The organism is Romboutsia sp. (assembly GCF_056995035.1).
Window position 1 is genome coordinate 1 of sequence record NZ_JBXKIW010000061.1, and the last position, 56,955, is coordinate 56,955.

The 56,955-nt window shown below is 27.4% G+C and carries 51 protein-coding genes and 1 riboswitch; of the genes, 5 read left to right on the forward strand and 46 right to left on the reverse strand.

Annotated elements, in window-relative coordinates; genetic code table 11:
- Positions 1–104 precede the first annotated feature (104 nt).
- The 13 genes from AC11VW_RS09735 to AC11VW_RS09795 all read right to left on the reverse strand — a co-directional run bounded on the left by AC11VW_RS09735 (position 105) and on the right by AC11VW_RS09795 (position 13,136).
- Complete coding sequence (locus tag AC11VW_RS09735) at positions 105–2,672, reverse strand: UvrD-helicase domain-containing protein (protein WP_484301218.1); 2,568 nt, start codon at positions 2,670–2,672, stop codon at positions 105–107.
- A gap of 32 nt (positions 2,673–2,704) precedes the next feature.
- Positions 2,705–3,643, reverse strand: coding sequence for a dipeptidase (locus AC11VW_RS09740; RefSeq protein WP_484301219.1), 939 nt, complete (start codon positions 3,641–3,643; stop codon positions 2,705–2,707).
- Positions 3,644–3,702: 59 nt separating this feature from the next.
- Positions 3,703–4,224 (reverse strand): cob(I)yrinic acid a,c-diamide adenosyltransferase, encoded by a 522-nt coding sequence (locus AC11VW_RS09745; RefSeq protein WP_484301220.1) that lies wholly within the window; start codon positions 4,222–4,224, stop codon positions 3,703–3,705.
- Between the two features lie 277 nt (positions 4,225–4,501).
- On the reverse strand, positions 4,502–5,596 hold the full coding sequence (locus AC11VW_RS09750; protein ID WP_484301221.1) for an alanine racemase: 1,095 nt from the start codon (positions 5,594–5,596) through the stop codon (positions 4,502–4,504).
- A gap of 201 nt (positions 5,597–5,797) precedes the next feature.
- Positions 5,798–6,328 (reverse strand): hypothetical protein, encoded by a 531-nt coding sequence (locus tag AC11VW_RS09755; protein WP_484301222.1) that lies wholly within the window; start codon positions 6,326–6,328, stop codon positions 5,798–5,800.
- 95 nt (positions 6,329–6,423) lie between these two features.
- Positions 6,424–6,891 (reverse strand): hypothetical protein, encoded by a 468-nt coding sequence (locus AC11VW_RS09760; RefSeq protein ID WP_484301223.1) that lies wholly within the window; start codon positions 6,889–6,891, stop codon positions 6,424–6,426.
- A gap of 186 nt (positions 6,892–7,077) precedes the next feature.
- Positions 7,078–8,199, reverse strand: coding sequence for a DUF1648 domain-containing protein (locus tag AC11VW_RS09765; protein ID WP_484301224.1), 1,122 nt, complete (start codon positions 8,197–8,199; stop codon positions 7,078–7,080).
- Between the two features lie 156 nt (positions 8,200–8,355).
- The gene (locus AC11VW_RS09770) at positions 8,356–8,610 is read right to left on the reverse strand and encodes an RING finger protein (protein ID WP_484301225.1); all 255 of its coding nucleotides are present in this window, start codon (positions 8,608–8,610) and stop codon (positions 8,356–8,358) included.
- A 162-nt stretch (positions 8,611–8,772) separates the two neighbouring features.
- A complete protein-coding gene (locus AC11VW_RS09775) occupies positions 8,773–9,432 on the reverse strand; it encodes a 3-oxoacid CoA-transferase subunit B (protein WP_484301226.1) in 660 nt (219 codons plus the stop codon).
- The gene (locus tag AC11VW_RS09780) at positions 9,425–10,090 is read right to left on the reverse strand and encodes a CoA transferase subunit A (protein ID WP_484301227.1); all 666 of its coding nucleotides are present in this window, start codon (positions 10,088–10,090) and stop codon (positions 9,425–9,427) included. Before AC11VW_RS09780 ends, AC11VW_RS09775 begins: the two co-directional genes overlap by 8 nt.
- A gap of 12 nt (positions 10,091–10,102) precedes the next feature.
- On the reverse strand, positions 10,103–11,308 hold the full coding sequence (locus AC11VW_RS09785) for an acetyl-CoA C-acetyltransferase (protein ID WP_484301228.1): 1,206 nt from the start codon (positions 11,306–11,308) through the stop codon (positions 10,103–10,105).
- Positions 11,309–11,548: 240 nt separating this feature from the next.
- Positions 11,549–12,187, reverse strand: a complete 639-nt coding sequence (locus tag AC11VW_RS09790) for a nitroreductase family protein (protein ID WP_484301229.1) — start codon at positions 12,185–12,187, stop codon at positions 11,549–11,551.
- 232 nt (positions 12,188–12,419) lie between these two features.
- Entirely contained in the window at positions 12,420–13,136 is a 717-nt protein-coding gene (locus tag AC11VW_RS09795; protein WP_484301230.1) for a hypothetical protein, read from the reverse strand.
- 158 nt (positions 13,137–13,294) lie between these two features.
- Between AC11VW_RS09795 and AC11VW_RS09800 the strand changes: the two genes are divergently transcribed.
- Positions 13,295–13,573: a hypothetical protein gene (locus AC11VW_RS09800; RefSeq protein WP_484301231.1), complete on the forward strand. Its 279-nt coding sequence runs from the start codon at positions 13,295–13,297 to the stop codon at positions 13,571–13,573.
- Between the two features lie 50 nt (positions 13,574–13,623).
- Here AC11VW_RS09800 and AC11VW_RS09805 read toward each other — a convergent pair whose 3' ends face one another.
- From AC11VW_RS09805 to AC11VW_RS09845, 9 genes are all read right to left on the reverse strand, one after another.
- Positions 13,624–15,033, reverse strand: a complete 1,410-nt coding sequence (locus AC11VW_RS09805) for a sensor histidine kinase (protein ID WP_484301232.1) — start codon at positions 15,031–15,033, stop codon at positions 13,624–13,626.
- On the reverse strand, positions 15,033–15,716 hold the full coding sequence (locus AC11VW_RS09810; protein ID WP_484301233.1) for a response regulator transcription factor: 684 nt from the start codon (positions 15,714–15,716) through the stop codon (positions 15,033–15,035). Before AC11VW_RS09810 ends, AC11VW_RS09805 begins: the two co-directional genes overlap by 1 nt.
- Before the next feature lie 233 nt (positions 15,717–15,949).
- Positions 15,950–16,126: riboswitch (cobalamin riboswitch) on the reverse strand.
- 55 nt (positions 16,127–16,181) lie between these two features.
- Complete coding sequence (locus AC11VW_RS09815) at positions 16,182–16,487, reverse strand: energy-coupling factor ABC transporter substrate-binding protein (RefSeq protein ID WP_484301234.1); 306 nt, start codon at positions 16,485–16,487, stop codon at positions 16,182–16,184.
- Complete coding sequence (locus AC11VW_RS09820) at positions 16,456–17,199, reverse strand: energy-coupling factor ABC transporter permease (protein ID WP_484301235.1); 744 nt, start codon at positions 17,197–17,199, stop codon at positions 16,456–16,458. The genes AC11VW_RS09815 and AC11VW_RS09820 overlap by 32 nt, the downstream gene beginning before the upstream one ends.
- A gap of 257 nt (positions 17,200–17,456) precedes the next feature.
- Positions 17,457–18,365 (reverse strand): alpha/beta fold hydrolase, encoded by a 909-nt coding sequence (locus AC11VW_RS09825; protein WP_484301236.1) that lies wholly within the window; start codon positions 18,363–18,365, stop codon positions 17,457–17,459.
- 77 nt (positions 18,366–18,442) lie between these two features.
- Positions 18,443–21,568 (reverse strand): AAA family ATPase, encoded by a 3,126-nt coding sequence (locus tag AC11VW_RS09830; protein ID WP_484301237.1) that lies wholly within the window; start codon positions 21,566–21,568, stop codon positions 18,443–18,445.
- The gene (locus AC11VW_RS09835; RefSeq protein ID WP_484301238.1) at positions 21,569–22,789 is read right to left on the reverse strand and encodes an exonuclease SbcCD subunit D; all 1,221 of its coding nucleotides are present in this window, start codon (positions 22,787–22,789) and stop codon (positions 21,569–21,571) included.
- 136 nt (positions 22,790–22,925) lie between these two features.
- Positions 22,926–23,096 (reverse strand): hypothetical protein, encoded by a 171-nt coding sequence (locus tag AC11VW_RS09840; RefSeq protein WP_484301239.1) that lies wholly within the window; start codon positions 23,094–23,096, stop codon positions 22,926–22,928.
- A 183-nt stretch (positions 23,097–23,279) separates the two neighbouring features.
- Positions 23,280–24,197, reverse strand: coding sequence for a YARHG domain-containing protein (locus AC11VW_RS09845; RefSeq protein WP_484301240.1), 918 nt, complete (start codon positions 24,195–24,197; stop codon positions 23,280–23,282).
- Positions 24,198–24,398: 201 nt separating this feature from the next.
- Here AC11VW_RS09845 and AC11VW_RS09850 point away from each other — a divergent pair, with 201 nt between their 5' ends.
- A complete protein-coding gene (locus AC11VW_RS09850) occupies positions 24,399–24,548 on the forward strand; it encodes a hypothetical protein (protein WP_484301241.1) in 150 nt (49 codons plus the stop codon).
- A gap of 49 nt (positions 24,549–24,597) precedes the next feature.
- Here AC11VW_RS09850 and AC11VW_RS09855 read toward each other — a convergent pair whose 3' ends face one another.
- From AC11VW_RS09855 to AC11VW_RS09890, 8 genes are all read right to left on the reverse strand, one after another.
- A complete protein-coding gene (locus AC11VW_RS09855) occupies positions 24,598–25,413 on the reverse strand; it encodes an ABC transporter permease subunit (RefSeq protein ID WP_484301242.1) in 816 nt (271 codons plus the stop codon).
- Entirely contained in the window at positions 25,413–25,715 is a 303-nt protein-coding gene (locus tag AC11VW_RS09860) for a hypothetical protein (protein WP_484301243.1), read from the reverse strand. The genes AC11VW_RS09855 and AC11VW_RS09860 overlap by 1 nt, the downstream gene beginning before the upstream one ends.
- Positions 25,697–26,311: an ABC transporter ATP-binding protein gene (locus AC11VW_RS09865; RefSeq protein WP_484301244.1), complete on the reverse strand. Its 615-nt coding sequence runs from the start codon at positions 26,309–26,311 to the stop codon at positions 25,697–25,699. Before AC11VW_RS09865 ends, AC11VW_RS09860 begins: the two co-directional genes overlap by 19 nt.
- Positions 26,312–26,336: 25 nt before the next feature.
- Positions 26,337–26,777, reverse strand: a complete 441-nt coding sequence (locus AC11VW_RS09870) for a hypothetical protein (RefSeq protein WP_484301245.1) — start codon at positions 26,775–26,777, stop codon at positions 26,337–26,339.
- Between the two features lie 12 nt (positions 26,778–26,789).
- Positions 26,790–27,227, reverse strand: coding sequence for a LytTR family DNA-binding domain-containing protein (locus AC11VW_RS09875; RefSeq protein WP_484301246.1), 438 nt, complete (start codon positions 27,225–27,227; stop codon positions 26,790–26,792).
- 459 nt (positions 27,228–27,686) lie between these two features.
- On the reverse strand, positions 27,687–28,661 hold the full coding sequence (locus AC11VW_RS09880; protein WP_484301247.1) for a TIM barrel protein: 975 nt from the start codon (positions 28,659–28,661) through the stop codon (positions 27,687–27,689).
- A 132-nt stretch (positions 28,662–28,793) separates the two neighbouring features.
- Entirely contained in the window at positions 28,794–29,552 is a 759-nt protein-coding gene (gene surE / locus AC11VW_RS09885; RefSeq protein WP_484301248.1) for a 5'/3'-nucleotidase SurE, read from the reverse strand.
- A gap of 354 nt (positions 29,553–29,906) precedes the next feature.
- The gene (locus AC11VW_RS09890; RefSeq protein ID WP_484301249.1) at positions 29,907–30,785 is read right to left on the reverse strand and encodes a LysR family transcriptional regulator; all 879 of its coding nucleotides are present in this window, start codon (positions 30,783–30,785) and stop codon (positions 29,907–29,909) included.
- Positions 30,786–31,140: 355 nt separating this feature from the next.
- On the opposite strand from AC11VW_RS09890, the gene AC11VW_RS09895 reads away from it, so the two are divergent.
- On the forward strand, positions 31,141–31,962 hold the full coding sequence (locus tag AC11VW_RS09895) for a nitroreductase family protein (protein ID WP_484301250.1): 822 nt from the start codon (positions 31,141–31,143) through the stop codon (positions 31,960–31,962).
- Between the two features lie 146 nt (positions 31,963–32,108).
- On the opposite strand, the gene AC11VW_RS09900 is transcribed toward AC11VW_RS09895, so the two are convergent.
- From AC11VW_RS09900 to AC11VW_RS09915, 4 genes are all read right to left on the reverse strand, one after another.
- Positions 32,109–33,386 (reverse strand): GGDEF domain-containing response regulator, encoded by a 1,278-nt coding sequence (locus AC11VW_RS09900; RefSeq protein WP_484301251.1) that lies wholly within the window; start codon positions 33,384–33,386, stop codon positions 32,109–32,111.
- 1 nt (position 33,387) lies between these two features.
- Entirely contained in the window at positions 33,388–35,439 is a 2,052-nt protein-coding gene (locus AC11VW_RS09905; RefSeq protein WP_484301252.1) for a hybrid sensor histidine kinase/response regulator, read from the reverse strand.
- A gap of 17 nt (positions 35,440–35,456) precedes the next feature.
- On the reverse strand, positions 35,457–35,819 hold the full coding sequence (locus AC11VW_RS09910) for a response regulator transcription factor (protein ID WP_484301253.1): 363 nt from the start codon (positions 35,817–35,819) through the stop codon (positions 35,457–35,459).
- 429 nt (positions 35,820–36,248) lie between these two features.
- A complete protein-coding gene (locus tag AC11VW_RS09915; RefSeq protein WP_484301254.1) occupies positions 36,249–36,857 on the reverse strand; it encodes a carboxypeptidase-like regulatory domain-containing protein in 609 nt (202 codons plus the stop codon).
- A 322-nt stretch (positions 36,858–37,179) separates the two neighbouring features.
- On the opposite strand from AC11VW_RS09915, the gene AC11VW_RS09920 reads away from it, so the two are divergent.
- A complete protein-coding gene (locus tag AC11VW_RS09920) occupies positions 37,180–38,016 on the forward strand; it encodes a YitT family protein (protein WP_484301255.1) in 837 nt (278 codons plus the stop codon).
- A gap of 146 nt (positions 38,017–38,162) precedes the next feature.
- On the opposite strand, the gene AC11VW_RS09925 is transcribed toward AC11VW_RS09920, so the two are convergent.
- Together AC11VW_RS09925 and AC11VW_RS09930 are read right to left on the reverse strand one after the other, a co-directional pair.
- Positions 38,163–38,888, reverse strand: a complete 726-nt coding sequence (locus AC11VW_RS09925; protein WP_484301256.1) for a gamma-glutamyl-gamma-aminobutyrate hydrolase family protein — start codon at positions 38,886–38,888, stop codon at positions 38,163–38,165.
- Positions 38,889–39,031: 143 nt separating this feature from the next.
- Positions 39,032–39,850, reverse strand: a complete 819-nt coding sequence (locus AC11VW_RS09930; RefSeq protein ID WP_484301257.1) for a lysophospholipase — start codon at positions 39,848–39,850, stop codon at positions 39,032–39,034.
- Positions 39,851–40,266: 416 nt separating this feature from the next.
- On the opposite strand from AC11VW_RS09930, the gene AC11VW_RS09935 reads away from it, so the two are divergent.
- Positions 40,267–40,869 (forward strand): hypothetical protein, encoded by a 603-nt coding sequence (locus AC11VW_RS09935; RefSeq protein WP_484301258.1) that lies wholly within the window; start codon positions 40,267–40,269, stop codon positions 40,867–40,869.
- A 106-nt stretch (positions 40,870–40,975) separates the two neighbouring features.
- Here AC11VW_RS09935 and AC11VW_RS09940 read toward each other — a convergent pair whose 3' ends face one another.
- The 10 genes from AC11VW_RS09940 to AC11VW_RS09985 form a co-directional block, all read right to left on the reverse strand.
- Entirely contained in the window at positions 40,976–42,646 is a 1,671-nt protein-coding gene (locus tag AC11VW_RS09940) for a MutS-related protein (RefSeq protein ID WP_484301259.1), read from the reverse strand.
- Between the two features lie 336 nt (positions 42,647–42,982).
- On the reverse strand, positions 42,983–44,209 hold the full coding sequence (gene sstT, locus AC11VW_RS09945) for a serine/threonine transporter SstT (RefSeq protein ID WP_484301260.1): 1,227 nt from the start codon (positions 44,207–44,209) through the stop codon (positions 42,983–42,985).
- Between the two features lie 546 nt (positions 44,210–44,755).
- Positions 44,756–48,109, reverse strand: a complete 3,354-nt coding sequence (locus AC11VW_RS09950; RefSeq protein ID WP_484301261.1) for an FtsX-like permease family protein — start codon at positions 48,107–48,109, stop codon at positions 44,756–44,758.
- A gap of 1 nt (position 48,110) precedes the next feature.
- Positions 48,111–48,815 (reverse strand): ABC transporter ATP-binding protein, encoded by a 705-nt coding sequence (locus AC11VW_RS09955; RefSeq protein ID WP_484301262.1) that lies wholly within the window; start codon positions 48,813–48,815, stop codon positions 48,111–48,113.
- A gap of 81 nt (positions 48,816–48,896) precedes the next feature.
- A complete protein-coding gene (locus AC11VW_RS09960; protein ID WP_484301263.1) occupies positions 48,897–49,502 on the reverse strand; it encodes a TetR/AcrR family transcriptional regulator in 606 nt (201 codons plus the stop codon).
- Positions 49,503–49,899: 397 nt separating this feature from the next.
- Positions 49,900–50,973, reverse strand: coding sequence for an SIR2 family protein (locus AC11VW_RS09965; RefSeq protein ID WP_484301264.1), 1,074 nt, complete (start codon positions 50,971–50,973; stop codon positions 49,900–49,902).
- A gap of 327 nt (positions 50,974–51,300) precedes the next feature.
- Positions 51,301–52,644, reverse strand: a complete 1,344-nt coding sequence (locus AC11VW_RS09970; RefSeq protein ID WP_484301265.1) for a TldD/PmbA family protein — start codon at positions 52,642–52,644, stop codon at positions 51,301–51,303.
- A 2-nt stretch (positions 52,645–52,646) separates the two neighbouring features.
- A complete protein-coding gene (locus tag AC11VW_RS09975; protein WP_484301266.1) occupies positions 52,647–54,038 on the reverse strand; it encodes a TldD/PmbA family protein in 1,392 nt (463 codons plus the stop codon).
- A gap of 139 nt (positions 54,039–54,177) precedes the next feature.
- On the reverse strand, positions 54,178–55,575 hold the full coding sequence (locus AC11VW_RS09980; protein WP_484301267.1) for an MATE family efflux transporter: 1,398 nt from the start codon (positions 55,573–55,575) through the stop codon (positions 54,178–54,180).
- Positions 55,576–55,783: 208 nt separating this feature from the next.
- Positions 55,784–56,665 (reverse strand): DMT family transporter, encoded by an 882-nt coding sequence (locus AC11VW_RS09985; RefSeq protein WP_484301268.1) that lies wholly within the window; start codon positions 56,663–56,665, stop codon positions 55,784–55,786.
- Between the last annotated feature and the right edge of the window lie 290 nt (positions 56,666–56,955).

Consider the following 56,955-nt stretch of genomic DNA (forward strand, 5'->3'; position numbering starts at 1 on the left):
CCTTCAAGCCCCATAAGTGCATTGGTTAACTTTTCACTTTCTTCTAAGCTTTTTTCAAACTTATTTACTAAATTTAATATATTGTTTTCATTCATATTCATCACCTAGTTTTCATATCTTTCGTTTAGAATTATTAGTGTCTCTTTTATATAGTTTATATTTTTATTATTTTTATTTATTTTATAATCTATATACTTTTCATATAATAAATAAAATTCATTCATCCAAGCTTCCTTGCTATCTTTTTGAAGTGCTATTTGTAGAGGATTTAATCCTATTTCTTTAAATTCGTTTAAAATTTCTTCATAATTTTTATTGCTTAATACATGGCATTTAAGTACTTTTGTATAATTTTCAACTTCCATATAACATTCGCTAGCAAGGTTATACTCTTTTAATTTCAATAACTTACTACCTGCTTCAGAGTATTTCCCTTTTTCTGTTAGTAGCAAAGCTTCACATCTTTTTATATAATGATTTATATTTTTAACATTAGACTTTTTATACTGAGTTATTGCTTGTTCATATTTTTCTTTTGACTCTAAATATTTACCTTCATTAAAGTAATCATCATCATTTGATATATAATCAAACATCAATAATCTTTCATCAAATTCACTTATTTTTTGAATATAATTTTTTATTTTATCATATAAAGGTAAATCTTCTTTTTCTTCATAAAAACAAACATAATCTCTAGCACGAGTTATAGCCACATACAACATATTAAAGTAATATCTATATAATGAATGATTATCATAGCTTACACCACTAAAAATTTCGTCCCATTTTGCTTTATGCTTAGATATTATGTTATAACATATGATATAGCTTTTTTCTATACCTTTAATTTCTCCTAGTGTAAATACACTATCTTTTATACCATATTCATATTTTAGTTTTAATTTTTCTTCTTCATCACAAACTACTATGGCTACATAGTGTCGGTCTTTTACCATATTTAAAAGTTTTTTTTTATTATCTTCATCATTTTTTAATAAAAATGGCTTATTAGTACTTTCTCTTATTGGCTTTTCTACATAATCATTTCTTTTACTTTTATAAAGCTTTTCTATTCTTAAGTTAGCAATTTCATTAGATAAATCAACTATATCACTACAACTCCTATAATTAGTATAAAGAATTTTTTTATAAAACTTGTCATTATAACTGTTGTTCATAAATAAAGTTTCTATACGAGTACTATTAAAAAATGTTGGATTTATAGTTTGATTAAAATCACCGCTAAATAAAATATTATGTGGATTTTTTACTAATTTGTACATAAGGTATATTTGTATCTCTGTTAAATCTTGAATTTCATCTACTAATATAAAATCATATTTCTTTACTTTGTCATCATTTAGATTTTTAAGTACAATTCTAGTTATATCATTTTCATCATATAAGCTATTTTCATTTAGCCAATTTTCATATTTAGTTGCTATATCATATATAAGACTTCTATCTTCTTTACCATAAATAGAGTACTCATTTGGCAAGTTTAAATAGCTATTTTTATCTATTATTTTTTGATTTATTATTTCTTCTTCTATCTTAGTTTGTATTTTTTCTAAATCATTTAAAATATTAGTTTTATTTTCTACATTGCTATTATCCAGATTTTTTTTTATTATATCTATATTGATATTTAATACAAAGTTAGCTTTAATAAGTTGTGCAAATTGTTTATTATGTAAATAATTTATAGTATCTACATAATAGTCACATATTTTAAATTCAACATATGGCATCCAATTTATACCCACTAAACCTTTTATAATACCTCTTATTTCTTTGTATATATCAAATACATATATATATGACTTTTTTAGTTTATTACTTCTATTTACATTAGTGTAAAACCAATCCTTAAACTTATAAAAATCGACTGTCTTGGTTTTATCAGACTTATTGTATAAGTATTTACTAAGATACTTAAAACTAACTTTGCTGTTAAAGTTAGTTTTACCATTTTGAGAGCATATATATTCAAACATAGAACTGGTTTCATTCATTAAGAGTTTAGAATATGTAAAATATCCAATATTAATTTCATAGTCTTTGTATAAAGAATATATTTTATTTATCCCTACTGTTGTTTTACCACTTCCTGCACTACCAAATAAAAATAGTGGTGTTAAATTAGTTTTTAAGCATTCTTCTTGTTCTTCATTAAGATAATAGATTGCATTTTTCTCATCTTTTTTTATTAGCTGAAGCAATGTTTTATTATCTACAATACGAGTTATTATTTCTTCTGGATTATAATAATACGTTTTATAGTTTTCATCTATTAGTTCTTCAAATTTTTCTTCACTATTTAAGTCGTTGTAGTCTACATTTAGATTTAAGCTTTTCCCTCTTTTTATTTGATTATCATGATTACAATAGTCTAGTATTATTAAAGCATTTTCTACTTTAAATTCGTCTCTCATATGATTTACCTTAGATGCAAACGTAAAAAGTATCCTATTTGATATATCTACTCTAAATTTAAATATGTTGTCGTTTCCTTTTATTTTTCTTACTGAATAACTATTTGGTATATTTTTTATTTCATTATTATTCCTTTGTAATTCATTTATAAAGTTATCTACCTTTTCTAGGATAAAGTCTTTCCTTTCCTTTGGTAAATTCTTTATAAAGTTTTCTGTTATAAGCTTTTTCATAGTCTTACGTCCTCTAGAGAAAAGGGAGTTATCTATAACACATCTTTTATAACCCTTAATGCATTTTTATACATCATCTTTTCTATTTCATCTTCTTTAAACCCACCTTTTAAAAGTGCATTTTGTAATTTATCCATTTGACTTATATCTTCCATTTCAAGTCCATTAGGTATACCATCAAAATCAGAACCCATAGCTACTACATCTATTCCACCAATATTTACTATGTGTTTTATATGATTTACAATGTGTTCAACTCTTGATATATACATATCTCCTAAGAAAAACTTACAAAAGTTTAGTCCTGTAACCCCACCACTGTTTGCAAGTATCTTTATCATATCATCTGTTAAGTTTCGAGTAACATCTGTTACACTTCTAGCATTTGAATGTGATGCTATAAAAGGCTTTTTAGAAATTTCAGCTACATTATAAAATCCACCATCATTTAAATGTGATACATCTACTAACATTCCCAGTTCATTCATAGCTTCTACTATTTCTACTCCAAATGGCTTTAGTTTTGTAGTTTCATATCCTATCTGACTATGAGGGTATCCTATTTCATTTTCATAATTCCAAGTTAAAGTAATTAATCTAACTCCTTTTTCATATATCTTATGTAAATTTTCTAATTTGCCATTAACTGCTCCACCTTCTTCTATTGAAAGTATTGCTGATATTTTATTATTTCTTTCATTTTCTAATATTTCATCATAATTTCTAGCTAATGCTATCGTTTCTTTATTTAGCTCTAACTGTTTAAAGAACTTATCTGCCATATCCTCAAATCTATTAAATGGATTGCTTCTATGATTATCTAAATCAAAGTAAAGTGCAAATACTTGTGCTAGCGAATTTGCCTTTTGTAGTTTTTGTATATCTATTGAAAAGTTATTCCTATATAAATTTGAATTTGGATAGTCCATTAATTTATCTATTGTATCACAGTGTAAATCTATTATTTTCATAATATTATCATCTCCTTATTTATAATAATATCATACATGATATATTAATTTATATATAATTAAAATTCCATAGGTATTAGCTTTTCTTCATTGCATCTTGCTATAGCATATATTGTATCTGATAATCTATTTATATATTTTATTAAAAGTGGATTTACAGGTTCAACTTTTCTAAGTGTTAAGATTCTTCTTTCAGCTCTTCTACATATAGCTCTTGCAATATGTAAATGTGCTGCTGCTAATCCTGTCCCTGGTATTATAAATGCATTTACATTCTCTGTTTTATTTGTATATTCATCAATTATCTTCTCTAGATTTTTAATATCTTCTTCTGTAATTATTTTCGTAAATTTACTTTCATCTTTAGTTGCAAGCTCTGCACCTACATGAAATAGTTTTTTTTGTATATTAAATAATACTTTTTTATCTTCTTCCTTTGTGTAGTTTATGCATAAACCTATGTATGAATTTAATTCATCTATAGTACCATATGATTCTACCCTTATATTATCTTTATCTATTTTAGTTCCATCGTATAAAGAAGTTTGACCTTTATCACCTGTTTTTGTATATATTTTCATATTTTAAACCCTCTTCCTTTTTAATGCTTATTTATAAATTATACTTTATTTAATTTATACCTATTCTATTATTTATATATTTCCTGTATTTTAATTTATAAACTCATGGATTATTTTATAGTAGACTTTATTTATTTTTATATTGAAAAGCATTTTATTCCTACTAGGTATTTAAATTCATTACAATTGTAAATTTCATCCTTAGTATTAAAAAAAGCCTAAGTGTTAACTCAGACTTTTTAGATATTTAATTTTTTAATAAATCTATAATTATTACTTAAATGTATACTTTATTGACATAATTAGATGAAGTTAAGTAAAGTACACTTGGATAAAATAATCCAAAATTTATAATATCTCCTACTTTGAATGCTTTTGTACTGTCTTGTATATCTACAATAAGATGATCACTACTACTTCCTATAATTTCAACACCTTCATCTAGTGGGATTAAACTATCACAAAAAACAAAATCTTGTTTGCCAATTCCTAAAATAGCTCTTTTTCTTATTCCTCTATCTTCATAAACAGGTTTGTTTCCAAAAGCATCTATAAACATTTCACCTATTGGATAAGATGGTTTGTTTTTTATTTCTATTATTTCAGCTTTTAATGTAATTGTATCTTCATGCATTTCATCTACATCATATCCCCAATAATGTGGTAAATCACGTCCTACTATTATTCCTTCGCCTATTCTTAAATTATTTATTTTCTTAGGAATATTATTATCTAATATTAATGGTAGCGTAGTTGTTGCACCCCCTGATATTATGTCTAATTCTCTATTTATTTTACTTTCTATTTTATCAGCAGCATTACATAATTTACTTAAATTATCATAGGAAGGTTTTATAGAACCGTAGCAACTTAAATTAGTTCCAACTCCACAAAGTTTTACGTATTTTAATTCATTTTCTATGTATATAGCAGTATTTATAAATTCTTCTTCATCAATTATTCCTTCTCTTAAATCTCCTAAGTCCATCATAAGTATAACTTTATGTTCTTTATTTTGTTTTTTACATTCTTCTTCTATTTTATTTATTATTTCTAACTCTGAGTTTAAGCTAATATCAATATTTTTTACTACTTCTTGTATTTCTCTAAGCATTGGTATACGAATTAACATGTTTTCTTTTTCTATACCATACTCCTTAAGACTTATTAATTGTTCTATTCTAGAACTAGCAACGTATTTACATCCACCTTTTACCATTTGATCTACAATCTTTGGTTGAGCATTTGCACCCTTTACTACTCCTGCAACATTAATATCTAAAGCTTTACATAATCCAACTACATGCTTTGTATTTTCATATATTTTATTTAAGTTTATTTCTAGTACTGGATATTTATCTTCATATACCATAAAACACTCCCCCTGATAAATTAATTCTATTTAATGTATTTTATTCAAGTGGCATAACTTATATTAATAATCTATTTAAAAATAAACAGAAAACACTAACTTAATCCAAAAGAGCTTTATTTTTTATGTAGTATTTATTCCTACTAGGTATTTTAGGTTTTTGTAAAGTTAAAGCCCTAGTAATCGAGGGCTTTGGTTTTACTATCTAAAAACCTTCATATTATTTTCTATACTTAGATACTGAAGAATGCTTTGTAGTGGCAATTGTCTACTTTCTATAGCCATACCAAATTGTTCAAAGCTTTTTTGAGTATCATCTCCATAGGTTTTAACTATACCTTCTTCTAGTTCTTTTAAATGAATGTATAAGTATTCTTTTATATCTTCTACACTCTTTAATTTGTCTATCTCATCTCCAAGTAATACATGCTTGAATATTTCAAAGCCTTCACCTTTTGAGCTCCATATAAATAATCTATACGTCATTAAAGACATTTCTAAATATATTCCAGTACTTATAGAGTTCATATGGTTTATGTCTTCGTATAGATGTTGATTAAAATCTACGAAGCCAGTAGATGCTATTTCGTATGTTTTTTGTTCATTATACTCGATATTATTTTCTACTACTTTATTATGAAAATCTGAGTATCCACTACTTTGCATTAATATTGCTGCTAATTCTGTAGTTTGTACAAATATTTTCTCTTTGTTTAAAAATTGATTATTCATTTGTGTCTCCTTCTGCTTATTTTATTAGTTTATGTATTGTAAGCTTTCTATCATTTTAACATACTATCTTTTGGGGCAGTTAAAATACATATGCATTACTTTAGACTTTCATTTATTCCAGTTATTATTTCTTCTTTATTAAAAGCAAAGTAAGTTATAAATCCATTATAAAGTGTATCTGACATTTTTAAGGTTTCTTTTATCTTCAAAAAACTTTTTATAAATTCGTCTCTAGTTATATAACCTACAATGTAGCTTATTAATATTTCTATAAATGTAGATGTTATAACATATCCATCTTTGTTCTCTTTAAGACTTAATTGTACATAAGGAATTAAACTTACATATGCACAAAGTTCTCCTATACACTTTTCACTATAGTTGTTTATATTATTCCTTGCATTTATTTTAAATGTATCTTCCATTGGTATATTTTGTAGTAAGTCACATATAACACTGCTTATATATTTATTTAAATTACTTTCACTGTCTTTAGACATTCTCTCTATTATAGCTTTATCAAATTTATTCTCTGTATAATTTTTTAATTCAATTAATTTCATATTACTTCATCTCCTAAACCATTTTGCTAAGTAGTATGATGACTATACATAAGCCACCATTATATATTTTACCATTATAACCAATTTTGTCACTACTTAATTAATTTCATTATTCTAAAAATTTATCTAACTATACTAAATGTAAATACTTTCTCATTTAATGTTATCTTTTTATTGTCTACTTGACTATATAAAACATATAGTTAAGCTTGCAACCATTATAACTACAACTATAATACTTATAACCTTTCCCATTGGATTTGCAATATTTATACTCCATCCTGCTCCTAACCTTTTTTCCACCATAAGAGATGGATCTTCCTTATTATAATATATAAACCCATAGATCCATTTATCATCATCACTTTCACTGCAGTAACTAGACTTGTCTTTTGGCTTTAATGTTCCTAGCATTATATAAAAATAAATTAAAGGTACTGTGATAAATATAGGTGCTATACATCCAAATAATGTAAGTGATAGTGGTATATTTTTTCCCTGTACCATAAATACAGGAATTGTTGTTGTGATAGATTGAATAGTAAGCGTTAATATTAAAAATGAATATCCAAGACCGTTTAAGTATTTTGTAGCTTTTTTTCTATTTACCTCTAAATTTTTTGTATCTATATATGTTTTACTAGAAATAGTCCCAACTCCCATAACTGCAAACAATATAACCATTGATAAATCTATGAAATTTATAAAAAATACATTTATTATATTCTTTTGTGAAAAACCATCAGGCTTTCCACTTGCTCCCCAATGAGTAATTATAGTCTCTGGCATACTATTATAATTTAATAAAACATATAAAAAAGATGCTGTAGAAATCCCTATACATATTCCAAATAATATCTTAAATTTTTTCTTAAGCTTCTGTTTAGCCTTTATAAGTTCTGTATCTACTACAACTTTTTTAGGTATATTATTCTTTTGTGTAAAGAATTCATCATGCGCTTCTAAATATTTATTCTTTAAGAATTTTACTTCCTCATATGCTTTTTTTAGATACATAAAGTATAGTACTAGATATACTGTTGTAAATATTAATATGTTAGTACCAATATTAATATTAAATATAAAACCCGCCAATAAATATATTACGATAACTAATAACAATCCTATGTTTAGTTTCTTTTTAAAGTGTTTATCTATTTCTTTTTTAATATCTTTGCCTAATTCTATATTTTTGATATATACTCCATAAAAATAGTGACTACCACTTATAGATTGAGTGCTTAATGCTATCAAATGTGTGAACAAAATTATTAGAATGAAAATCATATATTCCATCAAATTCCCCATAATTATCCCTCCGTTTAAGATAATTATATGGTTAATACACTCAAATATCTATAATTGATTTACTACAGTGTTGTAATTATATAAATAAGTAAGTCCATAAACAGTTGCTGGTTTAGCTAACTGTTTATGGACTTACTTATTTATATATACTAATTATTATGCTTTTTTAGGTCTTAGGTCTGATTGACTTAAGTGTTTTCTTATAATATATGATGTACCATCTTTTTTGAATTCAGCTTCATATGAATATCCATACTTTTCTATTTCAACAAAGTCTAGTATTTTAACTGCGTCTCCTGCTCTTAGAGATATGTTTTTAGTATAAGTATCACTACCATCAACATGTACCTTTATTCTTCTATCTTTAGCAAGATATGCTATATCATTTATTTCGAATTCTCTTTTTATCATTGTGTCTCCTTAAATATGTGTTTTTACAATAGATTGTATTTATTCATTATACACGTAATTTACTATAAAAGCTAATAAATATAGTGATGCGTATAACAAGATTTTATCCAAAAACTTTAAATAATAATCTATAATTTGCTAGATTATTATTTTTAAATATATCTATACATCCATGTCTTTCAAATCATCACTTATTATAAGTTGTGCTTGTGTAGCATTTTGTACTTCTTCTATACTAAATTCACTATTTATCTCTTTTAATACTAACCCTTCCTTTGTAACTTTTATAACACCCATCTCAGTTATTATTAAATCCACTTGTTCTTTTGCTGTTAGTGGTAGATTACATTCTTTTAATATTTTGTGATTACCTTTTGCAGTATGTTCCATAGCAAGTATAACTTTTTTAGCCCCAACTACAAGGTCCATAGCTCCCCCCATACCTGGAACTAATTTTCCTGGTATCATCCAGTTAGCTAAATTTCCTTTTTCATCCACTTGTAGAGCACCTAATACCGTTATATCTACATGCCCTCCTCTTATTATTCCAAAAGAAGTACAACTATCAAAGAATGATCCCCCATTTTTTATAGTAACAGGCATTCCACCAGCATTTACTATATAATTATCTTCCTCACCTTCCTTTGGCGTTGATCCTATATCTATAAATCCATTCTCTGATTGGAAAGTTACATCCATATTTTCATCTAAGAAATTAGGAACTAAAGTAGGTATACCTATTCCCAAGTTTACAACGTCTCCATCCTTTAATTCTTTAGCAACTCTATTTGCTATAATACTTTTTAGTGTATTTTTATCCATTTAAATTCCCCCCATTTACTATATAATCTACAAATATATGTGGAGTCATTACTACCTCTGGGTTTATATCTCCAACTTCAACAACTTCATCAGCCTCAACTATAACAATATCCGCTGCTGTTGCCATTATAGGTGCAAAATTTCTTCCTGACCCACTATAGTAGCAATTTCCTTTTTTATCTACTTTACTAGCACCTATTATAGCTATATCTGCTTTTAATGGTTTTTCTATTATATATTCAACATCATCTATAACAATTTTAGACTTACCTTCTTCTATTATTGTTCCTATTCCAGTAGGTGTTAACACTCCACCTAATCCAGCACCACCACTTCTTACTCTTTCTGCTAATGTTCCCTGTGGTATTAATTCAAACTCAGTTTCATTTTCATTTAACTGTCTTATAGATTCTTTATTCAAACCTATATGACTTGATAATATTTTTTTAAATTGCTTATTAACTACCATCTTACCAACACCATACTCTATAAACCCTGTATCATTACATATTAAAGTCAGATCCTTAACATTAAGTTCACATAATTTATCTATTATATTATGAGGACTTCCACACCCCATAAATCCACTAACCATTATAGTCATTCCATCTTTTATGTAATTTGATATATAATCTATATTTATAAGTTTTTTACTCATATCTATTCCCCCTTACACTCTTTTTACTATTACTGCAGTACCCATTCCTCCACCAATGCATAGTGAAGCCAAACCATAAGTAAGTTCTCTTTTTTGCATTTCATGAACAAGTGTAGTTATTATACGACCACCTGATGCTCCTAATGGATGACCTAATGCTATTGCTCCCCCATTTACATTAGTTCTTTCTTCAAACCACTCATCACTTAAATTGTATTTTTCCTTTAGTTCTTCTATAACACCTAATGATTGAGCAGCAAATGCTTCATTAAGTTCTATTAACTCTATATCATCCATTGTTATAGGACTATTATTTACTGCATTTTCTATAGCAGGTACAGGTCCAAGTCCCATTACAGATGGGTCTACTCCACCTTGACCAACACTTATTATTTCAGCTATAGGATTTAAATTACATTTTTTTACTGCTTCTTCTGATGCTATTAGAAGAATACTACATCCATCATTTATTCCAGATGAATTCCCTGCTGTTACTGTTCCATCTTTTTTAAATGCTGGTTTAAGTTTTGATAAAGATTCTAGGTTAGTATCTCTATTTGGATACTCATCAGTATCTACAATAACTGTGCCTTTTTTAGTTTTTATTTCTATTGGAACTATCTCTTCTTTGAACCTTTTACTATCAATAGCTTTTATAGCTTTTGTTTGAGAGTTTATAGAAAATATATCTTGTTTCTCTCTAGATATACTGTGTTTATGCGCTATATTTTCAGCAGTAATACCCATATGATAATTATTAAATACATCAGTAAGTCCATCGTTAATCATACCATCTATAAATTCCATATTTCCCATCTTATTACCAGTACGAACTTTAGGATTAGTCATAAAAGGGACTTGAGACATTACCTCAACTCCACCTGCTATAATCATATTTGACATCTTAGCTCTTATTTGACTATACGCTATCATAACAGATTTCATTCCACTACCACATATAATGTTTACAGTATATGCAGGTACTTGTTGTGGTATATTTGCATATATTGAAGCTTGCCTGCCAACACCTTGACCCTGCCCCGCAGGAAGTACATTACCAAGTATAACTTCATCTAAGTCATTAGGGTTTATATTTGATTCCACTATTACAGATTTAATAACTTCACTTGCAAGTTTACCAGAAGATAAACTTGATAACCCACCTAGAAATTTACCTATTGGACTTCTTTTAGCCTTTACTATGTATACCTTTGACACTCTAATTCCCCCTTGCTTAATTGCTTATTTGTACAAGTATATTCAAGCAAGGTAATAATTATTAAGAATAAATTTTTATATATAATTTTACTGGACAGTTAAAAATTCTAAAAAAATAACTCTTTTAATTAGATTTATACTATCCTTAAAGTCATGATTTAAAAAGGATATAATCTATTGAAAGAGTTACTAATAAATATTTAATTTTTAAATTTAATTAAGCGAAATATAAGCTTTATATTAATCTATAAATGTTACAACTTCTTCTAATGGCTTACGAGGTGGTTGAGGTGGTGTATTATCCTCAGCAACACCTAAAGAAATCATAGACATTAATTCGTATCCTTCTTTTTCAAATCCTATAAACTTTTCTATTTCAGTCTTAGCATGAGTAGGTCCTGTCATATAGCAAGTTCCATAACCCATTTGAGTTGCTGCTAATAAGAAGTTTTCTACAGCAGCACCTATACCTTGAGCTGCTGCTTGAGATGATACTAAGACATCAAGTGTTTCTTTAGGTACATTATTTTCTTTTAGTATTTTGTACTCTATCATTTTGTATTCACATGAATATACTAATACTACTACTGGTGCATTTTTAAAGCATGTATAGTAATTTATTACACTCATATGTCTTTTTTTATCTCTTTCTGATGTTGCAAGTTGTCCTATTTTTTCATGGCTTTTAGTTACTATCTCTGCCATTTCATTTATTATTTCATTATTTTGAAGAACAACAAAGTGCCAATTTTGTTGATGTTTTGGAGATGGAGCATGAGTTGCTGCCTTTAATAATTCAAGTATATCTTCTTTTGGAATAGGAGTATTTTTGAACATTCTTACACTCTTACGATTGTATATAAAATCTAAATTTGTCATATGTATTTCTCCTTTTATTTTAGATAGTTTGACATAAAACTAATTATATAATCAAATTAGTTTTGTGTCAAACTATTTTTATATTAATTAACTCGTTGCTCTAGTTAATTAATTAATTTATAAAATTATTTATATCGTTTAACAAATCAATTTACACTTCTTTTTATCTATTTTTCCCTTTATTTATAAAATAAAATCACCGTAAACAAAATTTACGATGATTTTTATATTATTATTTTATTTTTTTAGATAAAGTATCTATAGGCATTAATTTATCTAAGTAGTACCACTTACATTCGCCATCTAAAAGCTTAGCATACTCATCCTTTGAGGCATAGTTAGAGGCCTTCTTATTATAGAATTTAAATTCATTTTTACCCATTTTATTTTTAACACTTTCATACTTAAGCTCTGCTATAAACTTGGAATCTAAGTATCCAAATATTTGAACTTTCTCTATTTTATATAAATCTTTAACTAAATGTCTTTTTATACGATCTTTTTTATCTTCCATTTCTAAGTTTAAATGAACTCCTACATAGTAGTTTCTCTTATTTTTCTTAGTTTCAAATTCAGATTTTTCTATTATAAGTCTTGTATGAATTTCCTTAGCTATTGCAGTTTTTATACCTATTTTGTGCTTATTTATTACACTTTCATCTAGATTTCTACTTATTAAGTAATTTAAAAAACCACATTCAGCTATTTTCTCTATAAAGATTCTTTGCATTCCTACTTCCTTTTGAAGTTCTTTATCTTTTATATCTTTAGGAACTAATTTCATATAGTCATTAGAATTTTCGACACTTTCCTTTGCAAATTCTACACATTTACTTATTTGTTCAGGTGTTATATTAACTGATTTAGTCATTAACTTATCAAATTTTTGTTTTATCTCTATATTTTTAACAAATACTTCGTACTTGCTGTTTGCTGTTATATAATTCATCTGTGACGTCTCCTTCGTTTTTGTATATATTATATAATAATACCACATAACAGATAATATATAAACTATCCCTTAACAATATTATTAAATTTAATAATATAAAAAATGGAAATTATGTCAATAATATTATTTATAATAAATATAAGGAGAACGTATCTATGGATAATTTTATAAAATATTTACACAATAATCTATATTTATATGAATTTACACTAATAAAAACTACCCATAACAAAGCTGTCATATTTAAATCCTTTAGAAAATATACAAAATGTATCTATATAAATATTATTGACGGCCATATAGAAATAAAAATCGATAAAATATTTGACTTAAAAGGGATGGCTCCTGGAATTGAAAGATTAATAATTTCTAAAAAAGTATTTGAAGATATAAATGAATCTTTAAACTATATTCAAAAAAATGTGGCTATTTAGGCTATATAAAAAGCATCTAGTCTGCAAATCTACAGCTAGATGCTTAGTAATTAAAAGTGTATTGTGAAAGTAAAACTTGAACCTTTTCCTATCTCTGATTTTACATATATTTCTTCATCTAAATGACTCATAATTTCAGAAGCTATAGATAACCCTATACCTGTACCCATTGAAGCATGTGCCTTGTCCACTTTGTAAAAACGATCAAAAACAAATGATATATCTTCCTTATCAATACCTAATCCAGTATCACATATACTCACCTTTATAAAATCCTCCTCAGCTACAACGTCTACACTTACACATCCTTCAGCTTCAGTAAATTTAAAAGCATTATCTAACAATATTACTAGCACTTGTATTATACGATTTTTATTAGTAAATACATCAGGAATATGCTTTAAGTTCTTCGGTATATTAAAAGTTACTTCTAAGTCATCCGCCATAACTTCAAATTCCTCTACTGCTTCTAGTATCATCTTCTCCACATTTACTAAAGATTTTTCAAGCGCTACGTTTCCTGATTGTAATCTCGACAATTCTAACATATCTTCAATAAGTAATTCTAATCTCATTGACTCCCTAAGTATCATTCTATAATATTTTTTCTTATCGATTCTTTCTAAGAATACATCATCATTTAAGGTCTCTCCAATTGCACGTATAGATGTAACTGGTGTTTTTAACTCATGTGATACATTTGCTATATAATCTCTTCTAGTCTGTTCTAATAATTTAGCTTGTCTATCATTTTCTTCTAGCTTTGTTGCTAAGTAGTTAAAGGCCCTTGCAAGTTCTCCTATTTCATCTTCCTTGCACTCTTCTATTCTAGTAGAAAATTCTCCTTGTGACATAGCTACAGTAGCCTTAGTCATATCATGTAGCGGTCTAATCATTCTGTTTATGAATATGTATAATGGAATTATTATAGATATTAGTGCTAAAACCATGCTTACTCCTAAAACTATGTAAAATCCATTTAGTGATGAAGTAAGTTGATCTGCAATTTTAATAAAAAACATAGCACCTATTATATTTCCATCTTTTTTTATCGGTTGACCTACAAGTATTACATCATCACTTAATCCATGTAGTTTTGTTACTCCTTTTATAGAGTTACCTTTTAAAACGGTACCTATGTATGGTTGTAGTGCTTTGTTAAGCTCATCATCTTTGAATTTTTCGTGATTATATTCACTTGAAATTTCTTCTTGTGATGTATCATAACATTGAATAATAGCAGATTTCATCAAACTTGAATCTACTATATCATTTAAGTTACAATCATTTCCTACAAAGTCAGTAGCAAGTTTATTTATTTGTTGCTGAATTTCATTTATATTCACACCTAGAAAGTATTGTTTTATTGTAAAACTACAGAAAAATATTGTAGCAACTACTGCACCTATGGCTGTTACAATTATTATTTTAAATAATCTTTTGAATATGCTTTCTCTCATTAAGATACCTCAAACTTATAACCAACTCCATATATAGATTTAATTTCCCATGTTAAATCATCTGTTGGAAGTTTTTTTCTAAGTCTTTTAATTTGAGTATCTACCACTCTAGTATCTCCAAAATAATCATATCCCCAAACTTCAGATAGTATGCTGTCTCTATTTAAAATGTTACCTGGATTAGATGCCAGCATATAAAATATTTTTATTTCCTTTGGTGTAATTTTCAACAATCTTCCTTTTACATAAACCTCATGAGTATCTACGTTTATTTCAAGGTCTTCATATTTAACGCAGTTATTTTGCTTACTTACTATTGTTGTTCGTCTTAATACAGTTTTTATACGTGTTACAACTTCCCTTGGTGAAAAAGGTTTTGCAACGTAATCATCTGCACCTACTTCTAATCCAATTATTTTATCTATTGTTTCTGATTTTGCTGTAAGCATGATAATTGGTACATTACTGTTTTTACGTATTTCTTTACATACATCAGTCCCAAACATTTTAGGCATCATTAGATCTAGTAGTATTAAATCTGGTTTGATAGTTTTCGCTTTATTTAATGCATCTAATCCATCATAAGCAGATACATAATCCATTCCCTCTATTTTTAAATATTCCCCTATTGTCTCATGTACTGATTCTTGATCATCACATATCAAAATTAATGTATTTGACAATTTCTCCACTCTCCTCTTTTGTAAAATCAATTGTAATCTCTAGTAATAATTTAAAAAGAAAAATGCTTTAGCATGGAAACTAAAGCACTTAGTAAGGTTAGGTTGTTACATCTATATCTAATTGCTTAAGGGCAAATTTAAAAGCTCAACCAGGATGATTGAGCTTATCTTTATATCGTAAATATACTTAATATAGTATATTTGATAGTAAGAACATTCCTCATCCCCGAAGAATTTCTTTGATATCATAGGCAGGTATCCTGGCTTAGCTTCGTCCTACTAGTTTACCTTCCCGTGAATTATCACAGTGGTTATAAACGTTCGTCCACATTACAGTAGCGGGTGCTGCAAAGGATTTTACCTTTTTCCCTTTTACTCTCTTGTAGAGTACCTATAATACTTTTAAGTTGTTATAATATACTTATATACTATACTAACTTTATTATTTTTTCAACATATATATATTTATTTTTCCTTTTTACTTCCTAAATAATATCCTATGAACCCTGCTCCTAGAGCTGCTTGAGTTGAAAATAATAAACTTTCTATTTCTCCACTTGGTGGTTCATATAAACTTTTAAACCATGGTTTATATCCTGGATTTATTTGAGTTATAACACCTTCTGCTTGCCCATCTGCTCCACCATATTCAGCACCTGGATTAATTAGAAGTGGAATTATTATAAGTGCTACAGCTAGTAAAAGTAACATCACATTTTTTTTATTCATTGATTTTATATTATTCACTGATTTCGTATTTGTGTTCATCATAATCAACTCCTTCTCCTTCTTTTTCATTTATTAAATTATAAATTATAGTAGTAAGTATACCTTCTGCTATTGCTATCGGTATTTGAGTCATAAAGAAAACTCCTAAAAATTTCACTGCAGACACCATTACTCCACCAGTTGCATCTGGAAATGCTAGTGCAAGTTGCAGTGCAGTTATTGTATATGTAGATAAATCACCTAGAGCAGCACTTATAAACACATTAGTTCCAGGCTTTACATTTTTCTTTTTTAAAAATTTAAATATACAAAATGAAACTATAGGACCTACTATCGCCATTGAAAAAGCATTTGCTCCTAAAGTTGTTATTCCTCCATGTGCTAAAAGTAATGCTTGGAATAAAAGTACTATTGTTCCTAAGACAGCCATAACACTTGGTCCAAATAATATTGCTCCTAAACCTACCCCTGTTGGATGTGAGCAACTTCCTGTTAGTGATGGTATTTTAAGTGCTGATAAAACAAATACAAATGCCCCACATAATGCTAGTAATACCTTTTTTTTCGGTTCTTCTTTTACTAGTTTATTTATATTTTTCACTCCCATTAAGAAAAATGGTATGAATACAATACTCCATATAATAGACCATTTCATTGGTAAGAACCCTTCCATTATATGCATTGCGTTTGAGTTAACTGGATTTAAGATGATTAGCATAAATGCAGCTGTTAAGACTAATTTTAACTTTTTCATATGTTTTCTCCCTCTTTCTTCATATTTCCCTTATGTATATTAAATTATTTTTACAAGTTCATTATATATATAAATTGTGTCATTATTGTGTCAAAATATTGGCAAAGTAAGTACACTTACTAAATTCTATTTTTAAACAATTTTTCTAAATATTTTAAATATTTGTACTAACATTAAAAAAGTTAGGCATATTGCCTAACTTTCTTAATATTAGTATTTTACAAACTATTACAACAATACATGCTATGTGTGCATTACTATTTATTTGTTGAACAAGTCATTAAGTTGGAAGCATAGAACTGTAATACCTTAGATATATATATATTAACTATTTCATCTCTTTCTATATAAACCTCATGCTTCGCTTCTTCTACATGATACAGTTCACATTTGCTATTTCCTTGTACAAATTTATTATGCCCACCTGGTTTTACAAATGTATCTTTACCAGCTTGTATTAATAACACTGGTACTTGAATTTTATTTGAATTCTTTACAACTTCTTTAGTTGCTTTGAATGATTCCTTTAACCAATTAAAAGATCCACCTGCTGTTTGTAAGTTTTTATCTTTAAGTTGCTTGTTAAAATATACATCATATCTTTTTTGTGAACTAGTTCCTGATCCTATTAAATCAGGCTTTCCATCAAATGGATTGTGACCTAGTATATACTTTTTACCTTGCCCAAAAACACACATAGCATTAGCTATTATTTTAGACACAAGGTCTGGATACTTACCTGTATCTATCTGCATCATAGGTGCATTCAAAATTGCTGCATCGAAATAATTAGGGTATCTTTCTAAGAATAATCCACCTATACATCCACCCATAGAATGTGCAAATAAGAATAGTTTGCTTTCATCTGGCTTAACTATAGTATCTATAAAAGTCTTAAAGTCCTCTACATAATAATCAAATTTTTCAACATTGATTTGGCTATCATCTATACCTAGTCTTCCTGAGTATCCATGACCTCTATGGTCTATAATGTATACTGAGTATCCTTCTTGGTTAAAAATTTTTATTAATTCTCTATATCTTACTAAAGATTCACAAAATCCATGTGATATAACTATTTTTGCTTTTTCTTCTTTTACTTCATATTTCTTATAATGTATTTCTATATTATTTTCCCCGTTAAAGTATTCCTCTTGTCTTTTCATAGTCTTCCTCCCACTTATATTGTAAGTGTTGATATTTCAAGATTTAACCTTGGGCTATAAAACACGACCCCTCTATATTATAATATATTAAATTCAGCTTTACTACCTCTTGATGTAGCTACTACTTCAAGTTTTGCATCAACTCGTTCTTTAAGTTCCTCAACATGAGAAATTATCCCAACTAATCTTCCACCTCTTTGAAGCTCTAATAAGCTATCAATTGCATTATCTAAAGATTGTGGATCAAGTGTTCCAAAGCCTTCATCAACAAACATAGTATCAAGTGATACACCACCAGCGTTTGATTGTACAACGTCAGAAAGACCTAGCGCCAGTGATAGGGAAGCCTTAAAGCTTTCTCCACCAGATAGTGAGCTTACATCTCTAGAACTATCTGTATAATTATCATAAATCTCAAGTTCTAATCCTTTTTGACCCGCACCTTTACTTTTACTTTTCTTTCTAATTAATGAGAATCTCTCACCTGTCATTTTTTCAAGTCTTATATTTGCTGCATCTATTATATCCTCAAAATATGATGCTAATATATATCTTTCAAAAGATATATATGGTGATTTTCTACCATTTGCTAAATCTGCAAGCTCTCCAACTACTCTATACTCTTCTTCTTTTTCCTTAAACTCTATATTAAGTTTTTCTACATTTTTAAGAATATCTTGATTACTGTCTAATATAGAGTATTTATCTTTTAATTTAGCTTCCATTTCTTTTTTGCTTTCACTTATAGTCTTAACTTTTTCTTCAATACTTAATATATCTATAAATTCTAAATCCTTGCATTTGTTTATAAGCTCTTCTTTTTTTGTTGTTTCAAAATTTAATTTAGCATTATAATCTTCAACTTGCTTTTGTATTATATCTATTTTAGCTATGTTTAGTTTAGCTTGTTCATATTGTTCTAAAGTATCAAAACCTTCTTTTTTCATTAAAGCTTCAAATTCTGATTTAGTTTTTTCTATTTCTAATCTTAATTCTTCTATAGTCTTGTTTATCTCTTTTGAAGTTGAAGTTTCACCTTCTACACTCTTAGAGATAGTATCTCTTTGTTCTCTTAAACGTACTAATCTTTGCTTACTTTCATTTAATATTTTATTCTTTTCATTTATCAAATCATTTAAGACTTTAATAGAGCCTATGTTTTGTGGGATATCTTTTTTATATTCCTCAATCTTAGTACTTACTTCTGTAAGGCGTTTGAAGTCAACCTTTTCTTTTTCTTCAAAGACAATTAGCTTCTTTTCATTTTGATCTATATTAATATCTATCTCACTAATTTTTTTAACTATACTTTCTTTTAAATCTACTTTTTCTTTAACCTTTACTAATTCTTTTTCTAGGTTTTCAATTATAGTTTTTAACTCTGTACCTTTGTTTTTAACGTCATTATAAGTAGTTTGCAAATATTGTTTATCTAAGTTTAAATTATCAGCAAATCTAGCTAGAGAGCTATTAACAAACTCTAGGGAATTTTTTATATCTGAGTTTAGAGCTGTTAAATCTCTAATCTTTAAGTTCTTTTCTTCTTCTAACTTATCTAAATTAGCTTTTGCTATTTTAAGTTCTTCTTTAGTAGGTATGTTAGAATCATTTTTTATAGTAGCAGGACTTGGATGATTAATTGACCCACATACGGGACAAGGTTTATTAGATTCTAACTTAGAAGCTAGTATACCAGCTTGTTCCTTTTTGTATAAATCATCCATAGTTTCATATTTATTTTTAACTTTTAAATATTCTTTTTCAAACTCTTCATAAGCATTGCTTAGTTCAAAATGTTTAACTTTACACTTTTCATGATTAGCTATAACCTTAAATAAATTTCTTATGTCTTCTATAGTTTTATTTTTATTATTTATTTCATTTTCAAGCTCAACCTTCTTAGTTTCAAATGAGGCTATATCCTTTAATATATTTTCATTATTTAACTTTTCAAATTTTAACTTTTCCGTTAATTTCTTATTATTTAATATTTGTGCTTTGATTTCTTCAACACTCTGATTAAGTGATATAACTATACTTTTAAGTTCATCAAACTCGGCTATCTTAGGTTCAATATTTTTTAGGTTATCAATTTCTATAGCAAGCTTTTCTCTTTCACTTTCCTTAGCTTCTTCTAGATTTAATGTTTCTGTAGCTGTTTTAAAATCTTCGCTCAATCTATCTAAATTACTTAAGCTTAGTTTATAATCTTCTTCCCTTTTAGATAATTTATCTTTGTTATCATTAAACTTATCTTGTATATACTTAACTTCTTTTGCACTCTTATAACTCACTATATCCTTTTTCTTAGTTTCAAACTCACACTGTCTAGTTAAAAGTTCTTCGACTACTTTTATGTTCGCTTCTTTTTCCTTAAGTAGGTTATTGTTATTTTCTATCTTAATTTTTTGTGCATTAATATTATCTAAATTACTTTGTACATTCTTTGACTCTTCACTAAGTAATTTATAACTTTCACTATTTTTAGCTATAAGGTCTTTTAAGTTTTCTATAACTAAAGGGAAGTCAACATATTCTCCAAGAACTATATCATGTTCTCCTTTTATATTTTCTAAGTTAGTTTGCATTTTCTCTTTGCTTTTATTTCTTCTCTTATTAAGGTCTATAGCTTTATCCTTAAGTTCTACTTGTATCTTTTCAAAGTCATATGTATTAAATATCTTTCTGAAAATACTCTCTCGCTCTAGTGAATCTGCAAGTAATAACTTTTTAAACTCACCTTGTGGAAGCATTACAATTTGTTTAAACTGATCTCTAGTTATACCTAAAATCTCTACTAATTTATTAGTGACATTTGTAACCTTAGTTATAACCTTTCCATTAGGTAGTGTTAAAGTAGCATCAGCACTTTTCTCTGTATATCCGTCACCTTTTACTTTTTTCTTTTTCTGCTTAGGAACTCTATTTACAATATATGTTTCTCCCCTAAGGTCAAATTCTAACTCAACAAAGGTTTCAACAGTATCCTCTGCAAAGTGGCTTCTTAAAGAATCAGTTTCTCTAGATTCTCCACTAGCCTCTCCATAAAGTGCATAACTTATTGCATCAAAGATAGTTGTCTTGCCTGCTCCTGTTTTACCAGAGATAACAAATATATTTCTTCCATTTAATTCTTCAAAATCAATTACTTGCTGTGTTGCATATGGGCCAAAAGCACTTATAGTTAATTTTATAGGTCTCATTTACTTCTCTCCTTTCTTTAAAACTTCATTAATTGTACTCATTAATACTTCTTCTTTTTCTTTGGTATAATCTCCACTACCTAAATCCTCATAAAATTCCTTAAATAAGTCTATCTTACTTTTACTTTTGTATTCTCCCTTAGCAGATGTCTTATCTTCACTATACTCACGTTTTCTTTCTCTAGTTATTAACATAGTATTTGGATAAACCGATCTTAACTTCTCCATAGGATTTATTAATTCTCCATCATCAGTTAATATAGCTTGTATATAATCTTCTTTTCCTTCTTCTACTTCTCTTCCTTCTTCTACTAAATTCTCAATATTGCCTTTTAGAACTCTCATGTCTCTAAGTGGCTTTAATTTTTTAAATTCTATATTTATAGATTTATCATCATTTATATCTAGTATTGCAACTCCCTTTTTCTGATTAACTTCAGAGAATGAATATTTAAGTAGAGAACCTGAATATCTCATTTCCTCTCTTCCTATTCTTTGTCTACCATGTAAATGACCTAATGCTACATAATCAAAATTCTCAAATAAATTTCCATCAATAAGGTCTGTACCTCCAATTGATAAAGGTCTTTCTGATTCTGATACTTCAAGGTCCGCAATTTCATACTTTTGTTCATTAGATTTTATTGCATCATTAGATTCTATTGCATCATTTCTTTTCATAGTCACATATCCATGACTTACTAATATATTTATCTCTTCTTTATTTAAATTTTCTTTTATATTATTTATAGTTTCAGACATTGCATCGTTGTGGTTTTTGATTGCTTTGTTATCAAGAAGCTTCTTTACTAATGCGGGGTCTTTGTATGGTACTAGATAGAAGTTAATATTTCTATTGTCATCCTTTATAATTACATGCCTATAAAGTTCGTTATCTCGACCACAAATGTATAGTCCTTGTTTTTCTAGTATTTTACTACCAAAACTTAGTCTCTCTCCACTATCATGGTTTCCTGATATAGCTACTATTTTTATATTTTTATCCATTATTAAAGTACTTAGAGTTTCATTTAAAAGTTCTACCGCTTCTAATGGTGCAATTGATCTATCATATATATCTCCTGCTATTATAAGTACCTTTGGTTGTTCTTCTTCTATAAGTTCTATTAGTTTATTTAAAATGTATTTTTGATCTTCAATCATTGAAAATTCATTTACAATTTTTCCTATGTGCCAATCACTTGTGTGAATAATTTTCATACCTTTTTCCTCCCTAAATTCGCTCTTTCATACTATTTATATTATATGGGTATATTTCACATAAATAAAGTCTAGAAAATTAGTATTCTCTAGACTTTATTTATATAAAACTTTTTTAATTCTTTTATGTATTTAATTACTTTAATGTATTACATTTTCCACCACATTCAAAACACGTATAATCTGGCTCTGAGTTTTCGCTTATTTGTACTGATATAGATTTACATTTATCACATTTAAGCTTGTACACATTTCCACTATTTAATAATGGCTCTATTAAGTTATTGTTATTATTCTTTTCTTTCATTCTATAATCCTCCCTTGATTTATCATTTATTATCTATAATATAACATATTTTGTTAATATTTTATATTATCATATCTTGTTTTGAAACATTACTATTTTTTACATTACATGCTAGCCAGTATAAACTATATGATAAAAGCCTGAGATGATAATGTTTATATCAACGCAGGCTTTTGTATAGATTTATTCGAGACTTTTGATAAGATTAATATTATATTGTTCTACAGAGTTTAATTCATTTAAAGTTCCTTTAAAACTTGAATTTGGGTAATACCATGACATACTGTTAAAGTAATTCTTATACTCTGTTTTCTTAAAAACATATCCATATCTTGCAAATATCTCATTTCTAATTAGTGCTAATGTACTCTTATCATATCCATATAATTCTTCCTTACTTAAATATCTAGTACTGCTATCAGGAATTATATAATAATCATATGAACTATCCGTATAAATAGGAACATCATTTTTATATATGTGTATATCTTGCTTTACAACTTCTTCTTTTGGCTCTTTTTGTTGTTTTTCTTCATTAATTGCTTTTGTTAAATCACTATAATATTCAAAAGTCTCTATATTATAATTATACGTCTGTGCTTTATTTAAATATTTCAATGTCGTTTCATAGTTTTTATTATTAAAATTTTCTTTTGCTTTTTTTACATACATTTGTATGTACATGGTATTTAAATCACGTTCTTCAATTACGCCTTTTAAGTCCATTAATGTATCTTCAAAATTTTCATCTTCTTTTATTTTATTGCTTATCTTTTCAACTATATCATCTGTATATTTAATTTTTATTGCATCTGTGTAGTAATTTATGGAGCTTGAAATTGAATTTGCTTTGTTACCTTTCGTCTTATAGTAACTATATAAAATACTATCTTTAGCTAATAGGGTTCCTATAAGAAATATTGTAATAACTATTACTATAGGTATTATGATCTTTTGTTGCTTGTTTTTCTTTTTAATCTGCTCAGTATCTATCTGTTTAATTTGTTCATTTTCTTTCTGTTTTCTAATATCATTACCACAATGCTTACAAAATAAAGCTTCCTCTTCCAATTGTTTACCACATACTTTACAAATCTTCACAGCATACACCTCAATCACTTTAATTAATAAATATAAATCATCCGTACATTATATGTAAACTTATTCAAAATATGGATAATATAATCATTTATATTTTAAGGTTAATTTTTTTGTATATTATTTCTTAAATATTTTTCTAAAGTTAGACAATAATAAGTATTGTAAGTTAAACTTATTACAAACTATTAGGAGGGCAAATTAATGAATAAGCAACCAAAGTTTAATAGCAAAAGTAATGTTAAAATGTCTTGTACTACAAAGAGAAGATTAGAAGGGTCTGATCCAGAATTTAAAAATGATTGTGGATGTAAAGAAGAGAAAAATAAAAAATACACTAACCAGTTTAAATAAAAATTTAATTTTTATAAGGAGATGAAAAAATTCATCTCCTTTTGAAAATTTATATATTCATATCCTTTTTCTTATAAACAAAATAACTTCCTGCTATTGAAGCAGAAATTATACATAATCCAATTACAACAAACTTAATATCAAAACCATTCTTTAAAATTTCGCCTGGAGCATAATAGTCAAAAGGAGAAAAATACTTAAACCAACTAAAGCTTTCTTTTAACTTTCCTATTATACCTAAGAAATAAGATACAAAGAATATTCCAATAGATATAGGAATCGCTCCCTTATCAGACTTTATAAGTGCTGATATTAACATACCTAAAGACATGAATATAAATCCAAGTAGTGAGATTCCTATAAATACAGATTTAATATTTATAATTAATTCTATAACTTCAACATCTTCTGGCTTTACAACATAACAAACTCCCATAGTAAATATACTAAGTATTATAATATAAACATAATATATTGCTGCTACTGAACATAACTTAGCTGTAACTATCTTAGTTCTAGTTATAGGCTTAGAATACAAAAACTCTATAGTTCCTTCACTTTCTTCTCTTATAAGAGCATTCACTCCTAAAATAGATCCATAAACAGCACTTGCCATAGCAACATATTGAATAGCGTAGCCTAAATAATAAAATATATCTGTAAAATCTAATCCTGCATCAATATTAAAAGCCTTTAATAAGTCACTTGGAAGAGCATCTAGTTTTGTATTTACAATATCTTTCATTCCACTGTTTTCCATACTAGGGAATAATGCCATAAATAAAATTATTAAAGCCCCGCATACTAAGGACCATATTATACAAGATTTTAATAATCTTTTAAATTCAAACCTAAATATATTCATTATTTTTCCCCCTCCTGATTTTCATAATAATTTAAAAATGTATCTTCAAGATTTTCTTTTTCTATTAATAACTCCTCAACCTTATATTTGCTAACTTCTTTTATAAGAAAATCAATATTCTTAGAGTATATAAAAGTATAGATATTTTCATTTTTACTTAAAAGTTTATCTCCTAAACTTAAAACAGCTTCTTCATTGATATCGGCACTACTTAAAGTAACCTTTAAACCAAGTTTAGTTGTAGCTTTTTCTATTTCTATTATATCTATAATACTACCTTCCTTTATTCCTTTATTACGCAAACTCTATCACATAAGCTTTGAACTTCTACTAAATTATGAGAGGATAAAAATACAGTAGTTCCTTTTTTCTTTTCTTCTATTAATATATTAAAAAGTTTTTTTTGCATTAAAGGATCTAATCCATTGGTAGGTTCATCTAGGATTAAAAGCTTTGGACTATGAATTAAGGCTTGAGCAATAGATACTTTCTTTTTATTTCCTAAGCTTAGTTCTCCCATTTTTTTATCCATGTCTAATTCTAGCTCATTACAAATTCTTTCTACTTCTTCTTTACTAGCCTTAGAATAAAAACTTTGTGCATATTTAATGATATCTTTAACTTTTATATCATCATAATATCTAACCTCACTTGGCACATATCCTATATACTCTTTTATTTTTTCACTTTCTTTAACCGTATCCATGCCAAGTATTGTAGCCTCTCCACTCGTTGGATATGTGAAATTTAGTAAAGTTTTTATAGTAGTTGACTTACCTGCACCATTAGGCCCTATGAATCCAAATATTTCTCCTTCTTTAACACATATATTAACATCTTGTATACCTCTGTTTTTACCGTAATTTTTTGTTAATTTTTTTATTTCTATTACATTCACTCAAAGCACCCCCTGTAATATTTTATTATTTAGCTCTTTTATTTTTATATTTATTTAATTTCTCATTAAATTTTTCTCCGGTAATTTTATAATACGTTGCCATAGATGTAAATGCTAAAATATACATTATTGTAAATCCTAAAGTAAATATTGAAATATTTTTCTTATTAGATAAATCAAATAAGTTAAATACATTTGAGCTTACTATAAATACACTAAGTAAACTTATATAATGAATGATGGTTCTTACATATATAGATATCTTAAGTGCTTTATCATAGGTGTATAGCATATATTGAAGAAAAACTATAATAAGCGCTAAAAGTGCTAGTTGTAATAATACACTTATTTTTATATAATCTATTCCATTAATATAATTAATAATTGAATAGATAGCTACTTCACCTACAAAAAACATTGCTGTTAATGCTTTTATTTCATATAAATATTTTAATTTTTCTTTCATAATTTCTCCTTTCTAATAATTTATTTTCTTTTTTAATATAGGTACATACTGCCTTGATACTACTAATCTTTCTTCATTTTCTAATAAAACTTCTACCTTACCTCCAAATAGTGGTTTTATCATCTTTATCTTAGATACATTTATAACTGTTGATTTTGATGATCTAAAAAAATCTGTATCTGGATATATCTCTTCTATTTCGTATAACCTTAAAGAGGTTTCATACACCTCATCTTGTGTATATACAAAATTTTTTTTATCTACAGATTCAAAATAGAAAATATTATCTATATCTAAAATAAATAGATTGCCATCTCTAGTTACAGTTAACTTTATATCATTGGATTTTATCATTGATACAATCTTTAGTATGTTGTCATCTACCTTTTTACAGTTGATTATAATTTTTAACTCTTCATTTTCCTCACATTCATTTATTACTAGTTTCATTGCTTCCTCACCTTTATAGTTTGTTATGTTCTATATTATTAGTATATGCACTATAGATTCCAAATTCAAATATTTAACACTAAGTTGTAGTATCTACTTACTAAGTTGCACAAATGAGCTGCCTCAAAATATAGATTTGAAAATTGATTTCACATTTGTTTTTAAATTATAAATTATCTAAAATTTGTTTTACACTAATAAAGCTCCAACAAATATAGAAACCTAAGATTACACCAAAATGTAAAGGAGGTTTTTATATGCCGGAGCTTTATAAATATTCTATCCAGGAGATAAAAAATTTAAACTTATGTAAATATTTTTATGCATTATAATGTAAATAAGTTCATAACTTCTTTTGAAGAAATATATTAGCTTATGGTAAATAGTCAACCATTACAGCACTACTTCTTCTTTTTGCCAAGATACCTTCTGCTGATGCACCAACATTATATACCCCTTCTATAAACCTAACGTTTTATCTTGTATATTTATATATTCACTTAATTGATCAATAGATGTTGTTATAAATTCATATACTAAATAATTTGGTTTTATTATATCTATTAATGATTTTATTTTTTTATTTGTGAACGGTTTGTGTTGATCTATTTTTAATATGTGAAAAATTATATTATCGTTTATTTCATTTATTTTAACTTCTTCATTTTGATATTTTAAAATTTGGCTTTTAACATATTCTGAAGATATCGACTTACTTAAATGAATTCCATTTATATATTTCTTTAAATCCCCTAAATTATTTACAGTATCTATTAAATAATCTATTGCCTCTTCCTCTGTATTTATTTCTAAATTTGTATTTAGCAAATGCCCAGTATCTAACATAAATCCTTTATTTTTATATTTAATCTTCTCTATAAATTCTTTTACTAGACTTTTATCTAGCATTGTAAGGCCTGGCCACCATAAATTTTCAAATAGTATTTTTATATCTGTATCTAAATTTTCAAATATATCATTTACAAGTTCTACTGTAGCATCTAATACTTCCTTATCACTATATGTAAAGTTATAATCATAACAATTTTTTAGTTTCACATGAGATACATGAAACACTACGTACTCTGCATTTAAATCTTCTGCTTTTTTTATTTCTTTTATATAATAATTTATTATGGCTTTTTTATTTGTTCCTCCATAATGATTTATAACGTCTTGTATACTCTTAAAATCTTCTAACATACCTTTTTCATTTCCATTCCAAAAATCTAACCACATAGGATAATGTTTTAAATGGATACCTTTTATTGCTTGTTTAGATATCAAATCTTCTTTATATTCTAGTGGTTCTAATAATTCTATAGCATCTATTTTATGATTCTTTAAAAATTTTTTTATATTTTCTTTATCATTTTCATATCTATCCATATCGTACTTGTATGTAGATAAATTCATTATTTTTAACATTTTCATTTTTCCCCCTAATATTTTAACGTTTATAAAATTATCTCACCAATTATGAATTTTGTTAATAAAAAAATAACCTCCTTTGGTTAAATACAAATTCATCCAAAGGAGTTATTTATTAATTTCAATATATAGTCTTTAAAAAAGTTTTATATCTTTTAAATAATTTACTTTTCCTAAATGAGTCATATCAATATTTACAGGAGTTATAGAAATATACCCTTCTTCAACACAAACTATATCACTATCTTTATTTTGTTGTAGCTCTTTTACTTTTCCACCAATCCAAAAATATCTTTTTCCATATGGGCTGAACCTTTCTTCCATAACATTTTCATATTTTCTCTCACCTAATGTAGTCACTTTAAATCCTTTAATATCTCCACTAGGTATATTAACATTTAATATGCAATCTTCTAAGATATCTAATTTATTTTTTATATCTTCTACTATCTTTACTACATACTTAGAAATTTCTCTATAAGTTTCTTTTTTAACATTAAATTCATTATAAGAAATAGCTATTGCAGGCTTGTTTTGTACAAGTCCTTCTATTGCTGCTGATACTGTCCCCGAGTATATAACATCTGTACCTAAGTTTGGGCCATTATTTATTCCACTTAATACTAAATCTATATTAATATCTTTAAATAATGCTTCTAGACCAACTTTAACACAGTCAGCTGGTGTACCTGTTATAGAGTATACTTTAATATTTTCTTGTATAAATTCTTCATTTACCATTATAGGACTGTGTATAGTTATAGCATGTCCTGTTGCACTTTTTTGTGTATCAGGTGCAACTACATATACATTTGCTATATTTGACATTTCTTTTGCTAATTCTATAATTCCATCTGCTCTAATTCCATCATCATTTGTTATAAGTATATTCATATTATTTATCTCTCCTTAGATATTATAGTGATATTATCCTTCAATCTACATCAATTATGCAAAGCATGAGTTAAAATTAAACAACTCATTAATTTCACTCTTAGATAAATTAGAGAATAATCTAAATTTTTCCAATCTGATTATATCATAAATTTTTATTTTCTTCTATTTTACATTCTTTAATTAATATATATATAATTTTCATATAAAAAAGGGGGCTTTCTATTAAACTGTTGTAATATTTGTATAGATAGTTGTTCTGTTGCTCTTGGCATTTCTATATACAGTAGCTCTGAATTCTATTAGAAGGAAACAACGATTATTAAAAATTTTTATTTTTTAAAAGTATAATTATTAACAAATAGATGAAATAACATAATCTTTAAATATATTTGCAATAGGAGACATATAAGAATTTTTATTCCATACCATATAAATAACCCTATCTTTAAGATTTTCCTTGATTTTTATAACAGAAAGAGTATTTGTATTAATAATTGGCGTATTAGGAACTATAGAAATGCCAGCACCAGCAGCCACTAAACCTTCAAGCATATTAGCTTCACTAGGGTATATAGAAACTTTAGGTACATATCCTAAGCATTCAGAGTAAGAAAGCATCTTCTCTTTGTTTGTCTGACAAAAGGCAACAAATGATTCATCTTTTAATTCCTTTAAAGAAATCTCAACCTTATTTGAAAGAGCATGATTTTTAGGAACGATCAAAACATATTCTTCTTTTTTTATAGGCATTGATTGAATTTCATGATAGCAATTAATATCTTCTATACAATCACAAAAGGCTAAGTCTATTTTTCCATTTTTTAAATTTATTATTATCTCTGATACAGACTGTTGATTAAATTGAAATGTAGTATTAGGATTATTATCTAAAAAATTGCTAATTAAAAAAGGCATAAAATATGTTCCAAGACTAGATGTAAATGAAAGACTCAGAGTACCTGTAGCAGGGTTGATTATATCCTGTAATTCTTTTATTCCTTTTTCAATTTCCATTAAAGCAATATTAGTATGATTTAAAAATATTTTCCCAAAACGAGTAAGTTTAATGTTACGACCACTTTTTTCAAATAAAGGCACATTTAGTTCATTTTCTAACTTTGATATTGCTTTACTTAAAGCAGGTTGAGTTACGCATAGTAAGTTTGCAGCAGTTGTGAAGTTCTCTGTTTCAGATATGATTTTAAAGTATTCTAATTGTTGTAAATTCATTTACTTTCTCCTTAATATTTAGTATGTTTTTATATAAAACAATATATTTATTCTTAATAATACATAACCAAAAGTTATAGTTATATGAATAATATGAATTAGACATATTTGATTTTATGGTGGTATAATCATAATAGATGAAATTTTAGTAAATTAATTATATTTACTAATTATAAATTTTATTTATAATTCTGTCAAAAGTTATCTTTAAGAGGATTATAGAGTATGAGTAGCAAAGAAAGTAATTTTATTACTTAGCTATTTCTTTTGAAAATCTATACTTTTGCTTAGAAGTATTTGCACAGATTAATAAATATATAATAAAAATATGTGAAATTTTAAGGAGAGATATTTTATGATGAATGTAGATAAAGATAAATGTATAGGCTGTGGTCTATGTGTTAAAGATTGCTTTGTAAGAGATATAGAGCTTATAGATGGAAAAGCTAAAATAAATAATGTAACTTGCTTTAAGTGTGGACATTGTGTAGCTGTTTGTCCTAAAAATGCTGTATCTTCAGATGAGTATAATATGGAAGATGTAAAAGATTATAATAAAGAAGAGTTTTCAATAGATGCTGAAAATTTATTAAATTTCATTAAATTTAGAAGAACTATAAGATATTTTAAGAATAAAGATGTAGAGGTAGAAAAGCTTTCTAAAATTATAGAGGCAGGGAGATTTACTCAAACAGGAAGTAACAGTCAAAATGTATCGTATATAGTAGTAAGAGAAGGAATAGATAAATTAAAGGCAATGGCACTAGAAAGTTTAAGTTACATAGGAGAAGATATACTTTCTAATTTAAATGAACAAACAATGCCTTATAAGAGATATGCTCAAATGTGGGTAAGCATGTATGAAAATTATAAGCTAAATCCAAATGGAAAGGAAAGCTTATTCTTTAATGCGCCAGCTGTAATACTTGTAGTATCTGATTCACCAGTAAACGCATCTTTAGCTTCTTCAAATATGGAGCTTATGACTAATGCATTAGGTCTTGGAACATTCTTTAGTGGATTCTTTACAAGAGCAGCTCAAGGAAATAAAAAAATGATGGATTATCTAGGAATAGATGAAGGTAAACAAATTGTTACTTGTATGGTAATAGGATATCCAGATATAAAATATTCAAGAACAGTACCTAGAAAAGATGCAGATATATCTTGGAAATAGATTTGGCGTGCAATCATTAAAGAACATAAAAATTTGCTTTAATTCAATGCCATATTTTCGTTAAAATAAACATTAGTTAGAAATAAAATTACAACAATGAAAAGTTAATAATACTATATTTGATAATTAAATAAATAACCCAGGAATTAAAATCCTGGGTTTAAATTTTTTTGATACGTAATTTTATTTCTTCCCTGTTGTTTTGCCATATATAGGTATTTATCAGTAATTTCTATAAGCTCCTCAATGGTTTGATTTGCATCTTTAATAGTACCTATTCCTGCACTAAAAGAAATATTTATTGGTTTATCCGTTTTGTTATAATAAATCAGATTTGATTGTATTTCTTTTCTAATTCTTTCTAATATATTATATACTTGATTATCTGTAGCCTTAGGAAATATAATAACAAATTCATCTCCTCCAAAACGAAATAACTCATCTTTTGAACGAATCTTGCATTTTATACTATCAACTAATTTTTTTAATATAAAATCTCCTGCTATATGTCCATATGTGTCATTTATTTCTTTAAAATAATCAATATCTATAAATGCTAAAGAAAAAATTTCTCCATTTTTCAGCAATTTATTTTGTGCTTCTTTTATCTTTTTTCTAAAGTATTTTTTTGTATATGCACCAGTTAATTCATCAATTCTATAGTGAGAATTTCTTTCAAGAGCTCTATTTACTCTTGCTAAAACTTCCTCTATTTTAAAAGGTTTTGTTATATAATCATCAGCTCCAGAGTTTAATGCAGTTATTTTATCTTCTATAAATGTCTTGCCAGTAAGAAATATTATTGGTATATCTAATTTTTCCTTTTGGATTTCACTAAAAACCTCAAATCCATCTATCTTAGGCATCATGATATCTAAAAGAATAATATCTACATTTTCTTTTTGTATTATTTTTATTACTTCTTGTGGTTTATCTACACTTATAACATTATAACCCTCATATTTAAAAACTTTTTCTAAGTGATTTAATAAACTTATATCATCATCCACAATTAGTATATTGCCCCTATTATCTTTTAATTTATATTCATTCTCTATTGATAAATTTTCATTTTCTTCTATTTGGCATTCTTGATTTAATTTTTCTATTTCATCATGTACTTCAGCTAATCCTTTTAACAAAGTATAAAATACATCTTTAGATAATTCAGATTCATTTTCTATACTACAGATATAGTCCTCATATTCTTTTCCTATTTTAGATATATTTTCAAAGTTAAAAGTTGCACCTGTTCCTTTTAATGAATGAAAAAATAGTTTAAGCTCATCTTGTTCTTCTTTATTTTCATATAAACAATATTGCATAAGACTAATCATCATTTTATTAATTTTTTGTTGTTGTTCACAAATAAATAGATGCCTACCCTTTTTCATAATTGATTGTAATTTTTGTGATTTTTCCATGTTAGTTTCCCTCCTGCATTTCAAATCCACTTTCATACAATTTTTTAACAATAGTCTGTTTATTTTCTAATTTTGTCTGAATAACAACTCCGACTTCTTCTCCATTTTTTTTGTTCTTAAATGAATGTATCAAATTGAAAATTGTACTATTTAATTGATCAAGTGAGTATGGCTTAACAAAATATGCATCATAAATGTTATTATTCTCTTCTCTTGCTGGTTTTTCTAAAGCTGATGATATTATTATAGGTAATTTTTTTATTCTTCCTTTTTCTTTAAGCTTTTGCAATACTTGCCAACCGTCTAGATTTCCATCTAATCTGATATCTAAAATAAGTACTAATGGAGGATTTTTTTCTATAAATTCTAGAGCTTTTTCTCCACTTTCTATAATTTTACATTCAAGCCCTATATTTGATATATTTTCACTAATAAGTTGTCCTAATGAAATATCATCTTCAACAATAAGTATATAGTCTTTAATTTCATCAACTTTTTCTTCATATATACATTCTACTTTTGGAATAGTGAAATGGACTTTTGTCCCTATACCTAGCTGAGATTCAATCCATATACTGCCTCCATGTGCTTCTACAATTTCTTTACAAATAACTAGCCCTAAACCTGTTCCACCTATTTTTCTATGGTCTGAATTATCTACACGATAAAACTTATTAAATAATTTAGATATAGATTCTTTAGGTATTCCTAGTCCTTTATCTTCTATTACCACTTCTAATCCTTTTTCTTGCTCTATAACTTTTATAATTATTTCTTGCTTATTAACAGAATATTTTTTCGCATTAGAAATAAGGTTACTTAGTAACTGCTTTATTCTATCATAATCACCGTATATTGATAATTCATCACCTTGAATATCTACTATAAAGCTATGTATATTATCTACTGAATAGACGTCTATTACTTCATTTATTACATCATGTATTTTAAATCTTTCTTTTTCAAATATTTGTTTACCACTTTCCATTCTCTGTATATCTAAAAAATCATTAATAAGATCAGTTAGCCTTTTAGCTTCTTTATGCATTACTTTTAGATATTTTTGTCTTTTTTCTACATTTAAATCTCTATTCAACAAAAGTTCTACAAACCCTGAAATACTCGCAAGAGGAGTTCTAATTTCATGACTTACTGTATTTATTAAATCAGACTTCATACGATCTACTTCTTTACGCTGTGTAATATCTTGTCCCGAACTTACACTAGCTACAATTTTATCATTTTCATCTTTTAAAGGTCCATTATGCCATTCTATTACTTTCTCTTTTCCACTTTTAGTGAGTATTGTATATTCAGCAAATTCAAGGGCATCTACTTCACCACACATGAATTCATGAAACGCATTTCTAACTTCATCTTTTATATTTTTCGGTATGAAATTGTCAAACCAATTTTTACCTATAATTTCTGACTCCTCATATTCTAAAATTTCACAGCCTTTTTTATTTATATGAATTACCTTTTCCTCATTACTTACTACAACCATCATTGCTTTGGCTACATCAAGGTATTTTTGAGCTATATCTCTTTCTTTTTTTAATTCTTTTTCTACATCTTTATATTTTGTTATATCTGTTGATACAATAAGTACTTGAGAATTTTCTTTTTTATCATGTATAATTGGTACTTTTAATGTTTTCATCCATATAATATTTCCATTTAAATCTGTAATTCTTTCTTCTGGTATTTCTACTTTATTATTTGTTTTAATAATTTCTTTATCTTCAAAAATAAATCTACTAGCTTCTTTTTCACTAGGATTAATTTCTATTTCTGTTTTTCCAACAACTTCTTTAGGAGTCATACCATAAAATGAAGCTGCTTCTTGATTTGCTAATATAATTTTACCATTATAATTTCGTACAAAAATATGGCTTGGGTTTATATCAATTACTTTATATAGAAATTCTTGTTGATATGTAACCATTCTCCTAAGTTCTTCTAACTCTTTTTCCGCTTTTTCCCTTTTTATTTTTTCTTCTTCTAGCTCTTGTTTTAATTCTTCAAGTATATCATCATAATATTTATCCATAATCTCACCCTCGTTTTTTATCCTAGTATTTCTTCTACTAATTCTAAAAGTTCTATAGGACTAAATGGTTTTGTTAAAAAGTAATCAGCTCCATTTTCAAATCCTTCTTCCCTATCTTTCTGTTGTCCTTTTGCTGTAAGCATAATGATTTTAGGCTTTCTTTTGTTTTTATTTTCTTTTAGTTCCTTTGCTACTTCGTATCCCGTTAGTTTAGGCATCATAACATCTAATAAAATCAAATCAAATTCATTTTCATTAGCCATGCTAATAGCCTCTTTGCCATCTTCTGCCTCATTTATTTCATAATCATTTATTTCTAAAGTTTCAGATATTAAAAATCTAATTGATGCTTCGTCATCTACTATAAGAATTTTCTTCATATATATTCCTCCTTTGTTGTAAAAGCAATAAAATAACCTTATCATTATATTATAATAAAATATTTAGTTAAATACACTATCGTTATTTAGTCCATTTTATAAATAACGCCCTAGACCTCAAAGGTTTCCAAAGCTTAATCCAGTAATACTATATAAAATTTTAATATAAAAAAAGACCCTTCGGTCTTTATATTGACAACTTATATAGTATAATACAGTTATTTTTGCAGCTCGTGATCATTTTTTATTGTTAAATTTTTTAACTATTCTGTTGTTAATGTTATATATTCTTCTAAAATTAATTACCAAAATATTCCTATTTTTTCTACATAATCACTATATCACAGATTATAATAAATAGCTATATTTTATAAATTCAACTTGTGGTCCTTTAGCTCCATCTGTTATAATTCCAATTCTTTTTTATACTTAATCCTCATCTTTAATTGATTCAAACTCATTACCTTCATTATGTAATATCTTTTCACTGCGATAATTTTTACTACGTTTACCATATTGCTTAGTTACTTTATGAGTTATCTTTGGATATGATAAATCACAATTATCTTTTTTATTCCACGAGTCATGACACTCATCTTCGCATGAGTTATTATGTTCATTATTATATGTATAACTGTATTTACCGTGATGTTGAGTATCCTCACATTTACAATCATCATTTTCACGGTAAGTATCATCACAATCACCGTTTATACGGTGACAATCATCCTCGTGTATTATCATTATTTTGCTTTTCTCATGTTTTATCCATACCTTTATTACATATTCAACTCCAGGATTAAGAGGCCCAAATAAAAATTCTCCATCTTCATCAGTAAAAGTATGATATTTGGATTCTAAGCATCCATCTTCATTTATTTCTAGTAATTTTACTACTGCATCTTCTATTGGTTCATTGCATTCATCTAATACAACTCCATAAAATATACTTCTATTTTCTCTACAAACTTTTATAACAGCATCTATTTGCTCATTTTCACAAGGAACTATGCTAAATTTAGTTAACTTATACCCCATATGTACCTCCCTAAAATAAAATATCTACATACACTAAAGTTTATTCACTTTTTTTTAAAAAATAACTTTATATATTCGTTTTCCTATTTTATTTTCTTTGGTACTAATAAAACAATGTAAAAAAGGTGTAACAAGCAAATTGATATAAAGTCTATTTTAAGCATCATTGGATAAATAATTAGCTCTATAAGTAAAGATACTGGTATAGATACTTGAGCATAAAGATATACTATTAAGTGTACTCGATTATAAACTTTCACTTAATTATAATAATAAATTTTCATCTTATGAAAAAGGAGAGATTACTATTAATAAAAAATTATTGTATTTAAAAGAATTATCACTTCTATTAATAGGTTCTTTATTAATGGCTTGTTCAATAAATATGTTTTTTGGACCTCATTTGATTGCACCAGGAGGAATTAGTGGTTTGGCTATAGTTATTAACACCATAACAGGTACTTCTTTATCGTTAATAAACCTATTATTTAATATTCCACTTTTTATAGTAGCTTATAAAATCTTAAGCAAAGAGGATATATCTAAAACCCTAATTGGAATAGCTTTTTTCACTGCTTGTTTGCAACTTACTTCAAATTTAAGTCAGCTAAATGCTACTAATGACCCACTTTTAGCTTGTATAATTGGTTCTTTACTTTGTGGTCTTGGTCTTGGGATAATATTTAGAATAAACGGTACAACTGGTGGGACAGATCTTGTTGGATTACTGGTTAATAAGTTTTTTCCAAATATAAGTGTTGCTGTTTTGATGGGAATAGCCGATTTTGTGGTAGTTGTTCTTTCAGGAATAGTGTCAAAAGAAATTGAAATAGCTCTTTACTCAGCTGTATCACTTTATATTATAGTTAAGGTTACTGATATTATTATAGATGGATTTAATTACTCTAAATCGTTTACTATAATATCTAATAAATCAGATGAAATAAGTCAAAATATTATGGATGAGTTAGGAAGAGGAGTTACCTTTCTTAAGGGAGCAGGGGCTTATACAAAGGAAGAAAAGAATGTAATTCTTGTTGTTGTATCTAAGCGTCAGGTTGTAACTCTAAAAAGACTAATCAAATCTATTGATCCATATGCTTTTATTATAGTTTGCGATATTCATGAAGCATTAGGTGAAGGATTCTCATCTATTTAAATTTAATCTTTTAAATAATGAATATACCTACTCAAGTGCATCTTGATGATAATTAAATTATAAACTAACCAAGGCCAAGTGTGAATTATTTGCATTCTTGGCCCTTTACCTAAAAATACTTTATGGAGTACATTATTAAAATTTTATTATCTACTTTGTGATGCATTAATAAATTGCTTAAACAGATTTAACATTTTCTCATCATTATCTACCATTAACTCTGGATGCCATTGAATTCCTACTACAAATTTCTCATTTTCCATCTGTACTGCTTCAATCACACCATCTTTCGAATATGCTATAGGCACTAACCCTTTTGCTACATCTTTTAAACTTTGATGATGATAGCTATTTACTAATAAATCTGTTCCTAATAGCTCTGATAATATACTGTCTTTATTGACTTTTACAGAATGTGTACCTATATATGATTTTGTTTCTTGAGTATGTTTTATATAGCTTCCTTTTATATGACTAATATCTTGATACAGTGTTCCCCCTAATGCTACATTGAGTATTTGTATTCCTCTACATATTCCAAGTATTGGCTTTTTCAATTCTAGCCCTATTTTTATTGCAATTAAATCAAATTCGTCAGTGTCTGGATGAAAACATCCCATTTCCTTTGTTGGTTCTTCATTATAAAGAATTGGGTTTACATCTATTCCTCCTGATATTATAATTCCATCAATCAATTCTATTTGTCTTCTTATATTTTCTTCATTGGTACTAACAGGTATTATTAATGGTATTCCTCCTGATTTTTGTACTGCATTTATATGTGAATTATTTATAAATATTCTTTCAATTTCTGTATTTGTTTGTTCTATCGGTGCGGTTATATTTGATAATATGCCTATTATTGGCTTCATTTTATGACCCCCTTTGAGTTTAATTAATTTCTGTTAAAAGATATGATAACTTTTGTATTTTAATAACTAAATTTATAATCTAATCACAAATAATACCGATAACTATACAAATTTATAGATATCGGCATTCATTTTTAATTTTGTTATTTATATTTTAATTCTTTTCTTATCCAATCATTTATATCTACCAACACTTCATCTCTATTAAATTCATTCAATATTTCATGATACATTCCTTGATATATCTTAACCTTCTTATACCTAGATCCAATATTAGCAAATAGTATCTTAGAATCTTCTGGATAAACTATCTGATCCTCTGCTCCATGAAGAATTAAAGCTGGATAATTAAAATCATTACTACTTGCCTTTATAAACTCAACAGCTTTGTCACACTCTATAAACATACTGCCACTTATCTTCTGTGCAACTAATGGATCATTGTTATAAGCATCTACAATCTCTTGATTTTTAGATATCAAATGAGAAAGTTCATTGTCTACCATTTCATGAGGGTCTAGTTTATTATTAGATGACATAAGACCTGCTTTATCTGCAGTTACTCCTGCTGATAGTATTATCCCATCTACTTTGTTTTGATATTTTATTCCATATAGTGTAGCTATCATCGCACCCATACTATGCCCTATAATGAATACTGACTTTCCTTCATTTTCGTCTTTAATAAGGTCAACCATTTCATCTACATCACTTGAGAACTTATTATAATCGTCTATGTATATTTTATCTCCGCCTGATTTTCCATGACCTCTATTGTCAAATCTGTATACACTGTATCTATAGTCATTTAATTTTGAAGCCACATAATCATATCTACCTGAATGCTCTGCTAATCCATGTACTATTAATATAACTGCTTTCGCATTTTCTATTACATTTTTTGTTATATTTAATTCTATATTATCACATGTTTTATATACTTCATTCTCTCTTAAAATCATAAACGTACCCCCATTTATATTTTTTGAGTTATCTGTTTGTTATTATAATTCTATTCAATTTATGATAAACCTTTCCTTAAATATATAAAATATTAATATTAAACTATAAATGTTTTTATAATATGATATATAAAAAAAGAACATCTCTTTTATGATTTTAAAAATTATTTTGAGATGCCTCCTCCTTATCTATTTAATTATTTTTCATAAACTTATGCTAGTTATTTCAAAGTTGTAACATTTTATATTTTAGTTGAAAAATATACAATTTATGAACTATACTCCTTTGTATGAGCACTAATTATAGGTATTATAAATTTTAAACAAAGTAAACTTCAAACTCAAATAATTTATAAAAATTTATGAAGAAATGAAAAAGCACTTATTCTATTTATAAGTCTTAAATTGGAGGAAAAATGAAAAAAATAATAACAGCTTTATTAGTCTTAATCGTGATAGTTTCAGCATCTAGTGGGTGTACAAATCAAGATAATTCTACGGTGGTGAAATCCCAACAATCTACAGATGAAGTAAATGATTCAAATAGCTTAACTGTTGAAAATATGGGTATTAGCCTTGAATACACTCCTGCTTTAAAAGAAATGAAAAATAATAATTTTTTAGTAAAACATGTATCTGCTCCATATACAATTGAACTTCTAGCAATTACAAAAGGTACTGCTTTAAATGAAGTTATCGAATTAGAAAATAAAAGTATACCTATAGATAAAAAGACAACTTTATTTTCAGAATTAAAAGAGACCTTAATTCCCTTATTTGGTATTGCAAGAGTTTTAGATGATGACGAAGATTCAAAAACTAATTATGAAGTATTTCAAAGTCAATATACATATCAAGAAAATATCGGGAGATTTAAAGATTCAACTTATTATTTTGGATACAATGACAACTTCGACAGCTATAATTTAACAGAAAAAGAAAAAGATATATATAAATCAGCTACCAATCAAATATCACAATTTAAAAGACATATCTCTATATTTAAACCACAAAAATAAAAAGTAAGTTTACATAACGTATAAATTAGTTCTACTATATTAAACAAAACAGGTATCACATTGAATAAATATGGTACCTGTTTTACAACATTTATGTTATTTTTATTTACCACTTTCCAATTTCCAAGAAATTCTTAGCCCTATTTTCTGCCTTTGATACTATACTTTCATCATACCCCATAAATTCCAATAACTTTATAGCATTTCTAGTTTGAGCTCTTCCTTTGTGTAGCCTATAATCAAATTCAATATCTTTATTTGTTATCGTTTCCTCAAAATGATAATTTTCAAACTTATCATCTAATAAATGAGTGAGCTCAATATCATGAGTGGCTGCAAAACAGATACAGTTGCTTCTACCTAAGTAACTCAATACTTCACAAGATGAAGATATTCTCTCTATTGTATTAGTTCCTCTTAGTATTTCATCTACAAAACATAAACACGGTATGTCCTCACCCATATTATCGATTATTCTTTTCAATGATTTTATTTCTACGATATAGTAACTTTCACTACTAAAGATATCATCTTTAAGTGCCATTGAAGTGTATATGTTAAAATAAGATGAGTTATAACCTTTAGAGCAGCTAGTGTAAATAGTTTGAGCTAGAATTGCATTTATTGCAACAGTTTTAATAAAAGTTGATTTACCTGATGCATTAGAACCTGTTAATAATATTCCTTGTAAAAAACTTCCGCTATTTACTACTGGATTTTTTATTAGTGGATGATATATATCTGTAAATTCTAATATATTTTCACTTTTTGAGTTTGCCTTTGTTAATATTGGTTTTGAGTAATAGTTGGTACTTTCTCTAAAAGACGCTATTCCTATCATTGCATCTATACTTCCCACAAATTCGTATATAGCTTTGAAATTATCACTATTTTTAATTACTGTATTTTTTACCTTTTCATAGTTTTTTAAATCTGTAAGAGCTATCATTTTAGTATATTCACTAAATATATTTATATCTGCTACTAGATTATTAGTAGTAAAACCTATGTATTTTTTTCTTATACATTTAACTGCCTCTAAGTATTTATCTATGTTGTCTAGGTTATTATTTATCTCCTGTATACTAAGAGATTTTATTTTATTAGCTGTATTTACAATAGATATCATATATGTAAAACCGTCTGTATTATAGTTGTATTTTTTATTATTTTGACTTATATAAATGTTAACTATAATTGATGCTACAAGTAATATAAAGAAGTATCCATTAAAAAATATTAATATTAAACTTACAATTGGAATATATGATAATATTCTATATTGTAATAATTTATTTTTACTATTATCTAGTTTATTAAATAAACAGTTTGACGTGTATAAATCATTGCTTTTTCCAAGCTTCCCTAATATATATTGTACTTCTTTTCTTTTCTTTTCATTTTTTCTAAAATATTCTATAAGATTATCCCTTTTATTTAAATTTTCTTTTTCATATAATGGATTTCTTAATATATTATACAGTAATTCTGCACCTGCTGTACTTTGCGTATTGTTTATTATTTTGAAAACATCATCCATACTAAGGTCGTTCCATGTTATATCGTCTATTGATGGTTTTTCTTTTTTATTTCTGAAATAGCTAGAAATACTTTTCATATTTAAATCTACTTCTTCTAGATTAATTTCCTTGCCATAGTTTTCAATTATTTTTTTCTTTATATATTTTAATCTACTTATGTGATCATACATAGCTATTAAAAATGCCATAAAAAACATAGCTCCGATGCCAAGTATAAATATAATTACGTCTTTCATATTTTCCTCCTAGTAAATCATATTTCTATATTCATTATTTAATTTCATATAAACTGTGATTATATATTTTAAAAAATCTATGCAAGTCATAGATTTCAAAGTAAGCATATTGTATCCTCTCAATCTTTAATAAATATAATTCATATTAAGATATATTCTCTTTATTAACTTAAATTCCTTTTAAATAACTCTCCCTACACTTGTTTATAATATATAAAGTACCATATTTTCACAAAAAAATCCAAGGGATTAGCTATTATCCCTTGGATTCATCAATAATATTAATTTATAAATCAGTATATTTTTTCGAAACATTTGCTCTAATTTTTTAATATATTAGATTTTAACTTTTTTTCCTTCTTTACGCCACTGTGCAAATTCAGCTGAAGCTGTAAAAAGTACGTCTGTTGATGAGTTAAGTGCAGTTTCGCAAGAGTCTTGAATAACACCTACAACAAAACCTACACCTACTACCTGCATCGCTACATCATTTGGAATACCAAATAAACTACATGCAAGTGGAATTAGTAATAATGAACCTCCAGCTACCCCTGAAGCACCACAAGCACTTATAGCTGACAGTAAACTTAATATTAGTGCCATCCACATATCTACTTCAATACCAAGAGTGTTAACCGCCGCAAGTGTTAATATAGAAATTGTAATAGCTGCACCACCCATATTAATAGTTGCACCTAATGGAATTGAAACTGAATAAGTATCCTTATCCAATTCAAGTTCTTTACATAAGTTCATATTTACAGGTATATTTGCAGCTGAGCTACGAGTAAAGAATGCTGTAATACCACTGTTCTTTAAACACTTTAATACAAGTGGATATGGATTTTTACGAATACATATGAATGTAATAATTGGGTTAACTACAAGAGCTACAAACAACATACTACCAACTAATATAACTATTAATTGTCCATAACTAATTAAAGATTCTATACCATTTGTAGCGATCGTATCAAATACAAGACCCATAATACCAAGTGGTGCAAAATTAATTACCCATTTTACTATTTCAGATACTGCATCTGAGATATTGCTTATCATTGTTTTAGTAGATTCAGGAGCGTTCTTTAACGCAATTCCAAGAAGTATTGCCCAAGACAATATGCCGATGTAATTGGCATTAAAAAGTGCTTTTACTGGATTATCAACAACATTTAATAATAATGCTTTCAAAACCTCAACTATACCCCCAGGTGGAGTCACATTCTCAACACCAGCTCCAAGTGTTAATGTTACTGGGAACATAAAACTCACTATAACTCCAACAAGTCCAGCTAAAAATGTACCTAAAAGATAAAGAATAAGAATTGATTTCATATTAGTTTTTTGACCACTCTTGTGTTGTGAAATAGCAGCTATTACTAAGAAAAATACCAGTACTGGTGCAACAGATTTTAATGCACCTACAAATAATGAACCTAAAATGACGATTGGTTTTGCTACATCTGGAATTGTTACAGCCAATATAATACCAACAATTAAACCTACAATAATTCGTTTAACTAAACTCAATTGATTCCATTTTTTAATTAAATCTCTCATTTTTTAATCCCCCTTATGATTTTAGCTTAAGCAATTTATCTAAAAACTGTGCTCAATCCCCTATTGTGCACTACCCCTATCGAACTGACCCCCCTCTCAATTTGATAATAGTAATATTCTAGCACAAACTTTGCTATTTTTAAAGTAAAAATATTAAATTTTCTCAAAATTGGTTTATTTTTGTATAATCATTTCAATTAAATTATTAATGATTAAATTTTATTAATAGATAAATTATAATAGGCATTGAAATTTACGTTTAAATTTCAATGCCTATTATGATTATTGATCAATACCTTATATATTTTAAATCTAGTTTTTTATGTATGAATTAAACGAAAATTGTTATAAATGCAATTAATGTGGAAAAATCATTTCAGCAGCAATCCATAAAATAATAATATCAAACAAAATTTGTTAATACGTATTTTTCTTAAAAGGCGAAACAAGGACTTACTTTATAATAGTAAGTCCTTGTTTATTGTGTATATTTTCATGACATTAACTAAGTCTAGGTTTATCTTTATTATTGCTCATATATACCATTTACTCAGTGCTCTTAAGTGATTCTATCATATCAATCTTATCGAATCTGTTGTACATAAATAAATTTACAACTACAGAAAATAATAACGTCAGTAAAATAGAATATAAGAAATTAATTGGACTAATTTTTTGTAAAAACATTATAATATTTGTTTCTGCGGTAGATGTGATAAACTTGTTTAAGAATATTCCCACAAATATTCCAGTTAAGCTACCTAACACAGTTAGTATCATATTTTCTTTGTATATATATGCTGCTAATTCATTATTATAAAATCCTAAGAGTTTTATTGTTGCAAGTTCTCTTCTTCTCTCACTGATATTTATGTTTGTAAGATTGTATATTACAACGAAGGCCAAAACGCCTGCAGATACTATTAGTAAAATCACTACAGTATTGATACTATTAATACTCTTATCATAATCAATCTGCACGTTACTTTTAAATACTATGGAATTAACACTACTTATTCCTTTCAAGGTGTTTAATGTATTATTTTCCTCAACCTCAGATTTATTGTTAAGCAATCCGTAGAAGCTGTTAAAAGTTATATCCCTGCCTGTTATTTTTTTATAATAAGCTGGACTAATATAGATATAATGTTGAATATAATGTTCTGTTACAGCAGATATTTTAGCTTTTATAACCTTATCATTTATAGTAATTTCAATAATATCTCCAGCTTTTTTATTTATAAGCTTTGAAAGTTTTTTAGTTAAAATAACTCCATTATCATCAAGTTTTATTTCTTCATCATTCATAGTCAGATTTATATAGTTGTTAAAAGCAGGTTTATCTTCTGGAACAACTACATAGGCATCTTGACTTTTAGAGTTTTCAAACTTAACTGAGCCATTCTTTGAGTAGGTAAATAGTATAGATTTAACATTTGGATCCTTATTTGTCTCTATTTTAATATCATTTTTATCAGCTTCATTTACATTTTTATTAAGAGTGCCCTGCATATCGTACTTATAGATTTTACCAAATTGAACTTCTGTTGCGCCAATTACTCCTTCTTTCAAACCAAAGCCTGTTATCATTAATCCTGTGCAGGCAGCAATCCCTATGACAGTCATAAACAGTCTCTGCTTATATCTAAATATATTTCTTGCAGTAACCTTCTTTGTAAAGTTGAGCCTTTTCCATATAAAATCAACTCTCTCTAAGAATATTTTTTTACCTGATTTAGGTGGTTTGGGTCTCATCAAAGAAGCTGGAACCTCTCTTAATTCATCTAAAGTTGATGCCACTGCTGCTATAGCTGTGAAAAATACAGCTACTAAAGATGCCTGTAGGGCAAGACTTGTATTAAAAGGGGTTAGTAAATCAGGAATAGCATAAAGGGAGCTATAAGCATTCATTATAAGTGGTGGAAATAATCTAAATCCAATTAAAATACCAATAATGCTTCCAATAGCACTTGCCGAAAGTGAATAGATAAGATAGTGAGATACTATTGCAGCTCTGGAATATCCTAAAGCCTTGAAGGTACCTATTTCTATTCTCTTTTCCTGAACCATTCTAGTCATTGTAGTAAGGCTTACCAACGATGCCACCAGGAAAAATATTAAGGGAAAAGCCTTCCCTATACTATCAATTCTGTCACTGTCCTGCCTATAACTTTCATAGCCTACATTTTCAGACCTTCCTAGCACATACCAGTCAGGCGTTTTAATATCATTAAGTTTATCTCTGTTCTTCTGGATTTTAGCGTCTCCATCCTTAATCTTGGCATTTGCCTTTTTTTCTTCCGATTTTAATTTTTCAGTATTTGAATCTATTTCTTTTTGTCCTTTTTCTAGTTCTTTTCTTCCACTGCTAAACTTTGCTAATCCTTCCTTTCTTCCCTTAGTTAATTCTATTTCAGCATCAGAAATTTTTTTCTTACTTGCTTCAAGTTCTTTTATACCATAATTAAGTTTAGCTTCGCCTTCTTTAAGTGCCTTCTCATTGCTAGCTAACTGTTGCCTTCCACTGTTTATGTCAGTTGTTGACTTGTCGAAGTCATTTTTTAAAGCTTCCATATCAAAATAAGTCTTAATATTTCCTAACATATTATCATTCTTTAAGGCACTGTACATGCTATCAAAGTTTTTTCCCTTGATATCTTTTTCGTAAAGTTGATTCATAAAATTGTACTGATAAATATATATTTGATTGACTGGATCGGACTCCATCTGTTTTTTTGCTTTATCTACCTCTTCAGCTATTGCCAAAGAAATTTTATCTGTTGCCTGTTGCTTGCCTAAAATTAATTGTACTTCACCCTCATCAAGCTGTTTCTTCCCCTTCGCAAGTTGAAGTTTTCCACTTTCAATTTCCTTTTGCCTTATACTTATTTCATTTTCTCCAGATAAAATCTGTTTTTTTCCTTCTTCTATCTGCTTGCTACCTTCTTCCATCTTTTGATTAAAAAGAACTTCATTTTGTGTAACTTTTTCCTTACCTTTAGCAATTTTATGCCTAGCAGTATCTAACTGCTTATATCCATCATCAAACTTCTCTTCTGCTTGCTTTTTAGAACTATCTAATTTATCTTGTGCTTCTGCTAACTTATCACTACCAGTCTTTAAAACTTCAGCATATCTTATTTCATTTCTAGACACTCCAAGATCTTTAAGATTTTTCTCTATATTACTAGTTCTTTCTTTATAGCTGCCATTATCTAAAAGACTGTTCTTTGACTCTGTATTGTCAGTCCTTACATATATTTCTGTATAAGCTTCACTCTTGAAAACTTCAGGAAGTATATATATAAACCCTCTTACAGTACCATTGCCAACGGAACTAAGTTGCCTTTGCTCCGAAACATATAATGGAGATTTTGCCGTCCCCACAATCTTAAATTCAGTGTTTTTCAAGCTATCTTCTATGATGTCATCATTTCCAGACTTAATCACTATCTTGTCATCTAGTTTTAGTTTATTTTCTTTTAAAAATTTTTCCTCAACTACAGCTTCATTTGCATTCTCTGCTCTTTTGCCTCTAATCATTCTTATATTGTTAATACCATTTTTATCAGGCAGTGAGTTGATATTCAGCACTAACTGACGTTTATCCTTTTCTATTACTGCATCTATAGAGTAAGATCCCTCAGCTTGTGTTACTCCTTTTTGTTTTTGAACTTCAACTAAATCGTCCTTAGTAAGCCCCAGAGTAGAAATTAATTTAAAATCCATAAGATTATTTTTTCTAAAGTAGGAATCTCCTGAAAACTTCATATCTGGACTCGTAGCTCTTACTCCTGCATAAAAAGCTACACCAATTGCAATGATTATAACTATTGATAAAAACCTTGAAAGGGACTTTTTTATATCCCTAAATAAATTCTTGAAAAATGTCTTTTTCATATTACCACTCTATACTTTCTATTGAAACAGGATTTTCATTTTTTTTAACACTTGCTATTTTTCCACTTTTCACAGTAATTATTTTATCAGCTATTGGTGCTATGACAGAATTATGAGTAATAACAATAACTGTCATATTGTACATCTTTGCTGTATCTGACAATAGTTTTAATATTGCTTTTCCCGTATTATAATCCAACGCTCCTGTAGGTTCATCGCAAAGAAGCAGTTTAGGATTTTTTGCAATAGCTCTTGCTATGGATACCCTTTGCTGTTCTCCCCCAGAAAGTTGCGAAGGAAAATTGTAAAGTCTATCTTCAAGCCCAACGCTTTTAAGTGCCTCTACTGGATCCATGGAGTCTTTGCATATTTCCACTGCAAGCTCCACATTTTCCATTGCATTCAGATTCTGAACTAAATTGTAAAATTGAAATACAAACCCTATATCTTCACGTCTGTATTTTGTAAGCAGTTTTTTATCATACTTGCTTATTTCATTTCCATCTACAAATATGCCTCCTTCAGTTACATGATCCATACCACCTAAAAGATTAAGTATTGTTGATTTTCCTGCACCGCTGGCGCCAAGGACAATAACAAACTCTCCCTTATCTATGGAAAATGAAACATCGTCAACTGCTTTAATAACTACTTCACCTATATCATAGCTTTTTCTTACATTTTTAAACTCTACAAAACTACTCATCTTTGTGTCCCTCCTTATAAAGTTTCATGAACCATCGTTCTCTTTTAATCAAAAAAATATATTTATTATAAAAATATATTTTTATTTTATATCCTCGCTATCTAATTTATTTATAATATCATTTGTGAAAATATCAATAATATTAAGAATAAGCCTTCTGACTTCTGCACCCTCATGTCGTTCCTTTACTATAATAGAAATGCTCTCAACAAGGCTGTTTGAAACAAGGTATATACTAAAATTATCCCTAAGTCTTTTACCTATAATAGACAATTCATATTTCATGCTCTCAGTAATTATTCTTGTTGTAAAATCAACAAAAATGCTTTTACAGTTTTCATACTTAGATCCCTTGCTTTGATTAAGTAGTATGGAAATTTCGGTACTACTTTCATTAAATATCTCCATTATCTCTTCTACAAGCTGGAAAAATATAAACTCTGCCTTTTCATTAAGCTCCACCTTATCAAATCGCTTAATATAATCAATAAGCCTGTGATATACAGATCCTATAACATGTTCATACAAATCTTCTTTTGAAATAAAATATTTATACAAATTCCCTACTGACGTATTAGAATTTTTAGCTATATTTCTTATAGAAGCACCTTTATAGCCCTTCAAAGTGAATTCCTTCAAAGCTTCTTGTGCTATACTATTTCGAACTTCATCTTTTAAATATTGCATTAGAAAACCTCCGTTCACTTTTAATCTTACATGAATTTTAATTCTTGTCAATAAGTCATTATTTTTATAATTCTTTGCATGCTAATTCATGCTCATAATATCTCAGCTTTCAATAAGCGAAAAAAGTATTAGTCATAGCATTTTAATTATAATTGTTACTTAAACTATTATGTTCTATATATAGTAACAAAACAGGTGTGTATTTACACAATTCACCTGTTTTGTTATATACATATATATTTTTTTACTTTGTGGTACCTCTAAGCACGATGCTAAATTTTTTTTTGCGTACTTAGAGATTTTATATCAAATTCATCAATTAAGTATTAAAGTCCATTTGAATTTAAGAATGCTGACAAAATAGGTACACGATGTATTTTGAGGCAGCATCTTTAACTTACTTTAAATACTTAATAGGGTCTTTTGCAAAATCTTGAAAAGAGCTTCTTGTATAAACTATATCTTCACCTAAAAATCGTTTGTATCTATCTTCTTCCTTTTTTAAAGAGTATTCTTTTTTTTCATCATAATTATTAAATACCATAATTTTTAATGGAGGTTTTTTTCTACTACTTTGAACTCTCTTTAACATATACTTTATATGTATATCTGCATCTGGAAAAGAATATCCACAAAATATTAATACATCACTTTTTCTTAAATTTTTTTCAACTTCCCTCCATACTGTAGATATAAATACATTTGACATATTTTTAAAATAAGTCGGAGGTATAATTATTGGAACTGTAATTTCTCCGCATTCTAGACATTTTGCTTCTTTCATATTATAAAGTAACCTCATAACTCCACCTTCATAAGGAGTAAGTGTTAAGCTATTACAAATAGGGCAATATAGCCAGTTAAGGGAACCATGTATCTTATAAAGTTTTACAGAAGGTTCTACAGGTTTTCTCCATTCAGCTTCTATGTTGAAGTTAGTAAAATCAATTCCATAATCCAACATAATACGATGTCTTTTTTTGCTATATAATGACGCTATAGTATTGTCTATATGTATATCATAATTTGCACTAATAAATGTAGTATTCTCTAGTAAATTTCCTTTTAAAAGATTATCAACTAGCATTTTATGATATTCATTGTTTCTATCTGCACTTTTATGTACAGACTTAGCCATAAGCAGTATTAAATATTGCCTTAGAAAACGTATACTATCACTTTTTTTATTAAGTGTTTCTAATCCAAAATTTTTAAAAGATTCTCTTCTTTGTTCTGCTAGATCTAATAAACCTAGTACTTCTTCAAAAGTAGGGAAATTAACTTTTTCCATATCATCATTTATAATATCAATATTAAACATTTGTTTAAAGAATTTATATAGTTCTTTATTCATATCACTATCAAAATCTTTAGGTGTTAAGCTTTTGAAATACTCACTAAATAATTCATTTTGAATAGGTGTGTTTTCTGCTGCTGAAGCACCTGCCCCAAGAAATATACATATATTCATTATATTTCCTCCATAAAATTTACTTAGCTTATGTTGCCAACGACCTAAAATAATTAACTCACATGTGGCTCAAAGACTAGGTTTGTTGCTCCTTTTAGCGGTTGGGATGTATAAATCCCTCCTATTTTTAAATAAGTATAGGGACTGTTAATATTATCCCTATACTTATTATATGACTTCTATTTAATTTTATTTATATATTTTTGAATAATTCAAAACATAATATAAATGTCTGCTACTTTTATACTATGTTTTCGTTTTCCCAGGAAATATTAATGAAATATTTCGTCAATTCCTAATTATATTTCCTGCATAACTTTTCCTGTTTTACTTTCCTGCTACTGATAGCTCTTTAACTATAAGTGAAGGCGAACCCACATTACTCATAGGGAATTTTAAATCATTACCTATAACTTCAATATCCTTTAATAAATCAAAGTAGTTTCCAGCTACAGTTATTTGTTCTATAGGGAATGTCTTAGCACCATCCTTAATATAGAATCCTTTCGCAGCTAATGAAAAATCTCCGGTTATAGGATTTGCACCTGAATGTAGCCCTGCAAGATCTGTTATCATAATCCCTTCACCAACTATCTTCATAAGTTCATCTATTGAGCTTTCACCTTTTTCAATATATAAATTACTTGGTTCAACTCCAACTTGTGAAGCATATGAAGCTTTAAATCCATTGCCAGTAGTTTTTACCTTTGCTTTATGTGCAGTTTTTAGATTATGAAGTAAAGTAGTTAATTTACCATTTGATACTAATTCTTTTTTAAATGTTGCCACACCTTCATCATCAAAAGGAGTAGATGATAAACCATACTCTAAAAGTGGATCATCAACTATAGTAACTATATCATTTGCTACAATCTCTCCTTCTTTATCTTTCAATAAAGAAAGTCCCTTTTGGGCACTGTCTGCACTAAATATATCACAAAATGTGTCAAGAAGTGACACCATAGCTTCATTGTATATTATAGTTTTATACTTACCAGATGGTATACTTTTTCCATTTAACTTAGATAAAGCTTCTTCAACCCCTTGTTTTGCAATAAGTTTTGGAACTACCTCATCTAAACTCTTTGCTATTACATAGCCAACTCCATCTTGCTTTTCACCATTATCTTCTACTACGGGAACTACATAAGCCATAAGTAAATTATTTTTATTAGTAAGTTCTAATCCTTTAGTGTTATAGATCCCATAACTTGAATAATTATATGATATTTTACATCCACTAATATTTGTCACCTTTTTACAGTATGTCTTTGTTTCTTTTTCTATATTTAGTACTAAATCTATCATTTTACTTGCATCTATATTTTCAAGTTCTTCATAATAATTATTTACTTTTTTATAATGCTTATCGCCTTCATATATAAACTGAACATCATTACTTTCAATATTTAAAGCACTTTCTTTAGTATTTTTTATTAACATATTTAAAGCTTCAAAGTCCATTATTTCAGTATATGAATAACCAATCTTTCCATTTATCTTTCCTCTAAATGATAATCCAAAAGACTTTTCAAGATTATACTTTTCAACTTCTTCATCATAAACACTTATGCTTAAGCTTTCACCTTCACTATAATAAATTTCACATTCTTCAAATCCTGCTTCTATACCTTTTTTAAGTAACATTTTTTTAAAACTATTAAATTCCATAATTATGCCTCCGATCTTCCACCAACAGTGATTTCTTTTACTCTTATCATAGGCTGACCTACATTAGTTGGTATACTACCTGATGATGAACCACACATACCTTGAGCTTGTTTTAAGTTATTCCCAACCATATCTATATTCATAAGTATGTCACTACCTTTACCTATTAGACTAGCGCCTCTTACAGGTTCAATTATCTCACCATTTTTAACTGAATATCCTTCTGATACTGCAAAGTTAAATTCTCCAGTAACAGGGTTTACAGACCCTCCACCCATTTTCTTTGCATATAGCCCATCACCTATTGACTTTATAATATCTTCTGGATTGTCATCACCTGCTTGTATGTATGTATTTGTCATTCTTGACGTTGGAGCAAATTTATAGCTTTGTCTTCTAGAACTTCCAGTAGGTGCCATATTCATTCTTCTTCCATTTAATTTATCTATCATATATGATTTTAATATTCCATTTTTTATTAAAATATTTTTTTGAGTAGGATTTCCTTCATCATCAATATTAGCTGAACCCCAATGATTAGTTAAAGTTCCATCATCTATAGCAGTCACCTTTGCTGATGCAATTTGTTGTCCTAACTTATCTGCAAAAACAGAATTTCCTTTAGCTACTGCTGTAGCTTCTAGGGAGTGGCCACAAGCTTCATGAAAAATTACTCCACCAAATCCATTATCAATAGCAACCATCATATTACCTGCTGGACAATTTTTAGCATTAAGCATTGTATGTGCTACTCTTGCAGCTTCTTTTCCATAATATTCAGGGTCTATTTCTTCAAAAATCTCAAATCCCTTACATCCACCTGGTCCTTCAAATCCAGTTTGATTTTCACTTCCCTTAGATGCTACTGCACTTATTCCTAGTCTTGTTCTTATTCTTCTATCTTCTAAATATAAACCTTCAGTATTAGCTATTAATACTTTTTGGTCTTTATCACTATAAGATACACTTACTTGTGATATATCAGTGCTATAGCCTTTTGCACTTTTATATGCTGTTTTCATAACATTAATTTTTTTATCATACCCTACTTCACTTGGATAAAGTTTTATAGGGTTAATATCTGTAATTATTTTAGTATCATTTAGAATAACACTTATATCTTCTTTTAAATTTTCAAGTGCTAAAGCTGCTTTATATGCAGTATCAAGTAATGAGTTTAAACTATTGTCATTAGTGTAAGCATAAATACTTTTAAATTCTTTGAAAATTCTTATACCTACACCATAGTTTCTACCACCAAGTGCATTTTCTATTTTTTCATCTATTAATCCTATTGAATTAGTTATAGTATCTTCTTCAAATATTTCTGCAAAATCTCCACCAGTAACTAAGCATTTTTCTAATACTTTTGATGCTACTTCTTTTGAAATCATATATTGCCCTCCAGTCATTTTTTAAAACTCACTCTTATATATTATAAGTTAAATTTAACCAATTAGAATAATTTTTTATATAAAATTTTAATACAAAATAAACCCTATAGTCTGTAGACTATAGGGTAATTAATATATTTTACTCATTTACAGCTTCAGTATTTAAATTTTCTTTCTTATTAGGTATACTATATAACTTTCCTGCTTTCAATAACCATATAAATACACTTATCATTAAAATCCCTTTTAATATACTAGTCAAAGTAATACTCCACCATACACCGTTTAATCCCATTAACTCTGGTTTTGATATTAAATAAGCAAGTGGTACTCTAGCTCCTGTCAAAATTATACTTATAATGGATGGTATATAAGTTCTACCAAGCCCTTTAAAAGCACCTGCTGTTATTATTTCTACACACATAAACAACTGAGAATATCCTAATATCTTAAGATATGTAGTTCCTTCATATATAGCTTCAGGTTCTTGTATGAAAACTGAAAATACTTGTTTTCCTCCAAATACTAATACAGATGTTGTAACAGTTCCTAATATTATTGCTATAATTATTCCAATTTTACATCCCTTATTTATTCTATCATATTTTTTAGCACCATAATTTTGACCAACAAAACTTCCAAGTGCTACTGCTAATCCTTCTCCTGTCATCCACGAAATGGATTCAATTTGAGAACCTACCTTTTGTACTGCAACTGCAACAGGCCCAAAGGAAGCTACAACTACTCCAAGTAGCATTGAAAATAATGTAAACATTCCACTTTGTATCGCTACAGGTATTCCTAATTTATATAAAATCTTATAATATTTAAATTCTATATTTCTAAACAACTTAACTTTAAAATATTCATCGTTATTTTTTAAAATTCTATATATAAATAATAACGATACAACTATCTGAGCAAAAACTGTAGCTATTGCAGCACCAGCTACACCCATTTTAGGAAATCCAATCCATCCAAGTATTAGTATAGGATCTAATATAATGTTAGTGATTAATCCTACAGTATTAATTTTAAAAGGTGTTTTACTATTTCCCATTCCATTAAATATTGCTGTGAATACTGGATTAACAAAATAAAATATCATTCCTAATGAAATTATATATAAGTACTCTCTAGACATACTTATAACATTTCTATCACCTAATTTAAAAAATCCTATAAGTCCTTTGTTAAATACTAATAAAAATATAGTATATAAAATAGATAATATAAGATTTATTTCTATTGCTGCCTTAATATAAGATTTTGTCTTATCTACACTATTTTCACCAATACTTTGAGCTACCTTAATTTCTCCACCTATTTTAGAAATCATAACAAATGCCATAGCGAGCCATGGGAAAAATCCTGCCGTTCCAACTGCTGCAACAGCGCTACTTCCAATTTTTCCAACCCATATCATATCTATCATATTATAAGCCATTTGTATAAACGATGTTCCCATTATAGGTAATGATAACTTGATTAGTTTTTCTGTTATTTTACCTTCTGTTAAATTAATTCTATTTTCCATCAATCCACCTCCATATATCTATACTGAAACAATACAATTGTTAACTTTATACCCTTATAATGAAAATAATAACTTTTATAACTTATTTAGTAATAATTTCTAAAATCAATGTAATATTAATTATTCAAAATTTAAAACTTATAATAAAAATTATTCCTATGTCTTATAAAAAACTAGAGGAAGTTTTTATTATCCTCTAGTTTTTACTCTATCTAACTTTATCAAGTTTTTTATTGTACATGAACATATAAAAAGATGCGCCAAATATTATAAGGTATCCTATTATACTAAATTTATCCGGAAATACTCCAAATAATATTATACTTATAGTGGCTGAGAATATTATATTAGAATAATCAAATATAGAAATTTCTTTAGCTGGTGCATATTTATACGCCCAAGTTATACCAAACTGACCAAGTGTTGCAAATGTTCCTGCCAATATTAAGTAAATAAACTGAATAGTACTCATAGACTTATATGAGACTATCATAAAAGGAAATATTACAACTAGTGAAAATAGTGAAAAATAAAATACTATCGTAGCACCTTTTTCACGACCTCCAAGAACTCTTAAATAAGTGTATGCAATCGCTGCAAATATAGCACCACCTAAACCAATTAATGCTGGTATAATATCTAAATTTAATTCAGGTTTTATTATAAAAAGTGCTCCCATAAAAGCTAATCCTATAGCTACTATTTGATTAGTCTTTATTCTTTCTTTTAAAAATATCGCAGAAAATATTATTACAAAGAAAGGACTTAACTTATTTATCATATTTGCATCTGATAAAACTAGTTTATCTATAGAATAAAAATTAAGTATTATTCCTAATGTACCAAATATTGCCCTTAAATTTAATAGTTTTCTATTTTCGTTTTTACCAAAGAAACTTTCATTAGCTTTTACAACCATTATAAATGCTACCATACAAGAAACTAAATTTCTAAAAAATGTCTTTTGAAATGTTGGTAAATCACCACTTAACTTTACAAATGCAGACATCATTGCAAATCCAAATGCTGATATTATAATGCATATAATACCTTTTGTTCTATCACTCATGTTGTTTTTTATACTGTCCATCTTTTCCCCCTGTGTAGTTAACTTTCACATTAGGATTTTATCATAATAGATTATTTTATACAAATTTTATCATGTAAACCACATACTAATCATTGCCTACTATTATTTATAACCATTCATTTTTAAAATAAAAAATGAGTAGTTTATAATTATACCTTATACTATGATATGCTCCCTTTATAGTGGACAGTTTAAATAATAAAAACTGTAACTATGAAGGGAGTATATTTTTATGCCTAGAAAAGTTAAGGTTGATGCTGAAGTTAAAATAAGGGAAGTATTAAATTACC

What these genes read in the sequence shown, in the direction of transcription:
- AC11VW_RS09735 (WP_484301218.1), bottom strand. Translation starts at nt 2,672, where the DNA reads ATGAAAAAGCTTATAACAGAAAACTTTATAAAGAATTTACCAAAGGAA.
- AC11VW_RS09740 (WP_484301219.1), bottom strand. Translation starts at nt 3,643, where the DNA reads ATGAAAATAATAGATTTACACTGTGATACAATAGATAAATTAATGGAC.
- AC11VW_RS09745 (WP_484301220.1), bottom strand. Translation starts at nt 4,224, where the DNA reads ATGAAAATATATACAAAAACAGGTGATAAAGGTCAAACTTCTTTATAC.
- AC11VW_RS09750 (WP_484301221.1), bottom strand. Translation starts at nt 5,596, where the DNA reads ATGGTATATGAAGATAAATATCCAGTACTAGAAATAAACTTAAATAAA.
- AC11VW_RS09755 (WP_484301222.1), bottom strand. Translation starts at nt 6,328, where the DNA reads ATGAATAATCAATTTTTAAACAAAGAGAAAATATTTGTACAAACTACA.
- AC11VW_RS09760 (WP_484301223.1), bottom strand. Translation starts at nt 6,891, where the DNA reads ATGAAATTAATTGAATTAAAAAATTATACAGAGAATAAATTTGATAAA.
- AC11VW_RS09765 (WP_484301224.1), bottom strand. Translation starts at nt 8,199, where the DNA reads ATGGGGAATTTGATGGAATATATGATTTTCATTCTAATAATTTTGTTC.
- AC11VW_RS09770 (WP_484301225.1), bottom strand. Translation starts at nt 8,610, where the DNA reads ATGATAAAAAGAGAATTCGAAATAAATGATATAGCATATCTTGCTAAA.
- AC11VW_RS09775 (WP_484301226.1), bottom strand. Translation starts at nt 9,432, where the DNA reads ATGGATAAAAATACACTAAAAAGTATTATAGCAAATAGAGTTGCTAAA.
- AC11VW_RS09780 (WP_484301227.1), bottom strand. Translation starts at nt 10,090, where the DNA reads ATGAGTAAAAAACTTATAAATATAGATTATATATCAAATTACATAAAA.
- AC11VW_RS09790 (WP_484301229.1), bottom strand. Translation starts at nt 12,187, where the DNA reads ATGACAAATTTAGATTTTATATACAATCGTAAGAGTGTAAGAATGTTC.
- AC11VW_RS09795 (WP_484301230.1), bottom strand. Translation starts at nt 13,136, where the DNA reads ATGAATTATATAACAGCAAACAGCAAGTACGAAGTATTTGTTAAAAAT.
- AC11VW_RS09800 (WP_484301231.1), top strand. Translation starts at nt 13,295, where the DNA reads ATGGATAATTTTATAAAATATTTACACAATAATCTATATTTATATGAA.
- AC11VW_RS09805 (WP_484301232.1), bottom strand. Translation starts at nt 15,033, where the DNA reads ATGAGAGAAAGCATATTCAAAAGATTATTTAAAATAATAATTGTAACA.
- AC11VW_RS09815 (WP_484301234.1), bottom strand. Translation starts at nt 16,487, where the DNA reads ATGATGAACACAAATACGAAATCAGTGAATAATATAAAATCAATGAAT.
- AC11VW_RS09820 (WP_484301235.1), bottom strand. Translation starts at nt 17,199, where the DNA reads ATGAAAAAGTTAAAATTAGTCTTAACAGCTGCATTTATGCTAATCATC.
- AC11VW_RS09825 (WP_484301236.1), bottom strand. Translation starts at nt 18,365, where the DNA reads ATGAAAAGACAAGAGGAATACTTTAACGGGGAAAATAATATAGAAATA.
- AC11VW_RS09830 (WP_484301237.1), bottom strand. Translation starts at nt 21,568, where the DNA reads ATGAGACCTATAAAATTAACTATAAGTGCTTTTGGCCCATATGCAACA.
- AC11VW_RS09835 (WP_484301238.1), bottom strand. Translation starts at nt 22,789, where the DNA reads ATGAAAATTATTCACACAAGTGATTGGCACATAGGAAAAATTGTAAAT.
- AC11VW_RS09840 (WP_484301239.1), bottom strand. Translation starts at nt 23,096, where the DNA reads ATGAAAGAAAAGAATAATAACAATAACTTAATAGAGCCATTATTAAAT.
- AC11VW_RS09850 (WP_484301241.1), top strand. Translation starts at nt 24,399, where the DNA reads ATGAATAAGCAACCAAAGTTTAATAGCAAAAGTAATGTTAAAATGTCT.
- AC11VW_RS09855 (WP_484301242.1), bottom strand. Translation starts at nt 25,413, where the DNA reads ATGAATATATTTAGGTTTGAATTTAAAAGATTATTAAAATCTTGTATA.
- AC11VW_RS09870 (WP_484301245.1), bottom strand. Translation starts at nt 26,777, where the DNA reads ATGAAAGAAAAATTAAAATATTTATATGAAATAAAAGCATTAACAGCA.
- AC11VW_RS09875 (WP_484301246.1), bottom strand. Translation starts at nt 27,227, where the DNA reads ATGAAACTAGTAATAAATGAATGTGAGGAAAATGAAGAGTTAAAAATT.
- AC11VW_RS09880 (WP_484301247.1), bottom strand. Translation starts at nt 28,661, where the DNA reads ATGAAAATGTTAAAAATAATGAATTTATCTACATACAAGTACGATATG.
- surE (WP_484301248.1), bottom strand. Translation starts at nt 29,552, where the DNA reads ATGAATATACTTATAACAAATGATGATGGAATTAGAGCAGATGGAATT.
- AC11VW_RS09890 (WP_484301249.1), bottom strand. Translation starts at nt 30,785, where the DNA reads ATGAATTTACAACAATTAGAATACTTTAAAATCATATCTGAAACAGAG.
- AC11VW_RS09895 (WP_484301250.1), top strand. Translation starts at nt 31,141, where the DNA reads ATGATGAATGTAGATAAAGATAAATGTATAGGCTGTGGTCTATGTGTT.
- AC11VW_RS09900 (WP_484301251.1), bottom strand. Translation starts at nt 33,386, where the DNA reads ATGGAAAAATCACAAAAATTACAATCAATTATGAAAAAGGGTAGGCAT.
- AC11VW_RS09905 (WP_484301252.1), bottom strand. Translation starts at nt 35,439, where the DNA reads ATGGATAAATATTATGATGATATACTTGAAGAATTAAAACAAGAGCTA.
- AC11VW_RS09910 (WP_484301253.1), bottom strand. Translation starts at nt 35,819, where the DNA reads ATGAAGAAAATTCTTATAGTAGATGACGAAGCATCAATTAGATTTTTA.
- AC11VW_RS09915 (WP_484301254.1), bottom strand. Translation starts at nt 36,857, where the DNA reads ATGGGGTATAAGTTAACTAAATTTAGCATAGTTCCTTGTGAAAATGAG.
- AC11VW_RS09925 (WP_484301256.1), bottom strand. Translation starts at nt 38,888, where the DNA reads ATGAAGCCAATAATAGGCATATTATCAAATATAACCGCACCGATAGAA.
- AC11VW_RS09930 (WP_484301257.1), bottom strand. Translation starts at nt 39,850, where the DNA reads ATGATTTTAAGAGAGAATGAAGTATATAAAACATGTGATAATATAGAA.
- AC11VW_RS09935 (WP_484301258.1), top strand. Translation starts at nt 40,267, where the DNA reads ATGAAAAAAATAATAACAGCTTTATTAGTCTTAATCGTGATAGTTTCA.
- AC11VW_RS09940 (WP_484301259.1), bottom strand. Translation starts at nt 42,646, where the DNA reads ATGAAAGACGTAATTATATTTATACTTGGCATCGGAGCTATGTTTTTT.
- sstT (WP_484301260.1), bottom strand. Translation starts at nt 44,209, where the DNA reads ATGAGAGATTTAATTAAAAAATGGAATCAATTGAGTTTAGTTAAACGA.
- AC11VW_RS09950 (WP_484301261.1), bottom strand. Translation starts at nt 48,109, where the DNA reads ATGAAAAAGACATTTTTCAAGAATTTATTTAGGGATATAAAAAAGTCC.
- AC11VW_RS09955 (WP_484301262.1), bottom strand. Translation starts at nt 48,815, where the DNA reads ATGAGTAGTTTTGTAGAGTTTAAAAATGTAAGAAAAAGCTATGATATA.
- AC11VW_RS09960 (WP_484301263.1), bottom strand. Translation starts at nt 49,502, where the DNA reads ATGCAATATTTAAAAGATGAAGTTCGAAATAGTATAGCACAAGAAGCT.
- AC11VW_RS09965 (WP_484301264.1), bottom strand. Translation starts at nt 50,973, where the DNA reads ATGAATATATGTATATTTCTTGGGGCAGGTGCTTCAGCAGCAGAAAAC.
- AC11VW_RS09970 (WP_484301265.1), bottom strand. Translation starts at nt 52,644, where the DNA reads ATGGAATTTAATAGTTTTAAAAAAATGTTACTTAAAAAAGGTATAGAA.
- AC11VW_RS09975 (WP_484301266.1), bottom strand. Translation starts at nt 54,038, where the DNA reads ATGATTTCAAAAGAAGTAGCATCAAAAGTATTAGAAAAATGCTTAGTT.
- AC11VW_RS09980 (WP_484301267.1), bottom strand. Translation starts at nt 55,575, where the DNA reads ATGGAAAATAGAATTAATTTAACAGAAGGTAAAATAACAGAAAAACTA.
- AC11VW_RS09985 (WP_484301268.1), bottom strand. Translation starts at nt 56,665, where the DNA reads ATGGACAGTATAAAAAACAACATGAGTGATAGAACAAAAGGTATTATA.